A 56,632-nucleotide genomic window follows, 5' to 3' on the forward strand; every position below is an offset into this window, starting at 1 on the left:
CGTTACAAACGGATGAACAAAACTTCCGTCCCACCATTCGGCAGCCGCCTGTCTGCATTCTTCAGAAAATGTCATCATGTCTTCCCCCCTGATAAAATAAAAAAACCACTTTCCCGCATCGGAAAAGTGGTTTGGAATTTAAATGGATAAAAGGAACCCCAAAAAAATACCGCTCCACTTCCCTACGCAGGTCTGAACCTGTTCAAGTTATGAGGGTCTAAAAGTCTCACTTTTATCTCAGCCCTTATGAAGGACACCCCTAGTGGTCATACGATTAATGATTTATTTGTTATGCCTTCTATATTATCACGAATTGCAATTTGGTCAAGCTTCAAGGATTTTTCTCAGTTCCGACACGTAGTTGCGCGAGCCCGTGACGATGAGACGGTCTCCTGTTTTCAGCCGCGTGTCTCCGTGCGGAACGATGCTGTCCACACCTCTGAAAATCCGGACGAAAATCACATCGCCCATCAGCGAAAATTCCCGCAGAATGATGCCGTTATACGCCGGGTTTTCCAGATTGATCTGATATAACGAAGACTCCTCATTCGTCAGGAGGCTCATCACGCCCGGCGCCTCAATTAATGCGCGCAAGAGCGTCTTTGTAGACAGAAGGATAGAAAAAATACTGATGCCCTCTTCTTTCAGTTTTGTTTCATGCTCAACCGAGCCGACGCTTGCGATGATACGCTCAGTCCCTTTCTCTTTCGCTATTAAGGCGATTTCGGCGTTCACATCTTCATTTCCCGTCGCCACGACAAGAATATCCGTTTTGAAAATACCGTGCGACTCAAGCGTGCCGGGCTCGTAATCAGAAATCGTGTCAACCGAAAAAACGGATTCCGCAAGCGTTTCCCCGGCATTTTCCTGATACACATGGACGACCCGTACTTCATATTCCTCATCGGGCAATTCCAGCGTAACCGGAAGTGTCATTTGGTTGGCGCCGATAAATGTAATGCGCTTTTTTTCCTGCGGCGCACTTTGCCGTTTGTATAATTTCTTAAAGCCGATCGGCGTGATGATGCTGGCAATAACCGCAACTAAAGTCAACGCGCCGGACATATTGGCGCTGATAATGTGGAGCCTTTCTCCGATCGTAGCCGCCGCGATAACAAGCGACAGCGTGGACGTCAGCAAAAAGCCCGAAGCAAACACGGTTCTTTTGTCATACCATTTCTTTAAATAAAACACCGGAAACATTTTGCTGATAAACAGCGCAAGCAGAAGCAGCGGAATCATCGTTAATGTTTTCGGATCTTGGAAAAGCGTCCAAATGTCCAATTTCACCCCGACCATGACAAAAAAGATCGGAATTAAAAACCCGTAGCCGAAGGAATCCAGCTGTTCCACCATTTCTTTATTCGGAGACAGAAGCGATACCAGAACGCCTGCCAAAAACGCGCCGAGAATATTTTCCGCCCCGAGAGATTCCGATAAAGCGACAAGCACGATAATCAGTGTGAAAATGGCTCTCGTGCCGATCTGCACGGTGCCTTTGGACATCGACTGCACAAATGAACGGTGTTTAAAGATCCTGCCGAAGAAATACAGCACGACCCCCGCGGCAAAGAGAATCAACAGAAGCCACATATTTCCGCTGTCTTCTCCGTAAAGAGAAGAGAAGAAAGCGAGCAGAATCATCGTAGCCAAGTCCGCGATAACGGCGACAAGCAGGATGATCTGGCCGATATTGGAGTTCATGATCCGTTCTTCCTTTAAAGTCGGGACCACCACACCGAGTGATATCGTCGAAATAATAAGCGTCATTAAAAATGCGTTTTGAATAAAACCGGCTAATACAAAGGCATAGGACAGCAGCAATGATAAAATAAAGATGCCGAAAAAGATAATCAGTGCGGCAGAAAACGTGTTGGGCGCTTCCTTGCCATTCGGAAGGAATTGTTTTTTCTTCCCTTTCTCAAATGAAGAAAAATCAATTTCCAAGCCGCTTAAAAACATTAAAAAGATAAAGCCGAGAACAGACAGCGTCTCCAGCCACGTGTCTCCCTGAACGACAAGATTCAGGCCGCTTTTTCCGATAATAAGCCCCATGATGATCTCCGCGACGACGACGGGGATGCTGAGCTTAAACCGATGTAAAAGGAGCGGCGTCAAAAAAGCGACGATCAGAACGACGACTAAAGATGCGACTGATGTGTGTTCCATTCGTAAATACCTCCTTAAAACAAGGGTTATAAAAGCCCGCTTAAAGCGGGCGAAACCTTACTTTTTTTTAAAAACATAACGCATATTCTAACAAGGCTGAACGCGAAAAAAAAGTGATAAGGCTTTATTTCTTTAATTCTTTTTTTAATTTGTGCAAAAACAGCGTAATTAGGTATAGGAATTAGCCCCATAATAAATAAAAAAACGTTAATAAGGAGGCAGACACGAATGGCTTATGACATCATCAGCGATATACACGGATGTTATGACGAAATGATCGCGTTAATGCAAAAGCTCGGATATGAAGTCAAAGACGGAACGCCCGTTCACTCTGAAGGCAGGACGCTTGTCTTTGCGGGGGATTTAACGGACAGAGGCCCAAAATCCGTAGAAGTGATGCGTTTTGTGGCAAAAGCATATGAAAAAGGAGCCGTCCGTTATGTCCCGGGAAATCATTGCAACAAACTGTACCGTTACTTAAAAGGAAACCCCGTAAAAGTGATGCACGGACTGGAAACGACGGCAGCCGAACTGAAAGAGCTGTCTCCCGCCGACAGAACGGAAGTCTCCAGACAATTTATCCGATTATATGAGTCAGCGCCGCTTTATGACATTTTACATAATGGCGATCTCGTTGTCGCCCACGCCGGCATAAAAGCTGACGATATCGGTAAATACTCGCGTAAGGTAAAAGAATTTGTTCTGTACGGCGATATCACGGGTGAAACGTATCCCGACGGCAGACCCGTCAGAAGAGACTGGGCCGCCGCTTATGAAGGCAAGGCATGGATTGTTTACGGCCATACCCCGGTAAAACGCCCCCGGATCGTCAACCGTACAATCAACATTGATACAGGATGCGTCTTCGGCAATCAACTGACAGGCTTTCGCTTTCCGGAGCATGAAACCGTCTCTGTGGAAAGCTCAATGCCCTATGATGCCTCACGATTTCGCGAGGATCACGGAAGGCAGGCATGAAAAAAAGCCCGAAACCGGCAAACGGTTCGGGCTTTACATTTGTTCAATTAATGTTTTCATATCGTCAGGCACCGGAGCGTGAAAAACGAGCGTTTTTCCGGTCATGGGGTGTACGAATGAAAGCCGCTCACTGTGAAGAGCCTGCCGCGCAATTCCCTCATTTTTTCCGCCGTACAGTGTATCACCGACTAACGGGTGGCCGAGGTAGCTCATGTGCACCCGGATTTGATGCGTCCGCCCCGTTTCCAGCCGCAGGGCTGCAAGCGTAAACGCATGTCCCGCTTTTTCCGTTTGAAAATGCGTCACCGCTCGTTGTCCCTCCGGCGTTACCATCCGCTCAATAATACTGTCGTGTTTTCTTCCGATGGGCGCGTCCACCGTTCCTTCCTTCTGAGGCATGATCCCGTGTACGACAGCGAGATACCGCCTGCTGACAAGCCCCTTCTTCTGTGCTGCCGACAAAAGAGAATGGGAAAGCCGATGTTTGGCGATCAGCATCGCCCCCGATGTATCCCTGTCAAGGCGGGTGACAAGATGAACCGTTGATTGTACGCCGCTTTTTCGGTAGTGGCTGATCACTCCGTTAGCGATGCTCTCCGACGGGTGTTCTCTTGATGGAATTGAGGAGACATACGGCTGTTTATTGACCACAAGCACATGGTCATCTTCATAAAGAATATCAAGGGGAACCGGCTCAGGCAAAAGCGTTTCACTCACATGCTCCTTCGGAAATTCAATCTTAAGCACGTCTCCTTCCGCTAACACGGCGCGGACGGTTACATGCTCTCCGTTCACAAGCAGGTCTCCCCCGCCGAATTTAATGTCAGCGAGAAGCCGCTTTGAAATGCCGAGCAGAGCCGTATATTCTTTTACCGTCATGCCGGCTTCCCGGGCAGTCATGTTCTTTTGGATAAAAAAGTTGTCCAATCCGTTTCCTCTTTCTATTCGCCTTTTCCGATAAAGGAGTCCTGCACCCTTTTCCAAAACGGAAAAGGACGGAATCTTGCAAATCTGACTTTTTCATTTGCCACACGGCATAGAATGGACTTGACATCCTTATGCAGCAAGGTTAAATGATCAATTGTGACTTGAAAGTCGACGTCGTTTCTCGGTTTGATGACACAGTTATGATGATCGGGAAGCAAAAGCGGCGAGCCGACAGTCCTGAACACTCTGTTGTTGATGGATGCCATTTCCGCAAGCTGTATCGCTCTGATGGAAGGGTGGATGATCGCGCCGCCTAACGCCTTATTATAAGCCGTGCTTCCGGAAGGCGTGGACAGACATAAACCGTCCCCCCTGAACGTTTCAAACAGCTGGCCTTTAATTTCCACGTCAGCGACGAGACTGCCTTCTATGCTTTTGATCGTACATTCGTTCAAAGCCAGATACCGCTCCTCACGCTCTTCATCATGATAAGTGACAATCACCTCAAGAAGGGGATACTCCACGGTATGATACGGCGTTTTGGCAATAGCCAGAACGAGCTTTTCTATCTCCTGCGGAACCCAATCGGCATAAAAACCCAAATGCCCCGTGTGAACTCCGACAAACGCCGTTTTATCGAGACGGTCGCTGTACCTGTGAAATGCGTAAAGAAGCGTTCCGTCACCGCCGACGGAAATCACGATTTCCGGCTCTTTTTCATCCAAGGTCATATCAAAATCGAGTAAATACGCCTGTATTTTGCTTTTCAGTGTATCTGAAACCTCGTCTCCTTTTGAAGAAACGGCAAATTTCATGCCATTCCCCTCCTTTCCTACTGGTGGTCTCCCGCTTTTTTCTTTCGCGAGAACGCGGCTTGGGCTTCCTGGATTTCTCCGCGGATTTCTGACATTTCTTCATCGAGCCGGGATGCGGCTTCTGAGGCCCGCTGCAGCCTCAGCTTTACTTTTTCGGGAATGTTCCCGCTGTATTTGTAATTCAGTGAATGCTCAATGGTTGCCCAAAAGTTCATGGCAAGCGTCCGAATCTGTATTTCCACAAGAACGTGCTTTTCTCCGGACGTTGTTTGTAAAGGATATAAAACGACAAGGTGGTAAGACCGATATCCGCTTTCCTTATGCTCTGCTATGTAATCCCGCTTATCGACAACGGTAAAATCTTTTCTGGCAAACAGCATATTTTTGACGATCTGGATATCATCGACGAATTGGCACATAATACGCAGCCCCGCGATATCCTGCATCGTTTCAATCTGATGAAGCGGTATGCTTTTTCGTCTCGCTTTTTCAAGTATGCTCGCCACCGGCTTCACGCGGCCTGTCACAAACTCAATCGGTGAGTGGTCATCTTCATACTCATAAAGGGTTCTGACGCCTTTCAGCTTCACCTTTAATTCTTCAACAGCCTGGCGGTATGGCGCTAGAAATTGCTCCCATTGTTTGTCATCCATCGTACATCCCCCAATTCCGAACCTGTTCTAAAGAAATACGCTTTTCACTTTTTCTTCCATATCTCCGTAGTTTGCATTATCTTTAATATTTTCAAGAAGATAATCGAGTTCTTCATGCAGCCCTGAAAGTTCAACCGTTTTTCCGCCGGCCTCAAGGACCGCCGGTTTTCTTTGGTCTAAGGCTTCTTTCAGATCCGGCCAGATATGTTCTTTTATAATGACATATTCAAAAGAGTCAGCTGATTCAAGTATGTATACAAAAGCAAAGTGATCGGAATCAACAAGCATTTGACCTGAGGCTTTGCGTTCCGCTCCGCTTAAGTCCTCTCCGCACTTCAAGCGGAGCGCGTCTTCTGTTAATGATGCATTTTGGATTTCAATTCTCTTTTGCATAATGTTCTCCTTTTTTAACAAAGTACAGCATTTATTTTATCATATCAAGGTCGATATTGATAAACGTAACCTCTAAAGAGATAATGGGAATTATACAATTTTTCGTCCTGAAAGGAAGACTGTCATGACCCAAGAAATAGAAATTGAATTCAAAAACCTGCTGACAAAATCAGAATTTCTGAAGCTGAGTGAAGCACTCTGCATGAAAGAACATGATTTTAAACAGCAGGTCAATCATTATTTCGACACGAAAGATTTTTCCCTGAAACAAAAAAAATCAGCACTCCGCATCCGAGAAAAAGACGGCGCGTTCGTTCTGACGTTAAAAGAGCCTGCCGCGGTCGGTCTGCTGGAAACCCACCAAGAGCTTGCGGCACCTGATCTTGACGTCTTCAAGATTCCGGATGGCCCCGTCAAACGTCAGCTGGAAGGTCTCGGAATCAACTCAGAACACATTTGCTATTTCGGAACGCTGTCGACCGCACGCGCGGAAAAAGAATCAGAAAAAGGCTTAATCATTTTAGATCACAGCCGATATTTAGAGAAAGAAGACTTTGAATTGGAATTCGAAGCTGCTGACTGGGATGAAGGAAAACGGGCGTTTGAACAATTGCTCAAGCAATTCGGCATCCCAGAGCGGATCACGAAAAATAAAATCCAGCGTTTTTATGAACAGAAACAAAAAAAGGTGGAATGACACAGTGAATATCACGAATTGGGCGGCCCTTCTCCAGCTGCAATCAATGGCGCTGCAATCAATCTCTCATACAAGCACGGCTTCAGGCGGACAATCTTCAGAAAGCCCGCTTGCAAATTTCAGCGCGCTGCTCAGCCAGTATACGGACACAGCCGTCCGGCAGCAGCCGGAATCAGGAATTTTAAACGGTGTGCGGACCGCTCACGCTTCATATTCACCGAGAATTCCCGTTTCATCCGGCTCCGCGGCTGCTTCACAGACCGCTTCCCCGGGCATAAAGTCTCCGGATGCGGCTTCTGATATCAGCACCGGAAACTTTTCAATAGACAGCGCCATTCAGAAAGCGGCCGAAAAATACGGAGTGGACGAAAAGCTGATCCGCGCGGTTATTAAACAGGAATCAGGCTTTAATCCGAAAGCGGTCAGCGGTGCGGGGGCAATGGGACTGATGCAGCTCATGCCTTCCACGGCAGAATCACTCGGGGTGTCAAACCCGCTTGATCCCGTCCAGAACGCTGAGGGCGGCACAAAGTACCTAAAGCAGATGCTCACGAAATACGACGGAAATGTATCTCTGGCGTTAGCCGCCTACAACGCAGGCCCCGGCAACGTAGATCGGTACGGAGGCATTCCGCCGTTTAAGGAAACACAGCAATATGTCAAAAACATAACCAAACAGTATTACGCGTAAACCAGAGAGGCTTCCTTCGCCCTCTGGTTTTTTTGCGGAGTGAAATCTTACACATGAATGAAGGCGATGTGATATGATATGAAATACAAGCGCCTGACAGAAAGGCACTTTGTTTGTAGAAATAAAATGTTATTGCTAAAATATACAGTAACTGAAGATAGTAAAACTGAAAGATAAATTCGCAATGGGAATTATGATTCCTATTAGCCATATAAAGGAGTAGTCAACATGGGACAATCGTTTAACGCACCATATGAAGCGATTGGAGAGGAACTTCTATCGCAACTTGTTGATACTTTTTATGAGCGTGTCTCGTCTCATCCCTTGCTGAAGCCGATATTTCCAAGTGATTTGACTGAAACGGCCAGAAAACAAAAGCAATTTTTAACCCAGTATTTGGGCGGACCTCCTCTTTATACTGAAGAGCACGGACATCCCATGCTCAGGGCAAGGCATCTCCCCTTTCCGATTACGGACGAGAGGGCTGATGCGTGGCTAAGCTGTATGAGCAAAGCGATGGATCAGGTCGGGCTGGAGGGCGATATTCGTGAATTTCTGTACGGGCGTCTGGAACTGACGGCCAGGCATATGGTAAACCAGTCAGAAGCGGAGGATCGATCATATTGACGAATTATCAGCATGAGCAATACTTCGCCCATTGCCACGGACATCCAAAAAAACCGCTCGAAATTTACATGTTTGTCGACCCTTTATGTCCTGAATGCTGGTCGCTGGAGCCCGCCATAAAAAAATTAAAAATCAAATACGGACGTTTTTTTACGCTGCGGATCATTGTTTCCGCGAGCATTACATCGCTGAATAAGCAAAAGCGGAAAAAACACCTCCTTGCCGAAGCTTGGGAAAAAATTGCGAACCGTTCCGGGATGCCCTGTGACGGAAGCCTTTGGCTTGAGCAGGATCAGCCTCTTTCATCGCCCTACCTTGCCGCACTCGCTTTAAAAGCGGCCGAACTGCAGGGAAGAAAAGCGGGCATTCTGTTTCTCCGCAGCATGCAGGAAAGCCTGTTTGTTTCCAAGCAGAATATTACGGATGAAGACGTTCTTTTAGAGATTGCCGAAAAGACGAAATTGGATGTTGAAGAATTCAAGCGCGACCTCCATTCGCAAAGCGCGGTAAAAGCGCTTCAGTGCGATATGAAAATCGCGGCGGAAATGGACGTCACCGTCAACCCGACATTGACGTTCTTTAACAGCCTGCATGATGATGAAGGGCTGAAGGTTCCCGGCAACTATTCTTATGACGTATACGAAGAGATCTTATTCGAAATGCTCGGGGATGAACCGAAGCCTTCTGAAACGCCGCCTTTGGAATGTTTCATTGAATATTTCCGGTTTGTCGCATCGAAAGAAATCGCACTCGTTTATGATTTGAGTCTAGAAGAAGTTGAAAAAGAAATGAAAAAACTGGCATTCGCCAAAAAGGTCGCCAGAGTGGAAGCAAAGCACGGTCTGTTTTGGAAATCTCTGGCCGGCACCCAGGAGGATGTCACCTGTTGTGATCATTAAAAAAAGCTGATTCCTTACGGAGCCGGCTTTTTTTGTGCAAATAAAGAAACCGCGCCGGGATAAGCGCGGTTTCATATGTCTTAACGACAACAAAGGGGATGGGAGAAATTTTTCACGGTCAAACAAAGGGGTAATGTTTGTTTGTGATCAATTTCACATCCTTATCATATCAAATCTTGTCGAGTTTTGACAAGCCATAAGATTAATGTTCATATTTTTGTCACAAAACATAACTGACTGCTTGTTTTCATAGAATATATCAATGAAAAACAAGGAGGGAAATCAATGCTCCGCACCGTATTGATCATCGGAATGATTGTGTTTTTCTTCTTTTTAAACCTGCTGGCCATGATGCACATGCTGCCGATTTACATTACATCTCCCCTGCTGTTTCTGTCCATATTGTTTGCCCTGTATCGGCTGAATCACAGAAAAACGTTTAAAGGGTTTTAGAAAAAGCCTGCGCATCTTATGCACAGGCTTTTTTGAATTACGAAGGGTTCACTTTCGAAAGAAGCTCTTCCATTTCGTTCAGTTTCTCTTCAAACATTTTGCAGGCTGCCTCGATCGGTTCAGGCGATGTCATATCGACTCCCGCTTTTTTCAGTATGTCGATCGGATATTCCGAGCTTCCCGCTTTTAAGAATTCGGTATAGCGCTCCACCGCAGGCTTGCCTTCTTTTAAGATCTGGCTGCTCAGCGCTTGGGCCGCACTGTAGCCTGTCGCATATTGATACACATAATAATTGTAATAGAAATGCGGAATTCTTGACCATTCCAGACTGATTTCTTTATCAATCACCATGTTGTCACCGAAATACTTTTTATTCAGATCATAATAAAGTTCGTTCAGCAGTTCAGGCGTTAGCGGCTCGCCTTCCTGCGCTTTCGTATGAATCAGATGCTCAAATTCAGCGAACATCGTCTGTCTGAACACTGTGCCTCTGAATCCTTCAAGCATATGGTTGAGCAGGTACAGACGCTGTTTTTCATCCTTTAAGCTGTTCAGCATATATTCACCGAGCAGCGCTTCATTGGTCGTTGAAGCGACTTCAGCGACAAAAATGCTGTAGTTACCGTACGGATACGGCTGATATTTTCTCGTATAGTAGCTGTGCACGGAATGGCCGAACTCGTGAACGAGCGTAAACAGATTATTGACATTGTCATGCCAGTTCATCAAGATGTACGGATTCGTGCCGTATGTACCGGACGAATAAGCACCGCTGCGTTTTCCTTTATTTTCGTATATATCGACCCAGCGGTTTTCAAGTCCTTCTTTTAAAATAGACGCGTATTCCTCGCCCAGCGGAGCAAGTCCTTTGAGCATATAATCTTTCGCTTCCTCATATGTGACCTTCATTCCCGAATCTTTTACAAGCGGTGTGTAAAGGTCATAAATATGGACTTCATCAAGGCCGAGAACCTTTTTCCGCAGGTCAATGTAACGGTGTAATAACGGAAGATGTTTATTGATCGTTTTAATAAGGTTATCGTAAACTTCTTCAGGGATGCTGTTATTGGATAAAGCCGCTTCCCGTGCTGATTTATACTTTTTCACACGGGCGTAAAAATTATCTTTTTTCACAGTGCCGCTGAGTGTAGTCGCCATCGTGTTTTTATACTGTCCGTATGTTTTATATACGGCTTCAAATGCGTTTTTGCGGACTTCACGATTGCTGCTTTCCAGGAAATTAATAAAGTTGCCGTGTGTGATTTGAGTTTCCTTGCCGTTTTCATCTTTAATCGACGGAAACGTAATATCGGCGTTATTTAAAACACTGAATGTATTGGAAGGCGACGACAGCGCTTCTGAGGCTTCCGCAAGCAGGGCCTCTTCTTGTTCGCTCAGCACGTGCGGACGCTGTTTTGTAATTTCTTCAATTGCATGGGAGTAAAGTTTAAGCTCCTCTTTTTCCAGAATAAACTGGTGCAGCTTGTCCTCCTGAATCGCCAGAATTTCCGGTTCAATGTAAGCAGTCGCGCTGGCAGCCTGAGAATACAGGCTTGCGGCTTTGTCGTTCAGCCCTTGGTAGAAAGAATTTCCCGTATCTTGGTCTGAGCGCATATGCGCGTATGCATAAAGTTTCCCAAGGCGGTTCGTCACTTCATCCTGTGCCGTAAGCGCCGCGTATAAATTATCAGCCGAATGAGCAAGCGTGCCTTTAAAAGAAGATAAATTCGGGATTAATTCTTTAACTGCTTGAAATTCTTTATTCCAGGCCTCATCACTAGGAAAAATATCCTCTAGTCTCCATGTATGCTCTGCCTTTACTTCACTTCTGTCAGGCAGCTGTGCTGCTTTATTTTCCTCAGTCATGGTGATCCCCCTCGTTTTCTTTACTTCAAGCCAATTGAAAAAACGATTGTTTCTCCAAAAACTTGTGTTGTGATTATCTTCCGGCTTTTCACTGCCTTTTGTCAAATCATATGCGGCATATAAGACCGAGCATACCAATAATACAGTGAAAAAACGAAAACAAACTGCTTGTACGCCCCTCACATTCGCCACCACCTTGACGTTAGGGTGAACGAAATGAAGCATTCTCATTCCCCAAAAAAGAGCAGATCCCGCCGGCGCAGCTCATCTGCCGTTTGAGGGAGCTTCCGTTGAGATGAGGGCATATATACTTCATTCTCAATTTCCCTTAAAAAATCCTGCAAGCATAAGAAATCAGCATATTGTTTTACCGCCATTCCGATAAGGCTATCTTGTGAACCATACCGCATCCGAATCTCCTTACGCCTGATTTTTTGCCGCAAATCATGAACCATGCCGGATAATCGGATCGGCGCGCCTTTTTTAGAAAGTTCCGCAAGCCGCAAGTATAAATGGCCCTGCCACACAAAAACGGGACTTGCAAACACAAAGCCCGCTGAAACAGGAATAAACACTTCAGATGGGAGAAATGGAAATGCGACCTGATGTCTTTCGTAAAAAAGACGCCGGATAAGACCGGCATCTTCAGATAAAAACCGCCCGCTTTTGTTGCGGAAGCCGGCTACGGCACGTCCCCACGAGGGAAGTCTGACGCTGTGCCGCCCTTCCGGATGACAAATGTCTTTCAGGTTTGCTTTGTGAAGAGGGATTGTAATTAAGCCGGCATAAGAATAGCCGGTGTAAAACGGAGTGATGGAATGCAGCCTGTAAAAGGAGCGGGCGTCGGGGCAGTAAAACAGTAAGGAGGAAAATGAATGGACTTCAAAGAACTGCCAGTGAAAAGCAGAAAGCCGGAAAAATTGCGCGGCCATCCGTTTTAACCGTTTTGCTCCGATGATCCAGACCGGCCGGTACCCGGCGTTTTTCAGGCCTGCTGTCCGGCTCTTTAAAGAGTCCGCCGAAAGGTTCGCACATTGAAATTCAAAAGCCAGCCTCTCTTCTCCGCTTTCCGCCGTCAAGTCAGGCCGCTGTCCGGCGGAAGTCAGATACGGTTCCAGGCTGACGCTGCACCCTTGTGTCTTTAGCCAGAGAAAAAGCTGCCTTTTTCCTTCCAGATGGTATTCGCTTTCAGGTTCGGATTCCCCTGGACACAGCCTGCTTTTTTTATGAGCGAAGTGCGGCAGTTTCTCCCGTCCCAGTTTGATATCAAGCTCACTTTTGCAAACGGGGCAGAACCAGCGTTTCTTTCTCAGCTCCGCCGCTTTTTCCTTTGAATAGCTTCCGGCCAGCTGAATGAGCCGTCCGTCGGCAGTCACAGCACTGAACATGTTGCATCTTCTCCTTTCCTGAATCTTGTTGTATTCAGCAGGAAGAAGATATAATCCTGTTTGCGGATGAGAGCCGTTATACGGTTTTCAGCCGTTCATCCTGTCATTCAGAACAAAAAAAACCGATTTCTGCTGAGAGAAATCGGTTTGTTATGATGCAAAGTGTTTTTTTATTGTATATAACGCATGATCAGCGATCACCAATTTGCCGTATTCTTCAAGACGGTGAATGCTGACTGATGATTCGTGCGCGTACTCCAACAGGATGCTTAGCTGATTTTCAACCTCTTCATCAGTTTGCTCATAAAAATCTGCATATAAATAATATCGGTCTTCAAACGAATACAGGGTCGTTTTAATTCCGTTAAGATTCAATTTTGATAGCGAGATGAGATCCTCAAAATCATCGAACCGCAAAGTGAACTGAAGCTTTTGCTCCTTATCTTCCCGGCTCTCGGCCTGCTCTTCTTTCTGGAAATCATCAAGTAAAGCATCGAGATTTTCATCTGCCGGCTCTTGTTTTTTATCTTCCGGGATCGGCAGTTCGAGTTTTTGTCCGTCCTTGGAAAGCTGGGCTTTTGTTACGATTATTTCCAGTCCTTTGTCCAATGCCTGAACCTGAATCCAAAGAGGACCCTCGACAGCGAATTCCTCTTCATCATGCACTTCATCCATGACTTCCCAGAACAGTTCTTCACTGCGCTCGCGATTGTACCAGATTTCTTCTCTGTCAAAACCGCGATCTTCAATATCACCATAAGACATATAAAATTTTACAGTATGCTCATTAATTCTTTCTATTTCCATTTTGCCAACCTTCCCTTCTTTATAAGATGTTGAAGGGACATCTAAGCTCCCGATGAATAGTACTTTACTACACTTTACCCATTCCGTCCACATCTTAACCTTATAGAAGACAGCGCAAATTCTTTATATTTCTATTTTATGATAAAACAGTTATAAAAGAAATAAAAAAGCATTTTCACACCGAAAAACAGGCTTTCTCCCGGTTCCCATCATAAATAGCGCACCGCTTCATATATTAGCTGTACAAGCAATCGATCTATAAGCGAGGTGTTACCATGCCGCACGATTACCTGCTGTCCCTTCTGCTCATTATCGGAATTGACCTTATTCTCGGCGGTGACAATGCCGTCGTCATCGCGATGGCCAGCCGGAATCTGGCCCATAAACAAAGACAGCAAGCGATCATCTTCGGAACGTTTATCGCAGTCGTCTTGAGAATCGTTCTGACGAGCGCTGCGGTCTATTTATTGAATGTTCCTTTTTTGCAATGCGTAGGCGGGGTATTTTTATTGTATCTCGGCTATCAGCTTCTGATTGAAAAGAAAGATGCGCAGCATGTGAAAAGCAGTTCTTCTCTTTGGAAAGCCATCCGCACAATCGTTATGGCTGATATCTTTATGTCGCTTGACAATGTCATCGCAGTAGCCGGCGCTTCTCACGGTGAGCTGACACTTGTAGTGATCGGTCTCTTCATCTCGGTGCCGATTATCATTTGGGGCAGCAAGCTCGTTCATGCCGCCATGGACAAAATGCCTTTATTGATGTACGCCGGGAGCGGTCTTCTCGCATTTACCGGCGGTGAAATGATTGCCGGAGACAGCAAGCTGTCATTTTTCATGGCAGAACACGGCATTATACAAATGATGCTGCCGATTTTGACCGTCGTATTTGTTATCCTCGCCAGTATGATTTACCAGCAGACCGAAAAATAACAAAAAGCCCAAACCGCGATGGTTTTGGGCTTTTTCCATGCTTATCGTAAGCTTATATCAGTTGGCAAGACGCTGTGCTTCTCTTAATTGGAAAGAACGCACTTTTCTTGGCAGGAATCGTCTGATTTCATCTTCGTTATAGCCGACTTGCAGACGTTTTTCATCAATGATGATCGGACGGCGGAGCAGTCCCGGATGCTCATTGATCAAAGTATATAAGTCTTGAAGCGGCATAGATTCAACATTTACGTTCAGTTTCTGGAATACTTTAGAACGGGTAGAGATAATTTCATCCGTACCGTCTTCAGTCATACGCAGAATCTGCTTGATCTCATCAATTGATAACGGCTCGGAGAAAATGTTTCTCTCTACAAACGGAATCTCGTGCTCTTCAAGCCAAGCTCTTGCTTTTCTGCATGACGTACAGCTAGGTGATGTGTATAATGTAACCATTAATCTTCACTCCTCTAATTAGTAGGATGAACATGTTTGTATTCTCAAATTGAAATGACTTTAAAAAAGGAATCTTTATAGGTATTATACTATAAAAAAGTAAGTGTGAACAGTCTCCTGAGAAAAAAATGTGTCAATCCGGCAAATTTACGGCTGGCGGATGTTTCCCCATTCTCAATTAGCTCAGCTGATCGAAAATGTTTTTTCGTTTTTTCTCATCAATGACTTTGAGAACTTCATCCGTTTTTTCGTATGATTCTCCGTACCATTTTTCATCTTTATAAGTGTGAATGTTTTCATATGTCTGTTTCATTGCTTCAAACATTTCTTCTTCTGATTCCGTCTTAGGTGACCAGTACAGAATCTCCATTTTGTTCACTTCATTCGTAGCCAATGACCGGCGCCGATACCCGATTGACTGCGCGTGCTTGAAATGCTCTCTTTGATAAAAACGCAAGCGTTTCTGTGTATCCGTGTCATCCTCGTCAACAGGCTCCACCTCAAGCAGAATCGGCTTGTTTTTCTTTTTCAGCCTGCCGATCAGCTTGCTTCCGAGGCCTTGTCCTCTGGATTTCTTTGACACAAACAGGTAATCAATAAAGATGAAAGAGTCAAATTCCGCATACATCAGCACGTGGTACTGCCCCTCTTCTTTATGATAAACATCGCTTTGCTCCTTTAACAGAGCTTCCATATGCGCTTTTGATTTCATTTCTTCAATCGGAAAATATTCACTCAGCTTTTCGTACCAGTTCATTCATTTGCTCCTTATGGGTTCGTTGTCTTCACACTTTTAGATATACCCCATTTCCGATTGTTTAAACAATCTTACATCTATTAAGACGTGTGATCCTTTAACATGGTTTCAATTTTTTTAAAATGGTGTGTAATCGACGTTTTTGGTATAGCGGTTTGCCGCGTCCCACAATAAAAATTCGTCAATTCCTTCATCATGCAGCGCTCTAACCTGGTCTTCCACCTGGCGTTTTCCGTACTTTTGATAATTTCCGCTGCCGAGATATGATGCCGTGAAGTCCTGAAGCCACGGACGCGATACAGGCGGGGGTTTCAGCTTAGACAGTTTTTTATGTTCCACCTTCGCGTATTCTTTGACGACATTGTAAGGCTCAAGATCCGGTTTATCAATGCCGAAATAGCTTGTCCAATGGCTCGGATAAATCATGGATGAAATGACATCGACCTGTTCTGAAATTTTGCTGAAATTCTGGCCGATACCAGGCGCTTCCGGCAGCGTGGCTGAATAGCCGAAAATATCAACCGACACATCCGCGCCGTACGGCTTGAGTTTTTTCTTCGCATAACCGACAAAATCGGTGACGGCGTGAACGCGTTTTTGCACATTGCTGTCTGCTGTTTTTCCGTAATCGCCGTGTCCGTATGTCAGTTCGTCATCACGTTTTTCAAATCCTTCAGGAAAACGGACATAATCAAATTGAATTTCTTGAAAACCCATCTTTACGGCTTGTTTTGCAATCTTTACATTGTAATCCCATACTTCTTTCATAAACGGATTGACGAACGATTCGCCGCGGCCGTTTTTCCAGACACTTCCGTTTTTTTCTTTAAAGGACCACTCCGGCTTTTTGTTCGCGAGTTCGCTGTCTTTAAATACGACAATACGCGCGATCGGATAGATCTTTTTTTCCTCCAGCTTTTTCATCATCTTTTTTGGGTCTTTGATGTACGGCTTGGCGATTTTGGCATACTCAGAATGGCCGTCCGGCTTAAAGGTGAGGTTTCCGTTGTCGTCCTTGACATCAATCACCATTGTATTGAGCTCCGTTTTGTCCACAAAGTCTGTCAGCTCTCCGAATTTGCTTCCTCCCGCCGAATGCCCTGTGACGTAAATGCCCCGCACCTTATCAGGATGTGAAAAATGCAGCCCTGACGGATAAGCGAACCGTGCATTTGATTTCGGCAGTTCTTTTTCGGCCAGCGCTATTTTTACAAGCGGCTGCTCCTCTTTCGCAGCGGCGTGGGCCGGATAAGCGGCTGCACTGATAAACAGTCCCGCACAAATGGCGCACAAAATGGTTTTCATACTGATTTCCCCCTTTTTTTCCATTATAGAAAAACGGGAGCAGGCTTAATAAACTTGAATGTGCGCAAAAAAATCCTCCAAGACTGAGTCTTGGAGGATGATACGTTTATAGATAGGTTTTAAATTCATCTTCTGTGCACATGACAAAATGTCCCGGTTTCACTTCTCTGAATTCCATCTTTTCTCCGTCTTGCAGCTGATGAATGGACGGATCGTATTTCTTTCGCGTGCGATTTCTTTCATAGTCCGGATCAGGGAGCGGGATAGCGGACAGCAATGATTTCGTGTATGGGTGAAGCGGGTTTTCGTAAAGCTCATCCGCCGGCGCAAGCTCCACCAATTTTCCGAAATACATGACGCCGATGCGATCGCTGATGTATTTGACCATTGATAAATCATGGGCGATAAACAGGTAAGTGAGCCCTTTTTCTTTCTGCAATTCTTTCATTAAATTGACGACTTGCGCCTGAATGGAGACATCAAGCGCCGAAATCGGTTCGTCCGCGATGATAAACTCCGGATCAACCGCCAGCGCTCTGGCGATTCCGATACGCTGGCGCTGTCCGCCCGAAAATTCATGCGGGTAGCGGTTGGCGTGCTCTTTATTTAAACCGACCGTTTCCAGCAGTTCGTGAACCCGCTGCATCCGCTCTTTTTTCGTTTTTGCCAGGCGGTGAATATCTATTCCCTCGGCAATAATGTCGGCGACTGTCATTCTCGGATTTAAAGATGCGTACGGATCCTGGAAAATCATCTGCATTTTCCGGTTAAACTCCAGCAGCTTCTTGCGGGATTTTTTCCCGTGGACATTTTCCCCGTTAAAGAGAACTTCCCCGCCGGTTGCCTCATACAGCCGGATAATGCTGCGGCCTGTCGTTGATTTACCGCAGCCTGATTCTCCGACAAGGCCGAGCGTTTCGCCTTTATAAATATCAAATGACAAATCATCTACGGCTTTTACCGTTCCTTTCTGCGTGAAAAAATGCTGTTTTAAGTGTTTGATTTCGAGAAGCTTCTCAGTCATTTTTTTCACCTTCCTTCATTAAAACAGGATGCTGATACGTATTCGGAAGCTGACGGATTTTAGCCTTCACCGCTTCAGGCGGCTCGACCTTAGGCGCATCAGGATGCAGAAGCCACGATTTCACAAAATGCGTATCAGACACTTTATACATCGGCGGTTCCTGTTCAAAGTCAATTTTCATCGCATATGAGCTGCGGAGCGCAAATGCATCCCCTTTCGGAGGGTTCGTCAGATCAGGCGGCGTGCCCGGGATGGCCGTCAGTTTTTCCTGATCGGTGCTGTCCAGGCTAGGCATTGAGGCAAGCAGCCCCCACGTATACGGATGGCGCGGATCATAAAAGATTTCATCCACCGTGCCCGATTCGACGACCTGACCCGCGTACATGACAGCGACCCGGTCGGCGACATTGGCGACAACGCCGAGATCATGCGTGATAAAAATGATAGACGTATCAATTTTCTTTTGCAGATCTTTCATCAGCTCAAGGATCTGTGCCTGAATCGTCACATCAAGAGCTGTTGTCGGTTCATCGGCAATTAACAGTTTCGGATTTGCCGCAAGCGCCATCGCGATGACGACACGCTGTCTCATCCCGCCTGAAAATTCATGGGGGAATTGGCCGATCCTTTTTTCGGGCATCGGAATTCCGACGAGATCAAGCAGCTCTATGGCGCGCTTTTTCGCGGCTTCACTTGAGATTTTTTCATGTTTGAAAAGCACTTCCGTAATTTGTTTGCCGACTCTCATCGTCGGGTTCAGAGAGGTCATCGGATCTTGGAAAATCATTCCGATGTCCTTTCCCCTGATGGCCTGCATTTCTTTTTCAGACATCGGCACGATATCGCGTCCGTCAAAAAGAATCTGTCCTCTTTTAAAGTAGCCCGGCGGCATCGGGATCAGCTTCATAATCGCTTGGGAGGTCACACTTTTTCCGGAACCTGACTCCCCCACGATCGCAAGCGTCTCTCCTTTATTCAAATGGAAATTCACGCCGCGGATTGCCTGTACCTCTCCGCCGTATGTTTTAAATGAAATGGCTAAGTCTTTTACTTCTAGCAAACGTGTCACTCATATCACTCCTTATTTGCGTAACTTAGGATCCAGCGCGTCTCTTAACCCGTCGCCGACAACGTTAAAGCCGAACATCGCCAGGCAGATAAAGCCGGCAGGGAAGAACAGACGCCAAGGGTAATAGGTTAATGCAGGCAATCCGTCTGAGGCCATCGTTCCCCAGCTCGCAAGCGGCGCAGGTACGCCGAGGCCCAAATAACTTAAAAACGCTTCTGTAAAAATCGCCGTCGGAACCGTCAGTGTCATCGTTACGAGGATAGAGCCCATCGCGTTCGGGACGATATGCTTAAACAAAAGCCGGCCGGTTTTGGCGCCGAGTGTCTGTGAAGCAAGCACATACTCCTGATTCTTTAATTGCAGCACCTGTCCGCGGACGATCCTCGCCATATTGATCCAGCCCGTGATCGTCATGGCGACGATAATGGTCAGCAATCCTTTCGGCAGGACAACCATCAGCAAAATAACCATTAATAATGAAGGAACAGCCCACAGAATGTCGGCGATGCGCATCATCACTTCATCTGTGCGTCCGCCGCGGAATCCGGAAATGCTGCCCCAGATTACGCCGATTAATAAATCAAGCACGGCAGCTGCAACACCGATAAAGATAGAAATCCGCGCGCCCACCCATGTCCGGACGAATATATCCCTTCCAAGGTCATCCGTGCCGAACCAATGATCTTTCGACGGCGCTTTATCCGCATTTAATAGATTGGTAGTGGCATAATCATACCTTGAAAAGACAGGCGCAAAAATCGCCATCAGAATAATAAGAACGATCAGTACGAACCCGACCATCGCAAGCTTATTGCTGCGGAAGCGGAGCATGGCGTCTTTCCAGAGGGAAAGGCTTTTTTTATTTATTTTTTCGGCATCGCCGGCATTAGCTGAAGCTGGTTCAAACATATTTTTAGGAATGTTCTGCATGGTCTAGGCTCCTTTCTTTGCTTTGGAAAGCTTGATTCTCGGATCGATTAATCCGTACAGCACGTCTACAATTAATACGCATAAAAGCAGAAGCACGCTGAAGAACACGGTAACTCCCATAATGACCGTATAATCACGGTTTGTAATGCTGTTTACAAAATGCGCGCCTAAACCGGGAATTCCGAAAATGGATTCAATGATGAAACTTCCCGTTAAAATGGATGCCGCCATCGGCCCCATATATGTCACGACCGGCAAAAGCGCGTTTCGAAGCGCATGGCGCACGGTGACTGACGGACGGGAAAGTCCTTTAGCTGTTGCAGTCCGTATGTAATCGCTGTTTAACACTTCAATCATGCTTGAACGGGAGAGTCTGGCAATGAACGCCATCGGCATGGAAGCGAGCGCAATAGAGGGCAGAAAGGTGTATGCCCAGGATTCCCACCCTGCGACCGGGAACAGTTCTAATTTAATTGAGAAAATATATTGCAAAATCGTCGCCAATATAAAGCTCGGAACTGAGATCCCAAAGATCGTTAAAATCGCAATGGTATAATCCTGCCATTTATTATGGTACAGGGCAGCAAGCACCCCGAAAAGCACACCGAACGCTAAAGCGAGGAGAATAGCTTCTGCACCGAGAGTGAATGAGACGGGGAAGCCTGAATTGATTAAATCATTAACACTTTGGCCTTTATATTTAAAAGAAGGTCCGAAGTCCCACATCGCTACAGATTTTAAGTAGCTGACATATTGAACGAAAAGAGGCTTGTCCAGGCCATAGTGTTCGTTTAAGTTTGCCTCAATTTCAGGCGGCAGCTTTCTTTCGCCGGAAAATGGTCCGCCCGGCGCTGCCTGCATTAAGAAGAATGTGGCGGTCACAATCACAAACAGCGTGATGATCATGTAAATGAATCGTTTACCGATATATTTCAGCAAGGTGAACACCTCCATGTTTTTTACAATTTTATACTTAATCAGTAAGAAAGGTATATGGGGACATCCTCCCCATATACCTTGGGTCTTTTGTTTTCAGAACCGTCTTTTATTCAAAAGAAGCATTTCTGAAGTAAACTTCGCCTGTTCCTGTCAAGATCACATTTTTGAGGTTTTTATCCTGCACCCAAGGATCCGTATAGAAATAAACTGGCGCGACCGGCATTGCGTCAATAAAGATCTTTTCTGCTTTTTTCAGCTCTTCGATACGTTTATCCGGATCCGTTTCAAGCTGAGATTGGTTCAGCAGCTTTTTAAACTCAGGATCTTCCCATCCGGTATCATTGTTTCCGCCTTCTTTATCACGGAACAATTCTAGGAAGTTGATCGGATCGTTGAAATCGCCGAGCCAGCCCATACGCCCGATTTGGTAGTTCTGGCTGTGCAGCTTGTCGATGTAAACATTCCATTCGGAGTTATCAAGCTCAACTTTGACGCCCAAGTTCTTTTTCCACATTTCCTGTACGGCCTGCGCGATTTTCGCATGCGCGTCATCCGTATTGTAGGACAGTTTGATCGCCGGAAGGTCAGAGGCATTCTTGACGCCTAATTCCTTCAGTCCTTTATTTAAGAATTCTTTAGCTGATTTGACGTCATTGTCTTTGAAATAACCTTTTGTGTTATCCTTGAATCCCTTCATTGACGGCGGCACCGCAGCCATGGCCGGGATCTGTTCGCCCTGCGTTACATTTTTCACGATGGACGAGCGGTCGATCGCATAAGCAAGGGCTTTACGGATGTTGACATTGTTCAGCGGTTTCTCTTCTGTGTTGAATTTGTACCAATACACGCCTGCGATCGGTTCAACGTGAAGAGATCCGTCTTTTTTCAATGTCGGCAGAGATTCAGTCGGAAGCTGGCCGAGCGGCATTCCTGCCCAGTCAAGCTCACCGGCCTGGAATTTTTTCAGTTCGGTGTTGTTATTGTTAATCATCACCATGTTGATTTTCTTCAATTTCACAGCGTCTTTATCCCAATATTGATCGTTCTTTTCGAGCGTGATGGAACCGCTGTGTTTCCAGGCCATCATTTTGAACGGGCCGTTTGACACATAATTTTCGCCCGCGTTTGTGTTCCAGTTTTTATGTTTTTCCGCGATTTTCTTGTTGATCGGCATATACGTATAGAATGAAGTTAATTGCGTGAAATAAGGTGTCGGGTTATTCAGTTCAACCTTTAATGTTTTGTCATTTACGGCTTTTACGCCTACATCATCAATCTTTCCTTTTCCTGTATTGGCAGCTTCAGCGCCTTTGATGTAGTAGAGCTGATAAGCGTATTGTGATTCGTTGTTCGGGTCAAGCGCCCATTTCCACGCATATTCAAAATCCTGCGCCGTCACAGGGTCGCCGTTAGACCATTTCGCACCGTCACGAATCGTAAATGTATAGGTCTTTCCGTCTTTGCTTGTTTCAATTTTAGATGCCATTCCTTCTTCAGGCTCACCTTTGGAGTTTACGCGTGTCAATCCTTCAAAAGTCTGGCGGATTACGCCTCCTGAAACGGAATCATTCGCTAAACCAGGATGCAGTGAGAACGGCTCGGTTTTAATATTGATATTAAGTGAAGTCTGTCCTTTGGTGTCTTTTTTACCGCCGCCTGATCCGCCGCTGAATCCGCCGCACGCACTTAATACAAGCGAGAAGATAAGCATCAAACCTACAATAGACCAACGCTTTTTCATGCACTAACCCCCTAATCAAATTTTTCAGCCTTTACTACTAAATACTCAGAAATATCAGACAAAATAACTTAATATTTTTCTAAACTTTAATTGTGTTCCGTCTTTTCTGATTATTTTATGTAAAGAAGCTGTAACAATAGAGTGAACAAGTTCATTATAATGAAATGAATAATTTATTGCAATACTATTTTCTCAATTTAAAATATTTAAATTTGGTCAGTTTTTCTGTCAAAAAGGTGATACACTTCTATAGTTTAAAGCATGACCTAACTAAATTTTTTTATTGCAATTTCCAGTTCATATTGCTTTTTACATATAATATTCGTTATACGAAATGTTGATATACGTTATCATTTAAGCATTTTCAGTTCTTTTTGAGGATTTCCAGCCCTTAAGCAAACTGGAAATAAGCTTGTATTCCTCTGATGACATTTGGCTATAATTGATTTATAATAGATCAATCAAATACATTTGTTGTGATTGCGATGATGAAGAGTAGTACACATTTTCACCCGTTTGAAGAGAGTCTGCGGTGCTGGGAGCAGGTAACGGGCGATGTGGAATGGACTTCTGAGCAGCTGACCGAACGTTAGTAGGCCCAGCCGGAGCAGCCTCCGTTACCAACGTCTCGAGCGATTCCATTGTAATGGAATAATCAGGGTGGCACCACGGTTCATTCGTCCCTTTTTTCTACGGGAAGAATGGGCTTTTTTTATTATGTTTTAAGAAATGAGGTAAGAACTATGAAGAAAACGATTTTTTCTGGCATTCAGCCGAGCGGTTCCGTTACCCTCGGCAACTACATCGGCGCAATGAAGCAATTTGTTGATTTGCAGCATGACTACAACGGCTACTTCTGTATTGTCGATCAGCATGCGATTACGGTTCCGCAGGATCGGCTTGAGCTGCGGAAGAACATCCGCAACCTCGCGGCTCTTTACCTGGCCGTCGGACTTGATCCCGAGAAAGCGACCCTCTTTATCCAGTCGGAGGTTCCCGCTCATGCCCAGGCGGGGTGGATGCTCCAATGCGTCGCATATATCGGCGAGCTTGAGCGGATGACGCAATTTAAAGATAAGTCAAAGGGCAAAGAAGCCGTCGTGTCAGGACTGTTAACCTATCCGCCGCTGATGGCCGGCGATATTTTACTGTACGGAACGGATCTTGTTCCGGTCGGAGAAGATCAAAAACAGCATCTTGAACTGACCCGCAACCTAGCGGAACGCTTCAATAAAAAATACAATGACATCTTCACGATTCCTGAGGTGAAAATTCCTGAATCAGGCGCGCGCATCATGTCACTGGCTGATCCGCTCAAAAAAATGAGCAAATCAGATCCGAACCAAAAGGCATTCATCACGCTGCTTGATGAGCCGAAGCAGCTCGAGAAGAAAATCAAGAGCGCCGTGACTGATTCTGAAGGCATTGTAAAGTATGATAAAGAAAACAAACCGGGCGTTTCTAATCTTTTGACGATCTATTCTATTTTAGGAAACACATCAATTGAAGAATTAGAAGCTAAATATGAAGGCAAAGGGTACGGTGAATTCAAAAGCGATTTAGCCGAAGTCGTTATCGGCGCATTGACACCGATCCAAGAGCGCTACCGTGAATTAATTGAGAGCGACGAACTTGACCGCATTCTCGACGAAGGAGCGGCGCGCGCAAACAAAACGGCCGGCAAAATGGTGAAGAAAATGGAAAACGCCATGGGTCTCGGACGGAAAAGAAGATAAAGAAAAGAGGCGGGAGAATTCCCGCCTCTTTTTTAGTTCACTTTTGATTCCTGCTCCATTTCCCAAAGCTTTTCGAAAAACGGCTGCCCTTTAATCAAATTTTCACAGAACGCAAGATGTTTATCTGACCAGCCTTCAATTGTTTCATTGTAAAGCATGTCCCAAATCTCTTCAAAGCTCATCCGTTTGATCTGCTCGTACATATGCGGATTCCATTCCGTGTACCAATACACAATTTCCGCACGGTTTTTCAGCCCTTTCAGCTGGTCGAGCGCCATAAACATCAGCTGCTTGATCTGCCGCTCTTTTCTCGTCAGCCCTCTGACGTGCTCCGGCGCCAATGACAAAATGTGATATTCCTTTGAAGACTCCAATTGCGCCGGCTCAAATTGAAACGATTCCGGTTCTACATCCTTTACCATTTCATAAACAAGCTGCTCCTGTCTCGGAATCAGGCGGCTCTTTCTGACCGGAATGGTATACCCGATCGTATCCACGGCAATGATGCCGATCCCGTCTGTCACGACAAAACAATACTCCAGCTTTGTCCGCTCATGATTTTTTCGAACGTATGACTTTTGGTGGACTTGGTCAAGCAGCTCTTTCGGAAGCTCTGATAAGTCGTTTTCTATGTAATGAAATAATACCGACGGCACTCTGAGCAGCGGCGTCTGATCCAAAAGTTCAACCGTGTCTTCCTTCCGCCATTCGTGAAAATGGCATACATTGTACCCGTTTTCTTCCCCTTCAAACCAATTGACCCATACATCATGAAGAAATAACATATTCGACCCCTCACTTTATAAAAACTGTTGTCCACAGTATAGGCAAGGGATAGATAAATTATTCCATTTCGATATGAGATTTCCGCAATACGGAACTGGATTTCTGACTGCATCGCAACAAAAAAATCTCCCGTTCCGTCCGGGAGATCATTTCACATTTTTCGGATCAAGCGCATCACGCAGCCCGTCTCCGACAAAGTTAAAGCACAATACGGTAAGAAGAATCAACAAACCTGGGAATAACGGGTACCACCAAGCCTGAATCATAAGCGTAAAGTTCTGTGCATCCTGAAGCATATTGCCCCAGCTTGCGATCGGCGGCTGAATCCCGAAACCGAGATAACTTAATGTAGATTCCGCCAAAATAACCGTTCCCACCTTTAATGTGGCTGAAACAATAATCGGTCCGAGCGCATTCGGCAATATATGAGAAAAGATGATGTGATGATTTTTTGTACCGATCGTCTTTGCAGCTAATACAAACTCTCTGGAACGAAGCGATAAAAACTCCCCTCGGACAAGGCGTGCCGTTGTTGTCCAGCCTGTAAGGGAGAAAATTAAAATTAATTTATCCATTCCGGGCTGAAAAATCGTAACAAGTGTAATAAGCAAAAATATATCAGGTATGGATAATACGATATCAACGGTTCTCATGAGAACGGCATCGACAATTCCTTTAAAATATCCGGCAACGGCTCCGACAACTGTCCCGATTGTAATCGCGCCGATCACAGAAGCGAATCCGACAAGCAAGGAGACGCGCGCCCCGTACAGAACTCTCGTAAAGATGTCTCTTCCGAATTTATCAGTTCCCATTAGATGTTTTAAGCTCGGCGGCTTCAAACGATTGATAAGAGATTGACTCTCCGGAGAGTAAGGAGCGATTACCGAAGCGAATAAGGCTGACAAGATGATGATGGTTAATATAACGGCTCCGATTACAGCTAGTTTATTTTGAAAGAACTTTTCGAAAAAAATCTTCGTCATTGTTTCCGGTTTGGATTGAATATTTTCCTTTAATTTTACTTCGCTGGGGGGTGTGCCGGTATTTGGCTGTAACATTTGACCTCTCACCTCTCTTTGTTAATATTCAATGCGGGGATCAACCAGCGCATATAAGATGTCCGCAATTAAATTCCCCACCACAACCAAAACAGCTGAAATGACCGTCATGGCCATGATAACCGGATAATCCCGCGAAAAGGCTGAATCAATAAACAATTTGCCGAGACCCGGCCAAGTAAAAATCTGTTCTACCACTACCGCTCCCCCGATAAATGACGGTATCATCAGACCAAAAATAGTGATGACAGGAAGAAGTCCGTTTCTCAAACCGTGTTTAAAAATCACTTTATTATCTCGGAATCCTTTCGCACGCGCCGTTCGTATATAATCCTGTTTTAACACATCAAGCATACTGGATCTTGTGTATCTCGTTATCCCTGCCATGTCTGCCGTGGCGAGCACAAAAGCAGGCAGAATCAAGTGATGCAATCGGTCAAATATGTTAAAGTCAGCATTCAAAGTGCTTACTCCGCCAGTGGGAAACCACCCCAGATTTACAGATAAAACCATGATTAAAATCAAACCGAACCAAAAATTCGGAATGGCAAGCCCTAAAAATGAAGTAACAGTTATCCCGTAATCCAATTTTGAATAAGGACGTTTCGCTGACAGAACACCAAATGGAATAGAAATAAGAAGAGCGACAAGGGTTGAGAAAAGCATAAGCACAATCGTATTCGGTAAGCGGGATAAGATAAGTTCAGAAACTGGAGTGCCTTTCTTGACGATAGAAGTCCCGAAATCCCCTTGCAGCATATTCCCCAGCCATTTCACATATTGAACAGGTTCCGGATCATTCAACCCGTATTTTTCAATGAATTTTGCCCTGTCCGCTTGACTGATTGTAGGGTCCATCATAAGTGACATCGGGTCTCCCGGCGCTGCTTTCATGATGGCAAACGACAAAATTGTAATGCCTAAGAGAATCGGCAAGGACATTAATGTTCGCCGTAAAATATATGTAACCATGTTCTTGTCCCCTTTTTAAATAGGATAAGAGAGGAAAGGAACCTCCTTCCCTCTCCAGGGCTTTTGCTATTTTTGATCCAGCCACCATTTTTCAATATTGTACAAGTCATTTTTAGGGTGGAATACATAGCCTTGTAAATTATTCGGCATCGCTCTGTGGTAATTGTAATAGAATAAGAAGCTGTACGGCTGATCTTCAGCAATCAATTTGTATATCTCTTCATACTTCTTTTGGTATTCTTTTCTGTCTGTAATTGTCTTCGCTTCTTCAAGCAGCTTATCGACTTTCGGGTTTTTATACCAGATATTATTCAGCCCGTTTTTCGATTGGCTTGAATGGAAGATAGAGAATTGATCCGGGAACGTTGCAAGACTCCATCCGAGAAGAAGAGCGTCATAATCCCAATTAGGGGCACTTGTCTGTTCGATTAACGCACTGAATTCAACAATTCGCGGTTTAGCCTCGATTCCAACTTCTTTTAATTGCTGCTGAACGACAACAGCTAAATCTTCACGAATTTTATTGCCTTGATTCGTTTTAATTTCAAATGAGAATTTTTTTCCGTCTTTATCAAGGTAGCCGTCACCGTCATGGTCTTCCCATCCGGCTTCTTTTAGCAGCTGCTTTGCTTTTTTCGGATTATAATCAAATGTCGGCACTTTAGACTTCGGATAATTCCATGACAGCGGACTCTCAGGAACATCCGCTACCTTACCGTCTCCGTTCAGCACTTGATCCACCATTGCCTGCCTGTCAAGAGCGTAAGTCAATGCCTGACGCACTTTTTTGTCTTTAAAGATCTCTTTTTTCTCATTCCAGCCGATATAGCTGTAGTTTAAACCAAGGTCAGATTTGACCTTCACATTTCCAAACGTTTTAACCGTATCAAAATCTGTGCCCGGCACAACGAAGAAATCAATATCCCCCGCTTTTAACTGAGCCACGGCCGCGTTAGAATCAGGTATTGTTTTTACTGTCACTGTATCAAGGTAAGGTCTGCCGCCAAAGTAATCATCATTTGCTTCCAGTTTGACATACTCGCCCTTTTTCCACTCAACAAACTTAAACGGACCGGAACCGATTGGATTTTTACGGTTAAATTCATTCTCTCCCAGATCTGCAACCGGCACCTTACCCAATATATGTTTTGGCAAAATGCCGTAACTGTCGAGAACGACATTATAGAAATAGGCATCTTTTTTCTTCATTTTAAACTGAATTTCATATTTTCCTTTTTTCGTTACGGATTTAAGGGACTCAAAACCCGAGCCACGCTCACCGTTGTAATCCTTGTTAAGAGGGATGCTGTAGGTGAAAACAACATCATCGGCCGTCAGCTCTTTTCCATCATGGAATTTAACGCCTTTTTTCAGTTTTACATCATACGTTAATCCCCCGTCAGCTTCTGTTACTTTTTCAGCCAGCGACGGCTTGACGTTTAATTTCTCATCAGTTTCCAATAATGTGCTGTAAAGCATTCCTTCAATATCAGAACTTGCAACATCGGTAGAATAAAGTGGATTAAAAAGTGTGGGTTCCCCGGTTGACCCGACAACCAAATCTCCGCCTTTTTGCGGTTTTCCTGCCGGTTTGGATTCGGTGCTTGTGGATTTTGAGCCGGAGCAGGCTGACAGGAAGATGGCAAACGCCATAAAAACACTTAGCATCATCAGTGCGCTTTTACGTAATTTCATATCAATTCCCCCTTTGTGATATATATGCAGCAAACTGGTTATGTAATCCGGCATACCCCCTCTCGATGCTTGTCATTTCAGGCATATAAATGGCAGGCGACGTAATGGCCGGGAGCGGCTTCTTCAAATGCCGGGATTTGTTCCTTGCAGATCGGTTTGGCCATCGGGCACCGCGTGTGGAACACGCAGCCTTTCGGCGGGTTTGCCGGGCTTGGCAGTTCTCCTTTCAGGATGATTCGTTCCCGCTTGACGGCGTCTTTTTTTCTCGTGACGGGCACTGAAGACAAAAGCGCTTGCGTATAAGGGTGAAGCGGATTGCCGTACAGCTCGTGTTTATCGGTCAGCTCCATCATTTTTCCCAGATACATGACGCCGACTCTGTCGCTGATATGGCGGACAACACTCAAATCATGAGAAATAAACAAATAGGTCAGGTTGAATTCATCCTGCAGTTCTTCCATCAGATTGATGACCTGGGCCTGAATGGAGACATCGAGTGCGGAAACAGGTTCATCCGCAATAATCAGCTCGGGATTCAACGTCAGAGCCCGCGCAATCCCGATCCGCTGGCGCTGCCCTCCGGAAAATTCGTGCGGATAGCGGTTTGCAAAGCTCGGATGAAGGCCGACTTTCGCCAGCAGCTCCTCCACTCGCTCGTTCCGCTCGCTCATGCTGTACATATGGTGAGTCTGGAACGGCTCTTTAATAATGGAACGCAGCGTTTTCCTCGGGTTAAGGGATGCGAAGGGATCTTGGAAGACCATCTGGATGTTTTTGCGGACGCTTTTTCTCAGCTTTTCTTCAGATAAGCCGGAGATATCCTGACCCTTAAAAAGAATCCGGCCGTCTGTCGGCTTGTATAAACGGATCATCGTCCTTCCCGCCGTTGATTTGCCGCATCCTGATTCACCGACGATGCCGAGCGTCTCCCCGCGCTTCAGTGAAAAAGAAACACCGTCAACAGCCTTTATATCACCGACTTTCCTTTGAAAAAAACCGGAGCGGATCGGGAAATATTTTTTTACGTCTTTCAGCTCTAAAATCGTTTCTTGGCCTGCAGCTGTCATTTTGATTGGGCACCCTCTTCCTCATATAAAAAACATCTTACAGAACGGCCGCTTTCATGCGTTATCAGCTCCGGCTGCCCTGTTTTACATTTGTCCATCGCTTTTGAACACCTCGGGGCGAATCGGCAGCCTTCCGGAAGATTATCCGGTGTCGGGACACTGCCTTTGATCGCTTTTAATGTATCAATCTCTCCATCTATCACCGGTATGGAGTTTAACAGCCCTTCGGTATACGGATGAAGAGGGTTTAAAAATAAGTCCTCCACACTCGCGCTCTCTACGACTTGTCCGCAGTACATCACGATCACCCTGTCGGCGGCTTCGGAAACCACACCTAAATCGTGAGTGATCAGCAGAATGGAAGTATCGAATTTTTTGCAGAGGTCTTTCATCAGCTCCAATACTTGGGCTTGTATCGTCACATCAAGCGCCGTCGTCGGCTCATCAGCGATCAGAAGCTTCGGATTGCAGCTGAGCGCAATGGCGATCATCACCCTCTGTCTCATCCCTCCGGAAAGACGGTGCGGATATTCTTTCATTACTTGTTCCGCTCTGGAGAATCCGACGAGTTCCAGAAGCTCAACGGCTTTTTTGGACGCTTCTCTTTTATTCATTTTTTTATGGTATTCAAGCACTTCGGTAATTTGTTCGCCGATGGTCAGCACCGGATTCAGGGAAGTCATGGGCTCCTGAAAGATCATAGAGACGTCATTTCCGCGGATTTTGCAATATTCGTTTTCGGTGAAGGAGGCCAGGTCCCTGCCTTCAAGCTTAATCGAGCCGTCCATAATTTTTCCGCCCGAGCTTTGGACAAGTCCCATAATAGAAAGCGAGGTGATGCTTTTGCCCGAGCCGGATTCTCCTACAAGAGCGACGGTTTCGCCTTTGTTAATGTGAAAATCAACCCCGTCGACTGCGGGGATCGGCTGTTTCTTTCTGAAAAAATAGGTCTTTAAATTATTCACTTCTAATAGTGTGCTCATGATACGCCCCTTTCTCATTCCGCTGAAGCAGAGGGAAACATACGTTTCGCTATCACAAAATATAGAATAGTCGAAAAATTTTATAGTTGTATATTATTACATCATTATTACAAAAGCAAGAATTTTTTAGGATAAATGTAATATCCTTAAATAATTTCCATTCTTTTAATCTATTAAAGCGTTGCCTCCAGAAAGGTTTTTGAAGGGATGGCCAATGCTTCTTTTACTGTTTTTTGATGGTCGGTTAAATATTTTTTTACTATATTGAATCCGACGGCATAGCCGAGCATTGAGGGGAAGTATCCTTTTCCGTATAACAGCTGGGAAAACATTCTGCTGTCTCTCGTTAAGCGGAGGTTCGGCTTGACTCTTTTTTCAAACAGAAAATCAAGCTGCTCAGGCGTATAGTAGGACGTCCATTCCGCCGTAAGACTTGAGCCGAACCGCTCATATACAGCATATTCTGCCAGCCCCTCCATCATGATTGTATCAAGAAATGTCTCGTCTTTTTCGTCCTTTGTCACATGCTCTAACCGGCAGACGTGATTATATTCATGTGTCATAAGGGCGGATACAGCTGAATTGGAACTATCCGACGATAGAAAGAGGAACATTTTGTCCCGAAAGGCCAGACCGGATTTTGATCCGAATTCCTGACGGATTTTCCGGTTTCGTTCATCGACGGGCAAAACTACGATCGGCACGTCCGGCCCGTTCCACTTCTCCTTTAAATAAGCTTCCTCCTTTTGAATATGGCTGTAGCATCCTTTTTCTTTCAGCCGTTTACTGGTCCTAACGCCGTCCTTCAAATGGCGGAACATGCCGTGGTTTTGCAGCATCCCGAGTATTGGCTTCCACTCTTTCTTATCGGCCCCTGAAAAAAGCGGCAAAAGATGCGGGGCCAGATCATTTACGGATGCCGCCTTTTCCATCCATTGATATGTCTGCTTGACGCTCATACCGGTTCGCCTCCTCTTGTTGTTATCATATGCACGCACAAAAAAACCGGCCACCTTTTTCAGGCAGCCGGTCAGAAACTGTATTATTGATATTTTTTAAAGATCAAAGTGGCATTATGTCCGCCGAAGCCGAGCGAGTTGCTGAGAACGACGTTGACATCCTGCTCGCGCGCTTTGTCCGGTACATAATCTAAATCACACTCTTCATCAGGTGTTTCGATGTTAATCGTCGGCGGGATAATGCCGTCTTTAATGGCCATGACGGAGAAGATTGCTTCAATTCCTCCGGCAGCGCCTAACAAATGACCCGTCATTGATTTTGTCGAACTGACGGCAAGCTTGTACGCATGATCACCGAAAACGGTCTTAATGGCTTTTGTCTCATATTTATCATTGTAGTACGTGCTTGTGCCGTGAGCGTTGATGTAATCAATTTCTTCAGGCTTGATGCCCGCATCTTTAATTGCTTCCTGCATCGCTCTCGCACCGCCTTCCCCGTCTTGGGCAGGCGCGGTAATGTGGTAGGCGTCACCAGTTGAGCCGTAGCCGACAATTTCCCCGTAGATTTTCGCACCGCGGGCAAGCGCATGCTCAAGCTCTTCAAGCACGACGATCCCCGCGCCTTCTCCCATGACAAAGCCGTCACGGTTTTTATCAAACGGGCGGCTTGCCGTTTTCGGATCAGGATTTGTAGAAAGGGCTTTGTTTGCGCTGAAGCCCGCAAATGACATTCTTGTCAGCGGCGCTTCCGTTCCGCCCGTAATCATCGCATCGGCATCGCCGCGCTGAATGACTTTAAACGCGTCACCGATAGAGTTCGTTCCCGTCGCACATGCCGTCACCGTACAAGAGTTGACTCCTTTTGCTCCGAGAGCGATTGAGATTTGGCCTGTCGCCATATCCGGAATCATCATCGGAACAAAGAACGGGCTGACCCGTCTCGGCCCTTTTGTCAGGAAGATTTCGAATTGGGATTCAAGCGTTTCAAGACCGCCGATTCCGGACCCGACCCAAACGCCGACTCTCGGCGCGATCTCGTCTGTGATGTTCAGACCGGCATCTTGAACAGCCATTTTCGCGGCTACGACAGCATATTGCGTGAAGCGGTCCATTTTTCGCGCTTCTTTTTTATCCATGTGATTTTCAATATTGAAATCTTTCAGTTCAGCAGCTACTTTCGCCGGATACTCGTCCGATTCCACACGTGTGATCGGTCCGATTCCGGATACGCCGCCGATTGCATTTTTCCAGCTTGTTTCGGCGTCGTTTCCAAGCGGAGACAGGGCTCCAAGCCCTGTAACGACTACTCTTTTTTTACTCATCTTGTGTGCACCTCACCTTTTTTTATCGTCCCCAGCGTATTGCTATGGCGCCCCATGTCAATCCTCCGCCGAAACCGACCATGACGATGACGTCGCCGTCTTTAATTTTGCCTGCTTCCAGTTCCTCTACTAATGAAATCGGAATGGATGCTGCGGATGTGTTTCCATATTTATGGACTGTTTTAGACATCTTTTCAACCGGAAGCTCCAAACGTTCCCGTGCCGCTTCCATGATGCGGATGTTTGCCTGATGCGGAATCAAAAAGTCTACGTCCTCTTTGGAGAGGCCGGCTTTTTCAATGACATTTACACTCGATTCACCCATTTGCCGAACGGCGAATTTGAATACTTCTCTTCCATGCATGATTGTATGCCCTTTTTCATCTAAGTACAAGTGCTGACCGCCTGTACCGTCTGCTCCGAGCTCAAATGACAGTATGCCTCTGTCGTCGCTGACCGGTCCGATGACCGCCGCTCCGGCTCCGTCTCCGAACAGCACAGCCGTATTGCGGTCGTCCCAGTCGGTAATGCTTGAGAGCTTTTCCACGCCGACCACGAGGACATGTTTGTATGTTTGCGATTCAATGAATTGTTTGGCGGTTACGATACCGTACATAAAACCCGCACATGCGGCGCTGATATCCATCGCGCACGCTTTTTTGGCCCCGAGCTTCTCTTGTATCATACAGGAAACGGTAGGGAAGGACTGGTCAGGAGTAACCGTCGCCACGAGGATCATATCAAGCTCCTCAGCGGAAATGCCGGCCTGATCAAGCGCTTTTTGCGCAGCCTCAGCGGCCATGCCGGATGAATACATATCTTCCGCGGCGATTCTTCTTTCTTCTATACCTGTTCTCGTACGAATCCACTCGTCCGATGTATCTACCATTTGTTCAAGATCATGATTTGTCAGCACTTTTTCCGGGATGTAACGGCCGACGCCAAGAATTCCAGCTTTCATTGGAAAGACTCCTTTTTTATAATGAATTTAAAACTAATTAGTTATGATCAATTATTAGTATCAGGTACTAATTCTACCCTATTTTTTTTCTGTTGGCAATATATTCGTCTAAACTATCGGACGCTGCTCCTCATAGAATAAAAGGAAGACGAAAGGAGGCTTCACTATGGATATTTTCTCCAAAATGATGTTCGGCGATTCCAGAGACCGGGATAAAGAACCGGAAGAAAACCCGGAGCAGCCTCAGGCTGAAAACGAAGAAGAGATCGATTACAACCACGTGATGAATCAGCTGGGGTCCATCATGAACTCTCTGGATCAATTAAAGCCCGTATTTAAAGACTTTGCGCCGATGGTGTCCGCTATAAAGAAAAAAATCATGTGAAAAGCCACTTCATGAAAAGTGGCTCTCTTTATTTATTCAGCTCCCCGGCATCAGATCTGCCAAGCTCATACGCTTCCGCCATGACCGATGTAAACAGGTCCATAAACGGCTGAATCATTTCCATAGACAGATCTATGCCGGATTTCTCAAGCTCCGCCTTTGCTTCCGGCAGGTATTTCATCGCGATCTGCATAAATTCAAGAGACTTTTCATGCTGCATGTGTATCCACCTCTATTCATTTGACGGCAGTTCATTTGTTTGGTTATACGTTTTTACAAGGTCTGAGATTTTGTCTTGAAATGCTTTGTCCACCAGAGGGCTGAACGTCCCCATTTCAACGACTCCTTCCCTGAAATCAAAGTTGTGATCTCCGCTCTTGAGCGTACCTTTATTATATTGCTCGGCAATTAATGTATAGGCTTTATCTACGTTTTGCACCGTGCTTGTCAGCACCGTGTTTTTGCCGAGATTCGATTGTTCGGCGACATAGCCGATGGCGTAAAGCCCGTCTTTTTTGATTTGCTGAATGACAGGAACATTATACCCGTCTCCGGCCGGATATACAACATCCGTGCCTTCCGCTTTTAACTTCTCGTAAAGATGCAGCGCTTCATTGCCGTTATCCCAGTGGTCCGTAAATTCAGTGTTGACGGTGATATCAGGCTTTTCATATTTCGCCCCTTTGATAAAGCCGTCTACTTCAGGCTGCCACAAAAAGGAGGCGATGACGCCGACCTCATTGGTTTTTGACATATGGGCGGCTGTCATTCCCCCGAAAAAACCCATTGCTTCTCCCATAAGATGAACGCTTGTGACATTATCGCTTTTCGCCGTTCCGTTTGCGACGACAAATTCCATGTCGGGATAATCCTTGCTGATCATATTGAAGATTTCCTCGTATTCATTTCCGTGCCCGTATAAAAGATTGACTCCTTTTTTATGAAAATCATCTATCGCTTTTAAAATATCTTCATCGGATCTGATATTTTCTTTATAATAAACGTCAACGTTAAATTCAGATTGTATCGCTAATAAACCTTTGTAACCTTTTGTGCCCCATACCAAGTCACTGATAGTATCGGGAAAAAGCATTCCGACCTTCTCAATTTTTCCTTTAAACGGAGTTTGTGCGCATCCGCTCAATAAAAGGAGGACAGAAAAGATCATGACAAGCCTGGTGATCAAGCCATGTTCAACCCCTTTTCAAACTCATAACATGTATAATTGATATACGTTTATTGTAGCGGTAATGCACATAACATGGAAGGTATTTCTTAAAAAATGTCGAATATTGATGAAAATTGTCTTTTCCATTCTTTAATTTTTTCTTCCGCTTCCGTTTTTTGCGTTTTTTCTTTTATTTCCAGGGTAATAATCTGATTTTCGTCTTCTGTGCCGTATGCCTCAAGCTGATTCATCAGCCCGCAGACTGCGTCTTCTAAAAAGATCCTGCTTTCGCCATCTTCTTTTGCTTCTGTCCACGGACCGTAAAGGGGAGGAAGGATAATCGCTTTTGCCGTATCCCGCTGACCGTTTTTTTCCCAGTCTCCGTGATCCTCACTGTAAACAATCCAATATAAAGGCTCAGCCCTTTCTTCAGGCAGACACCCGCTCCCGTATTGAACGCAGATACGATCGTATTCCTTTTCACCGATTTCATCTATTATTTGAAAAAGCCCGTTTCTCGCGAGCCACATTAATCGTTCTTCTAAATACAGCTGCCTCGTTTTGTCCTCCGGTTCTGCCAAAATGACATCAACATGCACACCCTCATCCATCAACCGTTCGCACAATGAAAGGCCGAGAAATTCATCTGCTCCAATGATCAGCGCTGTCTTCATCACATCTGCCGCCTTTCCGGTTTTTCATTCGCACACAAGCCAAACAGCCCTCTGAAAAGAGATGGCTGTTGTATTCTATTCATTACAGGTCTTTTTCATGACTGCGGAAAAACCGGCAGATGGCTCTGTACATACGCGCAGGGTTCTCAAGCAGGTGATACGTGATATCAGTCTTGCTTCCGGTCTTTTCCCGGGCTTCTTTATACGCATTCGCATGCAGGGTGTACGGGTACGGCGCTCCGGTCGTTCTTTGCCATATATGTACCGGCACGCGGGTGCGGCAGCCGGTAATGGTCTGATAGCTCAGTGAGCTTGCCTCTTTTTCAGAAACACCGAAGCTCTGTGCCGTTTCCCTCAGAAACTGCTTATAAAAAAACTTATTTTCTTTCTCTGATTCAAAATGGGCTTGAAGGTCAAGACAAGGATCTAACATTGCGGCTGAACGGATATGCTCCGCTGAAGACTGCAGCAATTGATCGGCGATAAGGGCGCCCATGCCTTCTGCGAGCAAGTGTATTTTCGGATTGAGGGTTTCTTGTTTCAACACATAATGCATCAGCTGTCTGGCGTAAAGGACGGCTTTTTCCGAACCCCAATGCCGTCCGTATAAATTGCTGTTAAAAATCGTGTACCCTCTGTCAAGCAGCACATGTAACAGCTGGTTTCTCCCTTCATGTTCGAGCCAAAAGCTTGAGTCCCGGCTGACAAAGTGGGTTCTGTCCCCCAGAATAAAGATACAGAAGCCATTCGGCCGATACGGCAGATGGATGACGTTCAGCTCAGATCCGAATTGGAAAAATCTTTCCGTAATCCCCATGCCTGCCCGCCTCCTTTTACTCCTAATCTCTCTATTGGCTATCATATGTAAGAAGAATGAAAACGGATCGGATAAACTCCTATTTGCTGCTATGTTTTGGCTATTATCCCGAGCACGGGAACCGAATTTTCCTTCAGACGGCCTGACAGGCGGGCAAATGTCAGTTTCAGGCGCGCTTTTTGATGAGAAAATGACCTTCCGCCCGCGCTTTATGTATGGTATGATACAACGTAGAATAAAATGAAGGACGAGGTGGAAACGTGCGGTTTATTATCGGTTTTATTTGGACGTTCCTTTTAACACATATGGCCTGTTATTTGGTCGCCTCCATGAACAGCGCGGCGTACAATTTCAAGCAATCATCCGTTATTGCCGTGGTTATTGCGGTGCTAGTCTTTGTTCTTGCGGAGATCATGCCTGTCAAACAGGATGCAAGCCAGCATTAAATAAAAAAACCTGCTATTCAGCAGGTTTTTTTGTGTTCACGGTTTTCGTTGATACGTCCACAATCTGTTGTGGTTTGAAGTTTCAGGGAACATTTCTCCCACTGTAAGCTTGATTTTTTGCGGGTTTTTGACCATGCTTCCCGTTTCGCCGATTTCAACGTACACACCGTTATTCGGCGCTTTTTGTCCCGGGCGGAATTGATGCTGCTGTCCCACGTCATTTCCTCCTTTTTCTTTTTTATGTAGTATGCGCTTGTATGCGGAGAAATATCAAAAACCGCTGAATGAGATTCAGCGGTTTTTTTGTTCATCCTGTTTGTAAAGAAGAGCTTTCAGGAGCGCTTTTTGCGCGTGAAGCCGGTTTTCCGCCTGCTGAAATACCGCAGAGTTCGGGCCGTCGATAATCTCGGACGTGACCTCTTCTTCCCGATGCGCGGGCAGGCAATGCAAAAATGTATAGTCGGGTTTGGCGAGACTGACGAGTGAGGCGTTGACTTGATACGGGGCAAACACATTCAGCCGCTGCTGCGTCTCTTCCTCCTGCCCCATGCTCGTGAAGACGTCGGAGTAAATCACGTCTGCATCCCGCACCGCTTCCTGCGGATTTTCGGTAAGGGTGATTTTCGCTCCGGAAACAGCCGCCGCTTCTTTTGCGGCATTTACCGCCTCTTCCTTTACTTCATAGCCTTTCGGCGAAGCAATCGCAATGTCACAGCCCATTTTTGCGCAGCCGATCATTAGTGAATGCGCTACATTATTTCCGTCACCGATATAGGCGGCTTTTACTCCTTTCAGTTTTCCTTTTATTTCTTGTATCGTTAACAGATCCGCGAGTGCCTGACACGGGTGATACCGGTCGGTCAGCCCGTTTATGACGGGAATGTCTGCATGCTCGGCAAGCTCTTCGACTTTTTCATGCTCAAAGGTGCGGATCATAATGGCATCAACGAAGCCGGACAGCACCTTCGCCGTATCCGCGACCGTCTCCCCCCGCCCAAGCTGCAGGTCGCTGCTTGAAAGAAATAGTCCCGTTCCCCCGAGCTGGGCCATTCCCGCTTCAAAAGACACACGTGTGCGGGTTGAAGATTTTTCAAAAATCATCGCCAATGTTTTCCCTTGGAAAATCGGCTGTATCGGATGTTGTTTTAATAATGAAGCTTCTGTCAGAAGCGCATTGATGTCTGACGGGCTGACATCTTTTAAGGAAAGAAAATCTTTGCCGTACAAATGGGTTAATGTGTGTTCCGCTTTTATTGTGTGCATGATGCCACTTCCTTTTGATAAAGATCTTTGAGCGATACAGGCTGAGGTTTGCCCGAGCCGCTTGCTAAAAATGCCTTTACGGTTTCCGGTTCAGTAAAGACCGTCACACCGTGCGTCATGGCTTCGATCCGTTGTTTACGCGCTTCTTCAGAGTGATTGAAATTGATATGGACCGCTTTATCCTTTCGCTCTGCCCATGCCGGGAACGCATCTTTGCATACCGTAAATCCCGCCTCTTGAGCCTGACGTTCCAATTCCGCATCACAGCCTTCCAGATAGATGCTGCCTTTTTTCTCCCAGACGTGCGCGTAGATTTTTTTCAGGGCGCTTTCTGCGTCAAACGCGACACACATGCCTTCTCCGGTCGACTTCATTTCCGGCCCGGGCTTTACGTCCACATCCTGAATGGCGTGCGAAGAAAAAACCGGGAATTTCACTGCCGTTCCGTGCTGATTTTGAACCTCGGGCTTGATGTCTTTAAGGGAAGCGCCGGCCAGCAATCTGGCGGCAAGCGGGATCATCGGCACCCCCATCACCTTAGACACGACAGGAACCGTGCGGCTTGCCCGCGGATTCACTTCAAGAACGAGAATATCCCCTTTATCATCAATGACAAACTGAATGTTCATGATGCCTTTAAAAGCCAGTTTTACCGCGATTTTTTCGGCGGCCTCTTTTATATTCCGCTGCATATCAGGTGTGACAGACGGACCCGGAAGAATCGCAAAACTGTCACCCGAATGGACGCCGGCGCGTTCAATGTGCTCTGTGTAAGTCGGCACAAATACTTCATGTCCGTCGGAAATCAGATCGATCTCCAATTCTTTTCCTGTAATGTACTGATCGATCAAAATCGGATACGGCATGCTCGCTTCATTTGCCAGCAGCTCTGACATTTGCGCTTCTGAATCAACGATGATCATGCCCATCCCACCGATGACATAAGACGGACGGATCAGCACGGGGTAGCCGATTCGGCTTGCTTTTTCCGTTGCTTCTTCTTTTGAATAAGCGGTTTCGCCTTTGGCATGTTTCAGGTCAAGGTCATCAAGCAGCTGATAAAATAGATCCCGATCCTCCAGCGCATCAAGGGTTTCAAAGGATGTTCCGAGCAGCGGAATGCCCGCTTTTTCCAGCGGTTCAGCGGCATTGATCGCGGTCTGTCCCCCAAATTGGACGATGGCAAAATCAATGTTTTCATGTTCCGCCACGTTCAAAATATGTTCTGTCGTCAGCGGTTCAAAATAAAGCCGGTCGGCGATTTCATAATCCGTGCTTACTGTTTCCGGATTGTTATTGATCATAATCGTTTCATACCCCAGCTTTTGCAGGGTCAGAACGCCGTGGACGGCGCTGTAATCAAATTCCACTCCCTGACCGATGCGGATCGGGCCTGAGCCGATGATGAGGGCGCGTTTTTTCTCTTTTCGGCTGATATCTCCGTCGCTTTCCCCGAGGTAGGTGGAGTAGAAATAATTCGTCTTGGCATCAAATTCAGCGGCACATGTATCTACGATTTTAAACGACGGGACGATGCCTGATTTCTTTCTGAGAGCACGGATGTCTTCTTCCGTTTTTCCCGTGAGAGATGCGATCATGACATCCGTGAAGCCCTTTACCTTCGCCTGCTTTAAAAGCGGGAAAGACAGATGATCCCCTTCTTCCATCAGCTTGTTTTCCAATGTGATGATATTTCGGAATACATGGAGAAAAAACGGGTCAATTTTCGTTTTGGCATGGATGTCTTCTATCGTTTCACCGCGGCTTAACAGCTCCATGACGACGAAAAATCTCCGGTCATCCGGCGTTACCGCTAATTCCCACAGCTGATTGATCGTACAGCCGCCGAGTTCAGGCAGGCGGGTGCCGATCGTTTTCAGCTCAAGGGAGGCCGCCGCTTTTTGAATGGCCGCTTCCATATTTCTTTCAATCGCCATGACCTCTCCCGTCGCTTTCATCTTCGTTCCGAGCGTGCGGTCGGCATGTTTAAATTTATCAAACGGCCAGCGCGGGAATTTGACGATGACATAATCAAGCGCCGGTTCAAAGCTTGCATAAGTAGAGCCCGTCAGCGGATTTTTCAGTTCGTCGAGCGTATAGCCGACGGCAAGTTTTGCCGCCATTTTGGCAATCGGATAGCCGGTCGCTTTTGACGCGAGAGCTGAAGAGCGGCTGACACGCGGGTTCACTTCAATGACATAGTACTGTTTGCTGAACGGATCCAGCGCAAATTGAATGTTGCAGCCTCCGACCACATCCAGCGCCGAAATAATCGCCAGGCTTGCTGAACGCAGCATCTGATATTCTTCATCCGTTAACGTCTGGGACGGTGCGACGACGATGGAGTCCCCTGTATGCACGCCGACGGGATCGATGTTTTCCATATTGCAGACGGTGATGCATGTATGATTGCTGTCGCGCATGACCTCATATTCGATTTCTTTAAATCCGGCGATGCTTTTTTCGACGAGGCATTGGCTGATCGGGCTTGCTAACAGCGCCTGTTTAATAAGCGTCTGAAACGCTTCTTTCGTTTTCGCGATTCCGCCTCCCTTTCCGCCTAACGTGTACGCCGGTCTCAGAATGACCGGAAATCCGATAGACTCAGCGAAACGGAGGGCGTCTTCTTCGTTGTCGACGATTTCGCTTTCCGGAACGGGCTGATCAAGCTCTTTCATCAGGGCGCGAAACTGCTCCCGGTCTTCGCCTTTTTGAATGGTTTCCACCGATGTTCCCAAAAGCTTGACGTGATGCTTCTTCAGCACGCCTGCTTCTTCAAGCTTAACGGCTAAATTCAATGCCGTCTGGCCGCCCAAATTGGCAAGCAGACCGTCCGGTTTTTCTTTTTCAATAATGGCCTCGATGCTGTCGGTTGTGAGCGGTTCAAAATATATTTCATCGGCAAACGCCTCATCCGTCATAATCGTTGCCGGGTTGTTGTTGACTAGAATAACGCGGTATCCTTCTTCTTTCAGAGCCATGCAGCCCTGCGTTCCTGAATAATCAAATTCTGCCGCCTGGCCGATGATGATCGGGCCGGAGCCGATGACTAATATGCTGGAAATGGTTGTATCTTTAGGCATGAGCGATTTCTCTCCTTGCTGGTATCACTTTCTCTAGAAATTCATCAAATATCCACTCGCTCTCAGCCGGTCCGGGATGAGCTTCAGGGTGGAACTGGACGCTTAATACGGGAAGGCGCTTATGAATGAGCCCTTCCACTGATGTGTCATTGACATGATGAAATCTGATGGACAGCTCGTTTTCGTCAATTGATGCTTCATCAACGACATAGCTGTGGTTCTGGCTTGTCATAAACACCCGTTTCGTTTTCCGGTCAATGACGGGATGGTTGGCACCCCTGTGGCCGAACGGCAGCTTATACGTATTTCCTCCGAAAGCCAGGGCAATCAGCTGATGCCCGAGGCAAATGCCGAGTGCGGGGAAATCACTGAGTAATGATGTAATCCGATTCATGTACGGCGCAATCGCTTTCGGGTCGCCCGGGCCGTTTGAGAGCACGATTCCGTCGGGCTGAATGTCGTAAACAGCGTTCATCTGCTGATACGGAATGACCGTTACTTTACAGCCGCGCTTTACAAGTGACGAGGCGATTGATTTTTTATAACCGAAATCAATCAGCGCAATATGCCGGTCTCCATTCCCCATTGACGTGATGTCTTCAGACTGCGCCAGCTCCGCCGGGTTTTCTGTTCCGGATGCTGCCGGAATTTCTCCTGTTGTTGACACGGCAGCGTTCATCGTGCCGCCGGAGCGGATGGTTTTGACGACGGCCCGTGTGTCCACTTCGGTTAAGAGCGGGATGTTCCATTTATTTAAATACTCTCTCAAGCTTGAGACTGCTTCGTGGTGAGAAAAATGTTCACACGCTTCATAGACGGCAACAGCCTTGACTTGAGGAATCTTACTTTCAAGGTCTTTTTCATTAATTCCGTAGTTTCCGATCAGCGGATACGTAAAGACGACGATCTGACTCTTATATGACGGGTCTGTAAGCACTTCCTGATAGCCCGTCATTCCGGTGAAAAAAACCGCTTCGCCAACACAGCGGGCTTCTTTTTCAAGTTCACCGCCAAATGATGTTCCGTCTTCCAATACTAAATAGCCTTTCATCTAAAGCCCACCTCTTGATGAATAATTAATTAAAAATATGAATTTTTATACCTTTGTATCGAAAAAAAATTACCGTTTCACTGCCGAATGCGCTTCGATCGCTGCTTTCAGCATACTGACGGCCGACAGCATTTCTTCTTTAGAAACCGTAAGCGGCGGGAGCAGCCTGATGACATTCGGTCCGGCCGGAAGCACGAGAAGCCCGCGTTCCTGCAGATCTCCGATGATGCCGGACACGGGACCTGCGCATTCAATGCCGATTAATAACCCTTTTCCGCGGATTTCTTTTACAAAAGGCCCTGTCAGTTCACGGTTCAGCTGCGCTTTTAAAAATGATCCTTTGTCTGCCGCCGCCTGGAGAAAGTCCGGCTGAAACACAATATCCAAGGTTGCTTTCACAGCTGCCATGGCAAGCTTATTGCCGCCGAAAGTCGTACCATGCGTACCCGGCGTAAAGGCGTCTCCAAGCTTCTTTTTGCCGATCACGGCTCCGACGGGAAAACCGTTTCCAAGCCCTTTCGCAGCAGTGATGATGTCCGGCGAGATGCCGAAATGCTCATAGCCGAATGCCTTGCCCGTCCGGCCGATTCCGGTTTGAATCTCGTCTGCGATAAGCAGCGCCTGTTTGTCTTTGCAAAATGTCTGTAAGGCTTCGATGAATTCCGGATCGGCGGGATTGACTCCCCCTTCTCCCTGCACCGTCTCAAGCATGACGGCGGCGATATCATCCTCTTTTGAAAGCGTGCTGAATGCCGACGGATCATTGAACGGAAGATAGTGAAAGCCTTGAAGCATCGGTCCGAAACCGGTCTTGATTTTGTCTTGTCCGGTGGCGGCCATCCCCGCATAGGTCCGTCCGTGAAAGGATTGATGAAATGTTACAATTTTTGTCTTTCCCGTTGCTTTACGAGCAAGCTTAATGGCGCCTTCATTCGCTTCGGCCCCGCTGTTGCAGAAGAAAACGAGATCCCCCGCGCTATGTTCGGCAAGCTTTGCCGCGGCTTTTTCCTGAAGATCATTTTCAAACAGATTGGAAACGTGCCATACGCTGTCAAGCTGTTCTTTCACCGCTTCTGTGACCTCATCATGACAATGGCCGAGATTGGAAACGGCGATGCCCTGAATAAAATCGAGATACGTTTTTCCGTTTTCATCCTCTGCAATTGTCCCTTTCGCTTTTTTGATATCGATGGGCCAGCGGCTGTAGGTTTGAAATAGACTACTCATGACACGCTCTCCTTTTCTTTGACGATTTTTGTTCCTTGGAAGGCTTGATCGGTGAAAAACGCTCCTTTTCCGTTTACGATCATCACTTCCTCGACGTCTTCACTCAGTGCCGATAATGCCGAGTTTACCTTCGGAATCATCCCTCCTGAAATCACGCCGTCATCTATGAGGGCCTGAATCTCTTGCGGCGTCAAAGTATCCAGCCTGTTCTCTCCGTCCATAATTCCTTCGACATCCGTGACAAATAAAAGTTTATCGGCGTGTAAGGCTGAAGCGACGGCCGATGCCGCGGCGTCTGCGTTGACGTTCAGCGTTTCGAAATCACTTGTCATGGAAAGCGGAGCGATAACGGGAATGATGCCTTCTTTCATTAATGCGTGAATGATTGACGGATCGGTTTTTTGTATTTCGCCGACTTCTCCGTATTTGTCTTGATTAAGATAGGATGCTTGAAGGAGACCGCCGTCCTTTCCTGATATTCCCGCGGCTTTCAGCCCGTTTTTCGCGAGTTCGGTTACGAAAAATTTATTGATCGTCCCTGACAAGACCATTTCCGCTGTTTCCAGCACCGGTTTGGTCGTTTTCCGCTGTCCATTGACAAATTCCGTTTCAATCTGCAATGTTTTCAGCATTCTTGAAATGTCCGGGCCGCCTCCATGGACGACGGCAATGTTCCAGCCCGATTGCATAAGCTCTTTTACATTTTGAAAAAAATCGGCGGATAACTCGCGGATTACGCTGCCGCCGCACTTAAAAACGATGGTTTTCTTCATGCCGCTCCCCTTTGTTATGTGCGATAGCTCGCATTGATTTTAATATAATCATAGGTTAAGTCACAGCCCCATGCCCGGCCGCTGCCGGAGCCTTCCTGCAGGCGGACTGCAATCGTAATCTCATCACCTGATAAGTACTCCTTGGCATCAGTTTCCGAAAACGGCTGAGGTTCGTTGTGTTTAAACAGACACTGGCCGCCGAGGAAAACTTCCACTTGTTCGGCCGTTACGCTTGCCGCACTGTGCCCGATTGCGCCGATGATGCGCCCCCAGTTGGCGTCTGTGCCGTAAACGGCGGTCTTCACAAGGCTTGAGCCGACGATTTTTTTGGCGATAATATTCGCCTCAAGGTTGTTTTTCGCGCCTTCGACTCTGGCTTCAATTAATTTCGTCGCTCCTTCACCGTCTCTGGCTATATCTTTGGCAAGGTCTTCGCATACAAGCTTTAATCCCTTTTTAAAAGCCGGCCAGTCAGGGTGCTGATCCGTCAGGCAATCATTCCCCGCGCAGCCGTTTGCCATCACAAGCACCATGTCATTCGTCGATGTTTCTCCGTCAACGGTGATTTGGTTAAATGAAACATCCGTAATCTCTCTAAGCGCGTTTTTGAGCGCCTGTTCTTCCACGGCCGCGTCCGTTGTGACAAAGCCGAGCATTGTCGCCATGTTGGGGTGGATCATGCCGGAGCCTTTCGCCGCTCCGCCGATCGTGATGATGTCTCCGCCGATCACCAGTTCATAACACGTCTGTTTCGTCACTGTATCCGTCGTCAAAATGGCTTCTTCAAATGCTCCGGATACGGACGGCGCTTGACCGAGCTGTTCAATGCCCGCTTGAATTTTTTTCATGTCTAAAAGCTCGCCGATCACCCCGGTTGACGAAACCGCAACAAGCTCCGGCTCAATGCCGAGCTGGCTCGCGAAGCCGTCCCGCATTTCATAGGCGTCCTTTAATCCTTGGTCTCCCGTACAGGCGTTGGCAATCGCGCTGTTGACGATAACCGCCTGAAGCACACCCTCTTTTTTCAGGCTGGCTTGCGTCACTTTCAGCGGCGCTGCCTGAAAATGGCTCTGCGTATATACCGCTGCACTGACTGCAGGCGCTTCGCTGATAATCGCTCCGAGATCTTTTTTTGAATAGCGCAGACCGCAGTGCACGCCCTTTGCCTCAAATCCTTTCGGCGAGGATACGCCGCCTTTTATTTTCGTGATTTCCTCACTCAGCTGAATCATATTTTTGAATCCCTCTTTCGTTCTATGGATAGACTGGCGTCATCGTAAGTCCCGTTTCTTCCTGCCAGCCATTCATGATATTTAAATTTTGAACCGCCTGCCCTGCGGCGCCTTTCATCAGATTATCTATGACAGAAACGATGGTGGCACGGTTTGTTCTTTCATCCACAGTGACACTGATATCACAAAAATTGCTGCCGTATACCTCTTTCGTCGCCGGAAATTCACCTTCCGGCCTGATTCTGACAAAATATGAATCTTTGTAGAATTCGGAATACAATTCTCTTACCTGTGCAGCAGACATACCCGGAGGAGCCTCCGTATACATCGTCGCCATAATGCCCCTTGTCATCGGCGCCAAATGAGCGGAAAACGTGATCGGGCCTGTGCGGGGCTGCCAAGCCGCTAATTGCTGTTCAATTTCCGGAGTATGCTGATGCTCATTAACCTTATAAATTTTGAAATTATCATTCAGCTCAGAATAATGAGTGCCCATGGATGCTTTTCGGCCGGCGCCGGATACGCCCGTTTTCGCATCAACAATCAGAAATGAATCTTGTAAAAGCTTATTCTTCGCCAGCGGGGCGAGCCCGAGCAGCACAGCCGTCGGAAAACAACCCGGATTGGCAATCAGCTTTGCAGTCTGAATCTCTTCTTTTTGCAGTTCAGCTAAACCGTAAACCGCGCTTTGAATCGTTCCTTTCGGAGCGGCCTTCCGCTTATACCACTTTTCATACAAGGCCGGGTTTTGAATCCGCAGATCGCCGGATAGATCAATGACCGGGATACCCGCCTCCGCCAGCTTGGGCGACCACTCTCCGGAAACGCCGGGCGGCGCGGCTATAAACATGACATCAATTTCGTTTCGGATCGTTTCTATATGAAGCGGCCGAAGTGATTGTGACGCTATATTCCTCAAATGCGGATATGAAGCGGCATATTCTTTTCCTTCGTCGCTCGATGAATATAATATACAATCTTCTGCATAAGGGTGATGGTTAAGAATCCTGACAAGTTCGGCGCCTCCATAACCAGTCGCGCCTATAATACCTATTTTCAACGGGTTCACCTTCTTGGTTTTTGTGAAATTATTTAACATTATAACATGAATAAAAATTAATTCAATTGTATATTTAATATTTTTTCATTCATTTTCCATCTGTTTTCGCTGACAAAAACCCCCCTCTCGATCGAGGGGGGCATTAGAAAAACAGGCTGATCGGATCAGCCTGTTTTTTTCAGCATCATCAGCCCGCTTATAAAAAACAGCACGGAGCTGGCGTAAAAAATAATATAAACCGTAAAGAAATCAGCGAGAAACCCGCCGAGAATAATGGCGGCAGCTGAAAATACGGCCGTCCAGAAATGATAGCTGCCGACTTTTTTTCCCCGCTCCCCGCCGTCGGTGTAATCGGCGATCATGATTTTCTCGCCGTGTTTTTGCATCGCGCCGAACAGGCCCAAAAGCACCTGCACAACATAAACCTGGTGCACGCCGGTAATGTGCGGGAGCGTCAGAAGAAGCACCGCCATCCCCCACGAATTTGCCATAAGGAACCAGCGGGAATCCAGTCTTGCCGACAGCCGGCCGAGCAGCGGATGAATCAATGCGCCGCTCAGGCCGAACAAGCCGTATGAGAGACCGAATTGCGTGTAGCTGGAACCGATGTTTTTAATAAATAAAATATAAAACGGAAAGATCAGGCTGCCGGCAAAAAAGACACTGCTCTGAGACAGGATCAGCCATTTTAAATGGTTGTGTTTCATGATTTGTACCTCTGATAAAAATAATTCATAAACAAGTCATCCGGATCATATTTGTGTTTTTTCTGAAAGAACATATCGCTTTTCGGATATGCCTCGCGCATCTGCTCTTTCGTTTGATACAGCATATACGGGAGATAATAACTGCCGCGGTGGCGCAATGCCGTATCCGTCATTTTTCTGACAATCCGCGCGGCACTCGCCTGGCTGTCTGTTGAAAACCCTTCATTGATTAAAAGAACGAGTGAAAACATGTCTTCCTTTGCGTATGACAGATCGGCTTTTTCATTTTTTTGCACGTAGCGGATCGTAATATTTACGAGATTGAGATCTTCATGTGAAAGCGTCTTGCGTAAATCATGAATGTACGGCGCAAATTCGCCGACGGGCACGAAGTATTCTTGCAGCACGTCGGTGTTGTCCGTGTTTTCATATTCCAAAAATTTCGATTCTGACCGCATGACATTGTTCCTGGAGACTTTCACGCCGTTTTGGCTGAGAAAATAAGACTGCTGGGTTGACCAGAACCAATTTCTGCCCCAGTCATACCGGCGGGAGAGGCCGAGCGCGAATTTCGTCAGCGCCGGATGCTCATCTTCTTTCAGTTCATTGTGCCGCTTTAATTCTTTCTGGTTGTCTGAGAGTGTGTAATCAGTCACATACATATCGTGCAAAAAGCCTTTATCCCCTGTTGCGATCCGCGCGAGATGCATGCGCACGGCGGGGTTGCGCTGAACATGCTGCGTAAAATATTGACTGTATGTATCAGCGTTCATGCGTTTCGTTTTCATTTCATAAAGCTCATCATCCGTCAGCTCAATATCCGCGTCCAGGATGACGCCGAACAGGCCGTAGCCGCCGATGACGGCTGAAAACAGGTCATCTTTCGGAGTAACGGTGATGACTTTGCCGTCCGCCTTTAAAAGATGAAACGATTTGACCGTATCAATCAGCGAACCATACCGGATATCCCGGCCGTGGGCGTTGGCGCTCAGTGAGCCGCCGATCGTAAAAATGTTTTGCGATTGCATGACTTTTACCGCGAGCCCGTACGGATTGACATAGCGCTGAATATCATTCCACGTCGCTCCCGCCTGCACTCTGATGATTTTTTTCTTTCGGTCGAGACCGAGTATTTTGTTGTAGCCCGTCATGTCGAGAACGATACCGTCTTCATAATACGTCTGGCCGCCCATTGAGTGCTGGGCGCCTGCGATTGAGATCTTCAGATGCTTTCTCTTTGCTTCCTTAATCGTTTCGACCAATGTTTCTTTCTCTTTTCCTTTGACCGTCTGCTTAATTTTCACGGGCATGAGACGGCTGACATCCGTCATTGTCCCTGCCTGCTGCACCGGCTCTTTGTGAAAAGCGGAAACAGCGAACAGCGCCGTATAAACAAGAATGCTAAGGATAATGAGAAGTAATTTTTTCTTCATGGATTCCTCCCTCGCATGCAGCCGGTCTATTATATCATGCCTCACGTCCGTTTTTTTCCTTTTTAACCCGAGACCGCAAAAAACCCCGAATGGTGGGAAACTCAGGTTTTTTTAGTGACTTACCCTTCTTTCCGCACGCCGGTCTGCAGCGGCAAAGCAGACAGAACGGCGCCCGACAGAATCATGTTTAGTACAGCTCGAAACGGTCAGCCGGAAAACACCGGGCATAAAAATCCACAGAAATCCTTAAAATGATTTTTTAGTCAGTATATAATCGATATATATGCAGATGTATTACCAGAGGGATTGTTTCAAACAAACATGTTAAATGAGGTGGGGAAAATAAACATAAAAGGAATCAATCATCTTCTTTTTTCTGTTTCAAATTTGGAAAAATCTATAGAATTTTATGAAAAAGTATTTCATGCACAGCTCCTGGTTAAAGGACAAAAGACAGCATATTTTGATCTGAACGGGCTTTGGCTTGCACTTAACTTAGAGGCGGATATACCAAGAAATGAAATACATAAATCTTATACGCATATGGCCTTTACAATTGACCCAAAAGATTTTGATGCAATACATCATAGGTTAAAAAATCTAAATGTAAATATATTAAATGGGCGTCCAAGAGATAAACAAGATCAAAAGTCAATTTATTTTACTGATCCCGATGGGCATAAATTTGAATTCCACACAGGTACACTCCAAGACAGACTGTCCTATTACAAAAAAGATAAACCTCATATGAAATTTTTTATATAAAGGTTTGTTTGCGATCCAAAACAAACCCTCACTGTCGCTTATATTCAGACAAAAGAAAAGCACCTCCAAACTTTAGGATGTACCTAAAATCCGAGGTGCATTTTCTTATTACTGAATCCCTAATGCGATTTTTGCGTAGCGTGACATTTTGTCTCTTGTCCAAGGCGGATTCCAGACGATGTGGACCTCCGTCTCTTTTACATCCGGAATGTCGGCGAGCGCTTTTTTCACCTCGTCGACGATGATCGGAGCGAGCGGGCACCCCATTGATGTCAGTGTCATCGTAACGTGCGTCAGGCCGTCGTCATCCATATCAACGTCGTATACAAGGCCGAGATTGACGATATCGACGCCGAGCTCAGGGTCAACAACCTGCTCCAAGGCGCCCATGATGTTTTCTTTTAATGCTTCTTCCACGTTCCATCACTCCTTTTTCCTCAGTATAACGTAAAAGCGGCTTTTGTTAACACCTTTGTGCTTTATAAATGCTTATCGAACCAGGCGACGGTTTCTAAAACGGCGTATCTCGGGACTTTATGATCAGCCCGTTCGTCTTTCAGAAACTGAAGATGGTCAGGCCGGCTGCTGTAATGAGGTTTAATCGTTTCATAAAAGCCGCGGGTCGGTGCATACGGAACGACTTTGTCTTGAACGCCGTGCCAGAACAGCAGCGGGCGGCTGCGGAGTTTTTCCGGTTCCAGACTGAGATCGAACGGTTTGAGCCGCGCAAACAGTTCATCGACCTGTTCTTTTGTGACGTCAATGTCGATGTCCTGCTTTTGAATGTGGTCAATCTGCTGCTGAAAAAATGCCGTATAGTTCGGGCTTCCCATCAGACTGACGCCGGCTTTGACCCAATCATACGCGGCCATCGCGCCGAATGTCGTAATTCCGCCCATTGACGTGCCCGCAAGACCGATCCGCCCGTCTTCAATCAGACCGCGCGCTTCAAAATCCTTTTTCAGCACGTCAAGCTCCTCGATTTCATTTAATACAATATCCCAAAAATGGACGGCGAGCTCTTCTGCTGACAGCTGTTCAGTGCGTTCACCGTGGTAAAGAGCTTCCGGCAGCACCGCCCTGAAGCCCTTTTCAGCAAGCAGGTAAGCGAAATGAAGATTATGCTCCTTCGCGCTTGTAAAACCGTGAATAAAGAAAACAAGGGGAGCGGGACGGTCCCGATTTTCTTCTTTTACAATATGTAAAAACGGAATGCCTGATACGGTTTGATGATCAATAAGAATCACGTTGACTCCCTCCTTAGGATAACCATAATCATAAGTGTAACATGTAGACAATAAAGATGGTAAAAAGCTACACTGTACATAAGTGAAAAACAGCAAATTATATGACAAAAGGAGTTATTTATGGAGACAAAACCTTATCTCATCGCCTTAGATCTGGATGGAACTTTATTAAAAGACGATAAAACCATTTCCCCTGAAACGGCACGGACGATTCAGAAGCTGAAAGAAGCGGGCCATCATGTCTGCATCTCAACCGGGCGCCCTTTCCGTTCCAGTTCGATGTATTATGACGAGCTTGGGCTGACAACGCCGATTGTCAATTTTAACGGGGCATTTGTCCACCACCCGAAAGACGAATCATGGGGACGCTACCACACGTCTTTATCGGTCGATGTGGTCAGACAGCTTGCCGAACTTACAGAGACCTATCAAATACATAATGTGCTCGCTGAGGTCATTGACGATGTGTACTTCCATTATCATGATGAGCATTTAATTGAGGCGTTTCATATGAATACGGCGAATGTCACATTCGGCGATCTGCGTGAAACGGTCAAGGAGGATGTAACGTCCGTATTGATTCACGCGAAGGAAGAGGACGTCGCGGATATACGAGCACATTTATCCGATGTGCACGCCGAGGTCATTGACCACAGAAGATGGGCGGCTCCGTGGCATGTGATTGAAATCATTAAACACGGGATGAATAAAGCGGTCGGCCTGAAGAAAATCAGCGACTATTACCAAGTGCCGAGAGAACGGATCATCGCGTTCGGCGACGAAGACAACGATCTTGAAATGCTCCGGTTTGCCGGTTGCGGCGTAGCGATGGGAAACGGCACGGATGAAGTCAAACAGGCCGCCGACCGCGTCACGGGATCAAATGAAGCGGACGGAATCGCCGAATTTTTAAAATCCTATTTCTCCCTGTGAGGTTTTGCCGCTCATAACACAAAGCCTTCCGCCCATACTAAAACAGACGACTCATCTCGTCTAAATATGGAAGGGGGACATTGCAATGGGTAAACGAAACAAATCAAAACGGTTTATTCAGCAAGGCAAGGACTCTGTCAGTCTTCATGACGCAAGATTTCCATATCGGTCTACATTAGAGGAAGCACAGCATGATGCAGCAAAAGATTCGGCTGAAAGGCAGGTTGACTTTTAATGAGAAACGAACTGTTTTCTCAAGCCAAGTCATTTGTCCAGCAGGCCGTCATGATTGCTAACGGTTTCGAGGACGGCGATCAGGAAAAAGCTGTTTCACGCGCCAAAAACGCCGTGTCTTCCGCGTACGCCAATTCGACGGATGCAGAACGTCAGCAGCTGCACCAATTTCAGGATCAGCTGGAGAAATTGCAATAAAAAAAGGCGCCCCGTTAAGACGAGGGCGCCGCTTATTTATTTTACTTCAAATGTTTTTACCGTTTTCAGTCTTTTTCCGATCTGATCGGACTTCCCTAAAAACGTCACCGTCACCGTGTATGTTCCCGGACCGGGAACGTTCTTCCACACATCTGAAAAGTCATACGTTTCATTCGGCATTAAGGTCACGGTCTGAAACGCCTGAGTAAACATTTTGTCTTTTGAATAGCGGTACAGTTCTTTGTGATGTTGGTCATGTACGGTCAATTCGAATTTCTGCCCTGAGCTGAATGTGAAATCGATCGGGCTGCCGCTCTTGTTTTTTAAAGACATTTGAAATTCGATCTGCTGATCCGTCTGCACAGGGTTTACGGCTAATTCCGCTTGCTGTTCATTCATCTCTCCGGATACCTCCTCAGCGGGCTCCTTCTGCCCGGATTGACTGCTGCATCCGATCAATAAAATGACCGGTAATAACAGGCCAAACAGCCACTTCATTCTATCCGCTCCTATCAGTCTTTTCTGAAGAAACCAAAGATCCCCGTCGTTTGCACGATGTTTGTGAAGGCTTTCGGGTCGACTTCTTTCACGATTTTCTCAAGGTCATACAATTCGTACCGCGTGATGACGATGATCATCATTTCTTTCTGTTCGTTTGTGTAAGCGCCTTTTGCCGGCACCGTCGTAATGCCGCGGACCATTTTCCCGTAAATCGCTTCTTTGATTTCATCGGCTTTTTTTGTAACGATCATGGCGGTCAGTTTCATGTGGCGGGTGTGAATGGCGTCAATCACCCTTGTTGTGACATACAGAGCGACAAGGGTATATAATGCTTTCTCCCATCCTTGCAATAATCCTGCCGTCAAAATGATAATCCCGTTCAAAATGAAGAAATATGTGCCGACCGGCTTATCCTTCCATTTGGCCAGCACCATCGACACGATATCAAGACCGCCTGTCGAAGCGCCGAATTTCAGCGTTAAACCGATGCCGATCGCTGAGATGACTCCTCCGAATACGGTATTCAGAAGAATATCGTGCGACAGTCTCATTTCCGGGAGAATTCCCATAAAGACGGACGTCAGCGCTACGCTTAATATGCTGTATACAGTGAATGATCTGCCGACTTTCAGCCACCCTAACACACCGATGGGAATGTTTAAGAGGAACATGAGAACTCCTGTCGAAATATAAAAGGGGGCGTATTGATCAACGACGCTTGACAGCAGCTGGGCGACACCGGTAAAACCGCTGGCATATACATTCGCCGGTATCAGGAATAAATTCAGTCCCGCCGCATACAGAAACGCGCCGATGACGACGATTGCTAATTTTTTTGCTTGTTCTAGTACCATGGCTTGCTCCTCCGCTCATTTTCATTATTAGCTTTTCCCTTAAAATAAAGTTTTGAACACTATTTTGCCACATTTATATGATATAGTTGGCATCACTCTCACCAATCGGAAAGAAGGGAATTATGATGACAGTTCACCTTATTGCTGACAGCGCCTCTGACCTGCCGAAATCTTATATTGAAGAAAACCGGATCGGGTTCATTCCGCTGCACGTAACACTTGACGGAAACGAATATGAGGACACGGTCACCATTCAGGCGGATCATATATTTCAAGCGATGCGGGACGGGAAAGTTCCGAAAACATCCCAGGCATCACCGGATACGATAAAAAAAGTATTTTTACAATACGCGGAACTGGGAGAACCGGCGATATACATCGCCTTTTCCTCAGGTCTTTCCGGCACCTATCAGACGGCGGTGATGATCGCCAATGAAGTAAAAGAGGAATTTCCCGATTTTGATTTACGGATTGTAGATTCCAAATGCGCTTCATTGGGCTGCGGCCTTGCGGTGATGCACGCGCAAACACTCTGTGTTAACGGGAATACAATACAAGAAATCGAAACGTCTGTAAAGAGCTTTTGCGCACGGATGAAACATATATTTACGGTCGATGATGTCGCTTATCTCGCGCGGGGCGGCAGAATTTCAAAAACGTCCGCTTTTGTCGGGGGGCTTTTGAACATTAAACCGATTCTGCATGTGGATGACGGCAGGCTCGTGCCGCTCGAAAAATTACGCGGACAAAAGAAACTGTTTAAACGGATTATAGAAATGATGAAGGAAGAAGGCGGCGATTGGGCGGATCAAACCGTGGGGATCAGCTATGCAGATAACGAGGAGACGGCGCTTCGGATGAAGGAAATGATTGAAGAAGCGTTCCATCCGAAAGAGACCATTCTTCATTCAATCGGCTCTGCGATCGGCGCGCACTCCGGGCCGGGCACGCTCGCGATTTTTTTCCTGAAGCCATAATTTCAATGCGGGCGGGCATCCTAACGGACAGAAGGGAGGCTTTGCCGCATGAAAGATGATGACAAAAAACCGTTGGACAATAACGCCATAAATCAGAAAAAGAACCGGCTTGCCGAAAAAAACCGGCAGGCGGGAAAAAACCAGAATTCCAAAAAACCGGACCATCTGTAAAAGCAAAACAGCCCTCTTGTGTATGAAGAGAGAGGGCTGTTTTTTGTTCTATATGCGTCTAACATCACTTATCACGAATCCGCTTTCAGGCAATGCCGGCATTCTGGACAGGCTGAAGCTCAAATCTTGGGACGGAACATCGTACTCTATTTCATTGGCAAGAAACGCAAGGGAAGTTTTCATGACTTCCACGGTCATTCCCTCACCCGGACAGCGGTGGCCGTTAGCCGGATCACCTCCGCCCTGGGGAATGAAATCAAATTTATTTTCCTCCCGCCCCTGAAAACGTTCCGGGCGAAATTCATTGGGATTTTCCCAAAGCCGGGAATCATGGTTTGTCCCATATAGGTCAAGCATGACGGATGCACCCTTTTTAAACTCACAGTTCTTCCATACGAAATCTTTTTTCACAACGGCTCCTAAAAACGGGGCAAACGGGTAATACCGCCGAACTTCATGTGCAAATCTTTCAGCCTCCTGATCATCTCTCGATCTCAGTTTGCCCCGATATTCAGGGTAATCATGCAATGCAAGAGCTGAAAACGTAATGAAGTAAGAAAGGGCGGCAATCGGGCGCAGAACATTAATAAGCTCAACAGCAGCCATGTGAGAATCAAGTCTGTTCCCGTCAAGTTCTGTATGAAAAGCCATTTCATACAAGGCTGAGCCCTCCGGCGTTTGCAGCTTGCCGGACCGCACATCCTCAATGACCTCCTCTATCCATTTCTCCGTTTTCAGCCTCGCCCTTCTGCCTTTCCAATGACGCGGTCCCACAGCGCCGAATGCGTCTACCATATCGGTGAAATCCTCCGCCCGCTCTTTCACTTCTGAGTCTTTCAGCGGGACGCCGGCCCACTCACAGGCAGCCCGGCACAGCACTTTCTTCGCTTCATCAAAAAGGACAATTCGGTTTGAACCCTCCCACATTTCCGCAGATGCTTTCCACTGTTTTGCCACCGCTTCCGCAAGCCGTTTTTGCCGGGGCGGCGTCAACAGCGACATAAATAGAAGCTTCCTGTGCTTATGCCGTTCACCGTCCATTGACTGGATTGCCCCTGTTCCGAATAACGTTTTCTGCACCCGTTTGGGGAGGGCATGCTCCCGCTGAAATCGTTCTGTGTCATAAAAAAGCTTTGCGGCTTCCGCTCCGCTCATACAAATGAATGTCTTCCCTAATAAACGGGCGCGAAACACATCCGAGCGATAATTCTCCGCTCGGTTTTTCACAAATACATAACCATCGCGTAATAAAGCCAGACTATTATCAAGACCCTTTTCATGCGGAATTTGTTCATCCATCCCGATTCCTCCCTTCTTTTTTCACCTTTCTCGAAAAAGAATAAATAACACAAGTATATTCAGTATTTGTGTTTCATT

At 46.4% G+C, this 56,632-nt stretch carries 61 protein-coding genes, 1 riboswitch and 1 other annotated feature (1 of these 63 only partly in view); of the genes, 16 read left to right on the plus strand and 45 right to left on the minus strand.

The window, feature by feature from the left end:
* Both tenA and NQS30_RS09075 read right to left on the minus strand, forming a co-directional pair.
* Positions 1-75, minus strand: the 5' portion of a protein-coding gene (tenA, locus tag NQS30_RS09070) for a thiaminase II (protein ID WP_015417218.1). 633 nt of this gene lie to the left of the window's left edge; 75 of the gene's 708 nt are visible here — the first part of the coding sequence; the start codon lies at positions 73-75; the stop codon falls past the left edge of the window.
* A gap of 87 nt (positions 76-162) precedes the next feature.
* Positions 163-271, minus strand: a riboswitch (TPP riboswitch).
* A gap of 53 nt (positions 272-324) precedes the next feature.
* Positions 325-2,169, minus strand: a complete 1,845-nt coding sequence (locus tag NQS30_RS09075) for a monovalent cation:proton antiporter family protein (protein ID WP_218791562.1) — start codon at positions 2,167-2,169, stop codon at positions 325-327.
* Positions 2,170-2,397: 228 nt separating this feature from the next.
* On the opposite strand from NQS30_RS09075, the gene prpE reads away from it, so the two are divergent.
* Positions 2,398-3,147 (plus strand): bis(5'-nucleosyl)-tetraphosphatase PrpE, encoded by a 750-nt coding sequence (gene prpE, locus NQS30_RS09080; protein ID WP_007409101.1) that lies wholly within the window; start codon positions 2,398-2,400, stop codon positions 3,145-3,147.
* 33 nt (positions 3,148-3,180) lie between these two features.
* On the opposite strand, the gene NQS30_RS09085 is transcribed toward prpE, so the two are convergent.
* Genes NQS30_RS09085 through NQS30_RS09100 form a run of 4 tightly spaced genes read right to left on the minus strand, consistent with a single transcriptional unit; the run spans position 3,181 to position 5,935 of the window.
* Positions 3,181-4,074: an RluA family pseudouridine synthase gene (locus tag NQS30_RS09085; protein ID WP_015239575.1), complete on the minus strand. Its 894-nt coding sequence runs from the start codon at positions 4,072-4,074 to the stop codon at positions 3,181-3,183.
* Positions 4,075-4,088: 14 nt separating this feature from the next.
* A complete protein-coding gene (locus NQS30_RS09090) occupies positions 4,089-4,889 on the minus strand; it encodes an NAD kinase (protein ID WP_003155018.1) in 801 nt (266 codons plus the stop codon).
* A gap of 17 nt (positions 4,890-4,906) precedes the next feature.
* Positions 4,907-5,542, minus strand: a complete 636-nt coding sequence (gene yjbM / locus NQS30_RS09095; protein WP_007610625.1) for a GTP diphosphokinase — start codon at positions 5,540-5,542, stop codon at positions 4,907-4,909.
* 27 nt (positions 5,543-5,569) lie between these two features.
* On the minus strand, positions 5,570-5,935 hold the full coding sequence (locus NQS30_RS09100) for a UPF0738 family protein (RefSeq protein ID WP_003155020.1): 366 nt from the start codon (positions 5,933-5,935) through the stop codon (positions 5,570-5,572).
* 124 nt (positions 5,936-6,059) lie between these two features.
* On the opposite strand from NQS30_RS09100, the gene NQS30_RS09105 reads away from it, so the two are divergent.
* From NQS30_RS09105 to NQS30_RS09125, 5 genes are all read left to right on the plus strand, one after another.
* Complete coding sequence (locus tag NQS30_RS09105) at positions 6,060-6,632, plus strand: CYTH domain-containing protein (RefSeq protein WP_014417426.1); 573 nt, start codon at positions 6,060-6,062, stop codon at positions 6,630-6,632.
* Between the two features lie 4 nt (positions 6,633-6,636).
* Positions 6,637-7,323, plus strand: a complete 687-nt coding sequence (locus tag NQS30_RS09110; RefSeq protein ID WP_007409105.1) for a lytic transglycosylase domain-containing protein — start codon at positions 6,637-6,639, stop codon at positions 7,321-7,323.
* 228 nt (positions 7,324-7,551) lie between these two features.
* Positions 7,552-7,950 carry a globin domain-containing protein gene (locus NQS30_RS09115; protein WP_003155023.1) on the plus strand — a complete coding sequence of 133 codons (399 nt, stop codon included), beginning with the start codon at positions 7,552-7,554 and terminating at the stop codon, positions 7,948-7,950.
* Entirely contained in the window at positions 7,947-8,849 is a 903-nt protein-coding gene (spxH, locus tag NQS30_RS09120; protein WP_003155024.1) for a protease adaptor protein SpxH, read from the plus strand. The genes NQS30_RS09115 and spxH overlap by 4 nt, the downstream gene beginning before the upstream one ends.
* Positions 8,850-9,134: 285 nt before the next feature.
* Positions 9,135-9,302, plus strand: coding sequence for a hypothetical protein (locus NQS30_RS09125; RefSeq protein WP_003155026.1), 168 nt, complete (start codon positions 9,135-9,137; stop codon positions 9,300-9,302).
* Positions 9,303-9,339: 37 nt separating this feature from the next.
* Here NQS30_RS09125 and pepF read toward each other — a convergent pair whose 3' ends face one another.
* The 3 genes from pepF to mecA all read right to left on the minus strand — a co-directional run bounded on the left by pepF (position 9,340) and on the right by mecA (position 13,364).
* On the minus strand, positions 9,340-11,169 hold the full coding sequence (gene pepF, locus NQS30_RS09130; RefSeq protein ID WP_007409107.1) for an oligoendopeptidase F: 1,830 nt from the start codon (positions 11,167-11,169) through the stop codon (positions 9,340-9,342).
* A gap of 227 nt (positions 11,170-11,396) precedes the next feature.
* The gene (locus NQS30_RS09135) at positions 11,397-12,557 is read right to left on the minus strand and encodes a competence protein CoiA family protein (protein ID WP_032866145.1); all 1,161 of its coding nucleotides are present in this window, start codon (positions 12,555-12,557) and stop codon (positions 11,397-11,399) included.
* A 150-nt stretch (positions 12,558-12,707) separates the two neighbouring features.
* The gene (mecA, locus tag NQS30_RS09140; protein ID WP_003155032.1) at positions 12,708-13,364 is read right to left on the minus strand and encodes an adaptor protein MecA; all 657 of its coding nucleotides are present in this window, start codon (positions 13,362-13,364) and stop codon (positions 12,708-12,710) included.
* 275 nt (positions 13,365-13,639) lie between these two features.
* Between mecA and NQS30_RS09145 the strand changes: the two genes are divergently transcribed.
* The gene (locus tag NQS30_RS09145) at positions 13,640-14,296 is read left to right on the plus strand and encodes a TerC family protein (protein WP_032866146.1); all 657 of its coding nucleotides are present in this window, start codon (positions 13,640-13,642) and stop codon (positions 14,294-14,296) included.
* A gap of 57 nt (positions 14,297-14,353) precedes the next feature.
* Here NQS30_RS09145 and spx read toward each other — a convergent pair whose 3' ends face one another.
* From spx to NQS30_RS09185, 8 genes are all read right to left on the minus strand, one after another.
* Positions 14,354-14,749: a transcriptional regulator Spx gene (spx, locus tag NQS30_RS09150; RefSeq protein WP_003155034.1), complete on the minus strand. Its 396-nt coding sequence runs from the start codon at positions 14,747-14,749 to the stop codon at positions 14,354-14,356.
* A 178-nt stretch (positions 14,750-14,927) separates the two neighbouring features.
* On the minus strand, positions 14,928-15,506 hold the full coding sequence (locus NQS30_RS09155) for a GNAT family N-acetyltransferase (protein WP_007409110.1): 579 nt from the start codon (positions 15,504-15,506) through the stop codon (positions 14,928-14,930).
* A 117-nt stretch (positions 15,507-15,623) separates the two neighbouring features.
* Complete coding sequence (locus tag NQS30_RS09160; RefSeq protein ID WP_032866147.1) at positions 15,624-16,811, minus strand: putative glycoside hydrolase; 1,188 nt, start codon at positions 16,809-16,811, stop codon at positions 15,624-15,626.
* A 106-nt stretch (positions 16,812-16,917) separates the two neighbouring features.
* Entirely contained in the window at positions 16,918-17,835 is a 918-nt protein-coding gene (gene oppF / locus NQS30_RS09165) for an oligopeptide ABC transporter ATP-binding protein OppF (RefSeq protein ID WP_012117283.1), read from the minus strand.
* Positions 17,828-18,904 carry an ABC transporter ATP-binding protein gene (locus NQS30_RS09170; RefSeq protein WP_003155039.1) on the minus strand — a complete coding sequence of 359 codons (1,077 nt, stop codon included), beginning with the start codon at positions 18,902-18,904 and terminating at the stop codon, positions 17,828-17,830. The genes oppF and NQS30_RS09170 overlap by 8 nt, the downstream gene beginning before the upstream one ends.
* A gap of 12 nt (positions 18,905-18,916) precedes the next feature.
* Entirely contained in the window at positions 18,917-19,834 is a 918-nt protein-coding gene (gene oppC, locus NQS30_RS09175; RefSeq protein WP_007409113.1) for an oligopeptide ABC transporter permease OppC, read from the minus strand.
* A gap of 3 nt (positions 19,835-19,837) precedes the next feature.
* Positions 19,838-20,773 carry an ABC transporter permease gene (locus NQS30_RS09180; protein WP_015239567.1) on the minus strand — a complete coding sequence of 312 codons (936 nt, stop codon included), beginning with the start codon at positions 20,771-20,773 and terminating at the stop codon, positions 19,838-19,840.
* A 106-nt stretch (positions 20,774-20,879) separates the two neighbouring features.
* The gene (locus tag NQS30_RS09185) at positions 20,880-22,514 is read right to left on the minus strand and encodes a peptide ABC transporter substrate-binding protein (RefSeq protein ID WP_015239566.1); all 1,635 of its coding nucleotides are present in this window, start codon (positions 22,512-22,514) and stop codon (positions 20,880-20,882) included.
* A 476-nt stretch (positions 22,515-22,990) separates the two neighbouring features.
* Positions 22,991-23,202, plus strand: a binding site (T-box leader).
* A 55-nt stretch (positions 23,203-23,257) separates the two neighbouring features.
* Between NQS30_RS09185 and trpS the strand changes: the two genes are divergently transcribed.
* Positions 23,258-24,250, plus strand: coding sequence for a tryptophan--tRNA ligase (gene trpS, locus NQS30_RS09190; protein WP_014304785.1), 993 nt, complete (start codon positions 23,258-23,260; stop codon positions 24,248-24,250).
* Between the two features lie 32 nt (positions 24,251-24,282).
* Here the strand turns inward: trpS and NQS30_RS09195 are convergent, their stop codons facing one another.
* The 9 genes from NQS30_RS09195 to NQS30_RS09235 all read right to left on the minus strand — a co-directional run bounded on the left by NQS30_RS09195 (position 24,283) and on the right by NQS30_RS09235 (position 34,056).
* Positions 24,283-25,035, minus strand: a complete 753-nt coding sequence (locus tag NQS30_RS09195; protein ID WP_007409116.1) for a YjbA family protein — start codon at positions 25,033-25,035, stop codon at positions 24,283-24,285.
* A gap of 147 nt (positions 25,036-25,182) precedes the next feature.
* On the minus strand, positions 25,183-26,097 hold the full coding sequence (opp4C, locus tag NQS30_RS09200) for an oligopeptide ABC transporter permease (RefSeq protein WP_007409117.1): 915 nt from the start codon (positions 26,095-26,097) through the stop codon (positions 25,183-25,185).
* 21 nt (positions 26,098-26,118) lie between these two features.
* On the minus strand, positions 26,119-27,069 hold the full coding sequence (locus NQS30_RS09205; RefSeq protein WP_003155051.1) for an ABC transporter permease: 951 nt from the start codon (positions 27,067-27,069) through the stop codon (positions 26,119-26,121).
* A gap of 66 nt (positions 27,070-27,135) precedes the next feature.
* Complete coding sequence (locus tag NQS30_RS09210) at positions 27,136-28,764, minus strand: peptide-binding protein (RefSeq protein ID WP_007409118.1); 1,629 nt, start codon at positions 28,762-28,764, stop codon at positions 27,136-27,138.
* A gap of 77 nt (positions 28,765-28,841) precedes the next feature.
* Positions 28,842-29,831: an ABC transporter ATP-binding protein gene (locus tag NQS30_RS09215; protein ID WP_003155053.1), complete on the minus strand. Its 990-nt coding sequence runs from the start codon at positions 29,829-29,831 to the stop codon at positions 28,842-28,844.
* Positions 29,828-30,814: an ABC transporter ATP-binding protein gene (locus NQS30_RS09220; RefSeq protein ID WP_012117279.1), complete on the minus strand. Its 987-nt coding sequence runs from the start codon at positions 30,812-30,814 to the stop codon at positions 29,828-29,830. The genes NQS30_RS09215 and NQS30_RS09220 overlap by 4 nt, the downstream gene beginning before the upstream one ends.
* 173 nt (positions 30,815-30,987) lie before the next feature.
* A complete protein-coding gene (locus NQS30_RS09225) occupies positions 30,988-31,773 on the minus strand; it encodes a DUF2268 domain-containing putative Zn-dependent protease (RefSeq protein WP_012117278.1) in 786 nt (261 codons plus the stop codon).
* Between the two features lie 83 nt (positions 31,774-31,856).
* Positions 31,857-33,095, minus strand: coding sequence for a beta-ketoacyl-ACP synthase II (gene fabF, locus NQS30_RS09230; RefSeq protein WP_012117277.1), 1,239 nt, complete (start codon positions 33,093-33,095; stop codon positions 31,857-31,859).
* A gap of 22 nt (positions 33,096-33,117) precedes the next feature.
* Entirely contained in the window at positions 33,118-34,056 is a 939-nt protein-coding gene (locus NQS30_RS09235; RefSeq protein ID WP_007409122.1) for a beta-ketoacyl-ACP synthase III, read from the minus strand.
* 166 nt (positions 34,057-34,222) lie between these two features.
* Here NQS30_RS09235 and NQS30_RS09240 point away from each other — a divergent pair, with 166 nt between their 5' ends.
* A complete protein-coding gene (locus NQS30_RS09240) occupies positions 34,223-34,441 on the plus strand; it encodes a hypothetical protein (RefSeq protein WP_007409123.1) in 219 nt (72 codons plus the stop codon).
* Positions 34,442-34,469: 28 nt separating this feature from the next.
* Here the strand turns inward: NQS30_RS09240 and NQS30_RS09245 are convergent, their stop codons facing one another.
* The 4 genes from NQS30_RS09245 to NQS30_RS09260 all read right to left on the minus strand — a co-directional run bounded on the left by NQS30_RS09245 (position 34,470) and on the right by NQS30_RS09260 (position 37,100).
* Positions 34,470-34,661, minus strand: a complete 192-nt coding sequence (locus NQS30_RS09245) for a ComZ family protein (protein ID WP_003155061.1) — start codon at positions 34,659-34,661, stop codon at positions 34,470-34,472.
* Between the two features lie 12 nt (positions 34,662-34,673).
* Complete coding sequence (locus tag NQS30_RS09250; protein WP_076423877.1) at positions 34,674-35,627, minus strand: BMP family ABC transporter substrate-binding protein; 954 nt, start codon at positions 35,625-35,627, stop codon at positions 34,674-34,676.
* A gap of 89 nt (positions 35,628-35,716) precedes the next feature.
* Positions 35,717-36,283: a Rossmann-fold NAD(P)-binding domain-containing protein gene (locus NQS30_RS09255; RefSeq protein ID WP_007409126.1), complete on the minus strand. Its 567-nt coding sequence runs from the start codon at positions 36,281-36,283 to the stop codon at positions 35,717-35,719.
* 82 nt (positions 36,284-36,365) lie between these two features.
* Entirely contained in the window at positions 36,366-37,100 is a 735-nt protein-coding gene (locus NQS30_RS09260) for a lipase family protein (RefSeq protein ID WP_080130436.1), read from the minus strand.
* A gap of 260 nt (positions 37,101-37,360) precedes the next feature.
* On the opposite strand from NQS30_RS09260, the gene NQS30_RS09265 reads away from it, so the two are divergent.
* The gene (locus NQS30_RS09265) at positions 37,361-37,546 is read left to right on the plus strand and encodes a YjzD family protein (protein WP_007409129.1); all 186 of its coding nucleotides are present in this window, start codon (positions 37,361-37,363) and stop codon (positions 37,544-37,546) included.
* 36 nt (positions 37,547-37,582) lie between these two features.
* Here NQS30_RS09265 and NQS30_RS09270 read toward each other — a convergent pair whose 3' ends face one another.
* The 10 genes from NQS30_RS09270 to NQS30_RS09315 form a co-directional block, all read right to left on the minus strand.
* Positions 37,583-37,762, minus strand: a complete 180-nt coding sequence (locus tag NQS30_RS09270) for a YjzC family protein (RefSeq protein WP_003155070.1) — start codon at positions 37,760-37,762, stop codon at positions 37,583-37,585.
* A gap of 75 nt (positions 37,763-37,837) precedes the next feature.
* Positions 37,838-38,809: an ornithine carbamoyltransferase gene (gene argF, locus NQS30_RS09275; RefSeq protein WP_085341881.1), complete on the minus strand. Its 972-nt coding sequence runs from the start codon at positions 38,807-38,809 to the stop codon at positions 37,838-37,840.
* Positions 38,797-41,892, minus strand: coding sequence for a carbamoyl-phosphate synthase (glutamine-hydrolyzing) large subunit (locus NQS30_RS09280; RefSeq protein WP_072588977.1), 3,096 nt, complete (start codon positions 41,890-41,892; stop codon positions 38,797-38,799). Before NQS30_RS09280 ends, argF begins: the two co-directional genes overlap by 13 nt.
* Positions 41,885-42,943, minus strand: coding sequence for a carbamoyl phosphate synthase small subunit (locus NQS30_RS09285; RefSeq protein ID WP_015239560.1), 1,059 nt, complete (start codon positions 42,941-42,943; stop codon positions 41,885-41,887). Before NQS30_RS09285 ends, NQS30_RS09280 begins: the two co-directional genes overlap by 8 nt.
* A gap of 69 nt (positions 42,944-43,012) precedes the next feature.
* Complete coding sequence (locus NQS30_RS09290) at positions 43,013-44,170, minus strand: acetylornithine transaminase (protein ID WP_015239559.1); 1,158 nt, start codon at positions 44,168-44,170, stop codon at positions 43,013-43,015.
* Positions 44,167-44,943 carry an acetylglutamate kinase gene (argB, locus tag NQS30_RS09295; RefSeq protein WP_015239558.1) on the minus strand — a complete coding sequence of 259 codons (777 nt, stop codon included), beginning with the start codon at positions 44,941-44,943 and terminating at the stop codon, positions 44,167-44,169. Before argB ends, NQS30_RS09290 begins: the two co-directional genes overlap by 4 nt.
* A gap of 14 nt (positions 44,944-44,957) precedes the next feature.
* The gene (gene argJ, locus NQS30_RS09300; protein WP_015239557.1) at positions 44,958-46,175 is read right to left on the minus strand and encodes a bifunctional ornithine acetyltransferase/N-acetylglutamate synthase; all 1,218 of its coding nucleotides are present in this window, start codon (positions 46,173-46,175) and stop codon (positions 44,958-44,960) included.
* 22 nt (positions 46,176-46,197) lie between these two features.
* Positions 46,198-47,235 (minus strand): N-acetyl-gamma-glutamyl-phosphate reductase, encoded by a 1,038-nt coding sequence (argC, locus tag NQS30_RS09305; protein ID WP_015239556.1) that lies wholly within the window; start codon positions 47,233-47,235, stop codon positions 46,198-46,200.
* Between the two features lie 164 nt (positions 47,236-47,399).
* Positions 47,400-47,942 carry an MFS transporter gene (locus NQS30_RS09310; RefSeq protein WP_012117271.1) on the minus strand — a complete coding sequence of 181 codons (543 nt, stop codon included), beginning with the start codon at positions 47,940-47,942 and terminating at the stop codon, positions 47,400-47,402.
* The gene (locus NQS30_RS09315; protein ID WP_015239555.1) at positions 47,939-49,375 is read right to left on the minus strand and encodes an FAD-binding oxidoreductase; all 1,437 of its coding nucleotides are present in this window, start codon (positions 49,373-49,375) and stop codon (positions 47,939-47,941) included. Before NQS30_RS09315 ends, NQS30_RS09310 begins: the two co-directional genes overlap by 4 nt.
* 321 nt (positions 49,376-49,696) lie before the next feature.
* Here NQS30_RS09315 and fosM point away from each other — a divergent pair, with 321 nt between their 5' ends.
* A complete protein-coding gene (gene fosM, locus NQS30_RS09320; RefSeq protein ID WP_015239554.1) occupies positions 49,697-50,140 on the plus strand; it encodes a FosM family fosfomycin resistance protein in 444 nt (147 codons plus the stop codon).
* 108 nt (positions 50,141-50,248) lie between these two features.
* Here the strand turns inward: fosM and NQS30_RS09325 are convergent, their stop codons facing one another.
* Positions 50,249-50,557, minus strand: a complete 309-nt coding sequence (locus NQS30_RS09325; RefSeq protein ID WP_003155088.1) for a metal-sulfur cluster assembly factor — start codon at positions 50,555-50,557, stop codon at positions 50,249-50,251.
* A 62-nt stretch (positions 50,558-50,619) separates the two neighbouring features.
* Positions 50,620-51,387 carry a prolyl oligopeptidase family serine peptidase gene (locus tag NQS30_RS09330; protein WP_015239553.1) on the minus strand — a complete coding sequence of 256 codons (768 nt, stop codon included), beginning with the start codon at positions 51,385-51,387 and terminating at the stop codon, positions 50,620-50,622.
* A 120-nt stretch (positions 51,388-51,507) separates the two neighbouring features.
* Here NQS30_RS09330 and NQS30_RS09335 point away from each other — a divergent pair, with 120 nt between their 5' ends.
* From NQS30_RS09335 to NQS30_RS09345, 3 genes are all read left to right on the plus strand, one after another.
* Complete coding sequence (locus NQS30_RS09335; protein WP_007409141.1) at positions 51,508-52,320, plus strand: Cof-type HAD-IIB family hydrolase; 813 nt, start codon at positions 51,508-51,510, stop codon at positions 52,318-52,320.
* Between the two features lie 85 nt (positions 52,321-52,405).
* Entirely contained in the window at positions 52,406-52,555 is a 150-nt protein-coding gene (locus tag NQS30_RS09340) for a hypothetical protein (RefSeq protein ID WP_003155094.1), read from the plus strand.
* On the plus strand, positions 52,555-52,752 hold the full coding sequence (locus tag NQS30_RS09345) for a DUF3813 domain-containing protein (RefSeq protein ID WP_003155097.1): 198 nt from the start codon (positions 52,555-52,557) through the stop codon (positions 52,750-52,752). The genes NQS30_RS09340 and NQS30_RS09345 overlap by 1 nt, the downstream gene beginning before the upstream one ends.
* Before the next feature lie 36 nt (positions 52,753-52,788).
* Here NQS30_RS09345 and NQS30_RS09350 read toward each other — a convergent pair whose 3' ends face one another.
* Together NQS30_RS09350 and NQS30_RS09355 are read right to left on the minus strand one after the other, a co-directional pair.
* On the minus strand, positions 52,789-53,250 hold the full coding sequence (locus NQS30_RS09350) for a BsuPI-related putative proteinase inhibitor (RefSeq protein ID WP_007409142.1): 462 nt from the start codon (positions 53,248-53,250) through the stop codon (positions 52,789-52,791).
* Between the two features lie 14 nt (positions 53,251-53,264).
* Positions 53,265-54,107 (minus strand): YitT family protein, encoded by an 843-nt coding sequence (locus tag NQS30_RS09355; protein WP_007409143.1) that lies wholly within the window; start codon positions 54,105-54,107, stop codon positions 53,265-53,267.
* 125 nt (positions 54,108-54,232) lie between these two features.
* On the opposite strand from NQS30_RS09355, the gene NQS30_RS09360 reads away from it, so the two are divergent.
* A complete protein-coding gene (locus NQS30_RS09360; protein ID WP_052827249.1) occupies positions 54,233-55,084 on the plus strand; it encodes a DegV family protein in 852 nt (283 codons plus the stop codon).
* Positions 55,085-55,132: 48 nt separating this feature from the next.
* The gene (locus tag NQS30_RS09365; protein ID WP_136803431.1) at positions 55,133-55,255 is read left to right on the plus strand and encodes a DUF3941 domain-containing protein; all 123 of its coding nucleotides are present in this window, start codon (positions 55,133-55,135) and stop codon (positions 55,253-55,255) included.
* Positions 55,256-55,303: 48 nt separating this feature from the next.
* Here the strand turns inward: NQS30_RS09365 and cypC are convergent, their stop codons facing one another.
* The gene (gene cypC / locus NQS30_RS09370; RefSeq protein WP_218791561.1) at positions 55,304-56,554 is read right to left on the minus strand and encodes a CYP152 family fatty-acid peroxygenase CypC; all 1,251 of its coding nucleotides are present in this window, start codon (positions 56,552-56,554) and stop codon (positions 55,304-55,306) included.
* Positions 56,555-56,632 lie beyond the last annotated feature (78 nt).

This window comes from Bacillus sp. B1(2022) (genome assembly GCF_040259625.1).
Lineage (GTDB): Bacteria > Bacillota > Bacilli > Bacillales > Bacillaceae > Bacillus > Bacillus velezensis.

Coding starts and splice junctions, on each gene's coding strand:
- NQS30_RS09075 (WP_218791562.1), bottom strand. CDS start 2,169: ATGGAACACACATCAGTCGCATCTTTAGTCGTCGTTCTGATCGTCGCT.
- prpE (WP_007409101.1), top strand. CDS start 2,398: ATGGCTTATGACATCATCAGCGATATACACGGATGTTATGACGAAATG.
- NQS30_RS09090 (WP_003155018.1), bottom strand. CDS start 4,889: ATGAAATTTGCCGTTTCTTCAAAAGGAGACGAGGTTTCAGATACACTG.
- yjbM (WP_007610625.1), bottom strand. CDS start 5,542: ATGGATGACAAACAATGGGAGCAATTTCTAGCGCCATACCGCCAGGCT.
- NQS30_RS09100 (WP_003155020.1), bottom strand. CDS start 5,935: ATGCAAAAGAGAATTGAAATCCAAAATGCATCATTAACAGAAGACGCG.
- NQS30_RS09105 (WP_014417426.1), top strand. CDS start 6,060: ATGACCCAAGAAATAGAAATTGAATTCAAAAACCTGCTGACAAAATCA.
- NQS30_RS09115 (WP_003155023.1), top strand. CDS start 7,552: ATGGGACAATCGTTTAACGCACCATATGAAGCGATTGGAGAGGAACTT.
- NQS30_RS09125 (WP_003155026.1), top strand. CDS start 9,135: ATGCTCCGCACCGTATTGATCATCGGAATGATTGTGTTTTTCTTCTTT.
- pepF (WP_007409107.1), bottom strand. CDS start 11,169: ATGACTGAGGAAAATAAAGCAGCACAGCTGCCTGACAGAAGTGAAGTA.
- NQS30_RS09135 (WP_032866145.1), bottom strand. CDS start 12,557: ATGTTCAGTGCTGTGACTGCCGACGGACGGCTCATTCAGCTGGCCGGA.
- mecA (WP_003155032.1), bottom strand. CDS start 13,364: ATGGAAATAGAAAGAATTAATGAGCATACTGTAAAATTTTATATGTCT.
- NQS30_RS09145 (WP_032866146.1), top strand. CDS start 13,640: ATGCCGCACGATTACCTGCTGTCCCTTCTGCTCATTATCGGAATTGAC.
- spx (WP_003155034.1), bottom strand. CDS start 14,749: ATGGTTACATTATACACATCACCTAGCTGTACGTCATGCAGAAAAGCA.
- NQS30_RS09155 (WP_007409110.1), bottom strand. CDS start 15,506: ATGAACTGGTACGAAAAGCTGAGTGAATATTTTCCGATTGAAGAAATG.
- NQS30_RS09160 (WP_032866147.1), bottom strand. CDS start 16,811: ATGAAAACCATTTTGTGCGCCATTTGTGCGGGACTGTTTATCAGTGCA.
- oppF (WP_012117283.1), bottom strand. CDS start 17,835: ATGACTGAGAAGCTTCTCGAAATCAAACACTTAAAACAGCATTTTTTC.
- oppC (WP_007409113.1), bottom strand. CDS start 19,834: ATGCAGAACATTCCTAAAAATATGTTTGAACCAGCTTCAGCTAATGCC.
- NQS30_RS09185 (WP_015239566.1), bottom strand. CDS start 22,514: ATGAAAAAGCGTTGGTCTATTGTAGGTTTGATGCTTATCTTCTCGCTT.
- trpS (WP_014304785.1), top strand. CDS start 23,258: ATGAAGAAAACGATTTTTTCTGGCATTCAGCCGAGCGGTTCCGTTACC.
- NQS30_RS09195 (WP_007409116.1), bottom strand. CDS start 25,035: ATGTTATTTCTTCATGATGTATGGGTCAATTGGTTTGAAGGGGAAGAA.
- opp4C (WP_007409117.1), bottom strand. CDS start 26,097: ATGTTACAGCCAAATACCGGCACACCCCCCAGCGAAGTAAAATTAAAG.
- NQS30_RS09205 (WP_003155051.1), bottom strand. CDS start 27,069: ATGGTTACATATATTTTACGGCGAACATTAATGTCCTTGCCGATTCTC.
- NQS30_RS09210 (WP_007409118.1), bottom strand. CDS start 28,764: ATGAAATTACGTAAAAGCGCACTGATGATGCTAAGTGTTTTTATGGCG.
- NQS30_RS09215 (WP_003155053.1), bottom strand. CDS start 29,831: ATGACAGCTGCAGGCCAAGAAACGATTTTAGAGCTGAAAGACGTAAAA.
- NQS30_RS09220 (WP_012117279.1), bottom strand. CDS start 30,814: ATGAGCACACTATTAGAAGTGAATAATTTAAAGACCTATTTTTTCAGA.
- NQS30_RS09225 (WP_012117278.1), bottom strand. CDS start 31,773: ATGAGCGTCAAGCAGACATATCAATGGATGGAAAAGGCGGCATCCGTA.
- fabF (WP_012117277.1), bottom strand. CDS start 33,095: ATGAGTAAAAAAAGAGTAGTCGTTACAGGGCTTGGAGCCCTGTCTCCG.
- NQS30_RS09235 (WP_007409122.1), bottom strand. CDS start 34,056: ATGAAAGCTGGAATTCTTGGCGTCGGCCGTTACATCCCGGAAAAAGTG.
- NQS30_RS09240 (WP_007409123.1), top strand. CDS start 34,223: ATGGATATTTTCTCCAAAATGATGTTCGGCGATTCCAGAGACCGGGAT.
- NQS30_RS09245 (WP_003155061.1), bottom strand. CDS start 34,661: ATGCAGCATGAAAAGTCTCTTGAATTTATGCAGATCGCGATGAAATAC.
- NQS30_RS09255 (WP_007409126.1), bottom strand. CDS start 36,283: ATGAAGACAGCGCTGATCATTGGAGCAGATGAATTTCTCGGCCTTTCA.
- NQS30_RS09260 (WP_080130436.1), bottom strand. CDS start 37,100: ATGGGGATTACGGAAAGATTTTTCCAATTCGGATCTGAGCTGAACGTC.
- argF (WP_085341881.1), bottom strand. CDS start 38,809: ATGCACACAATAAAAGCGGAACACACATTAACCCATTTGTACGGCAAA.
- NQS30_RS09280 (WP_072588977.1), bottom strand. CDS start 41,892: ATGCCTAAAGATACAACCATTTCCAGCATATTAGTCATCGGCTCCGGC.
- NQS30_RS09285 (WP_015239560.1), bottom strand. CDS start 42,943: ATGAAAGGCTATTTAGTATTGGAAGACGGAACATCATTTGGCGGTGAA.
- NQS30_RS09290 (WP_015239559.1), bottom strand. CDS start 44,170: ATGAGTAGTCTATTTCAAACCTACAGCCGCTGGCCCATCGATATCAAA.
- argB (WP_015239558.1), bottom strand. CDS start 44,943: ATGAAGAAAACCATCGTTTTTAAGTGCGGCGGCAGCGTAATCCGCGAG.
- argJ (WP_015239557.1), bottom strand. CDS start 46,175: ATGATTCAGCTGAGTGAGGAAATCACGAAAATAAAAGGCGGCGTATCC.
- NQS30_RS09310 (WP_012117271.1), bottom strand. CDS start 47,942: ATGAAACACAACCATTTAAAATGGCTGATCCTGTCTCAGAGCAGTGTC.
- NQS30_RS09315 (WP_015239555.1), bottom strand. CDS start 49,375: ATGAAGAAAAAATTACTTCTCATTATCCTTAGCATTCTTGTTTATACG.
- fosM (WP_015239554.1), top strand. CDS start 49,697: ATGTTAAATGAGGTGGGGAAAATAAACATAAAAGGAATCAATCATCTT.
- NQS30_RS09335 (WP_007409141.1), top strand. CDS start 51,508: ATGGAGACAAAACCTTATCTCATCGCCTTAGATCTGGATGGAACTTTA.
- NQS30_RS09340 (WP_003155094.1), top strand. CDS start 52,406: ATGGGTAAACGAAACAAATCAAAACGGTTTATTCAGCAAGGCAAGGAC.
- NQS30_RS09345 (WP_003155097.1), top strand. CDS start 52,555: ATGAGAAACGAACTGTTTTCTCAAGCCAAGTCATTTGTCCAGCAGGCC.
- NQS30_RS09350 (WP_007409142.1), bottom strand. CDS start 53,250: ATGAAGTGGCTGTTTGGCCTGTTATTACCGGTCATTTTATTGATCGGA.
- NQS30_RS09355 (WP_007409143.1), bottom strand. CDS start 54,107: ATGGTACTAGAACAAGCAAAAAAATTAGCAATCGTCGTCATCGGCGCG.
- NQS30_RS09360 (WP_052827249.1), top strand. CDS start 54,233: ATGACAGTTCACCTTATTGCTGACAGCGCCTCTGACCTGCCGAAATCT.
- NQS30_RS09365 (WP_136803431.1), top strand. CDS start 55,133: ATGAAAGATGATGACAAAAAACCGTTGGACAATAACGCCATAAATCAG.
- cypC (WP_218791561.1), bottom strand. CDS start 56,554: ATGGATGAACAAATTCCGCATGAAAAGGGTCTTGATAATAGTCTGGCT.